Origin of the sequence: Baia soyae (assembly GCF_004341445.1) — a bacterium.
In the GTDB taxonomy this organism is placed as follows: Bacteria; Bacillota; Bacilli; order Thermoactinomycetales; family Thermoactinomycetaceae; genus Baia; species Baia soyae.
Map to the genome: position 1 here is coordinate 1 of NZ_SLXV01000019.1, position 50,226 is coordinate 50,226.

Genomic DNA, 50,226 nt, shown 5'->3' on the forward strand with positions numbered 1-50,226 from the left:
ATTGGATTCGTCAGACTTAAGTGAACCGCCTAGTGCGGAACCGCATGCTAGGTGGTGTGAGAGGTCGGGGGTTAATCACCCCCTCCTACTCGATTTTTTTATTTATGGTAGTGTATTACTTTCTGCTTCAAAAACGGTTTCTAATTTCTCATTTAGGATCCATTCTTTTTTTCTAACTTCACGAATGGTTTCGCGGACACTGCTATTTATGAGAAGTAAATCCGATATTGTTGGTTGGATGAGGGGAGTAACCCCTGGTAGAGTTCCTAAAACGTACTGAAGCTTTTCGCCCTCCGCGTTAATAATATGGCTAAGCCCTAATTCTTCGAGTGCAATGGAAGATAAGAGCAGGTTGATCGCGTCTTCTCGTGTAATGGTAATATTCGGGGAAATATTAGGTATATTCGCTTGAGACATGTTCATTCCTCCTAATTAAGTCCTTATTTTCTACACTATGTGTATGCCCGTGGGCTGGGTATGGTCCCAGAAAGGAATGAGGGGACTGGCCCAATTAACAGAAGCTTGCCTAATAGCCGTGACCAGCAGGCAATTTAGCCCTGAAGTCAGGACATCTGCCTAGCGGAGCAGAAAATCATGATGATAAGTATCTTTCGCTGTCCTTTTTGTCAAAATGAGAATAGAGGATATGGTGACTTACTAACAAAGATTTAATCTTTTTGATGTGATTGTTTAACGCAGGTCCGCTATAGTAGAGAAACAAGGTAAAAAGGAGTGAGCTAGATGGGTATATTGTTTACCTTCTTATTTTGCGTGGTAACCCTCATCCTGCTCGTAGTAGGATTTCTATTTTATAGAATGTCGCAAATGCCGAATCCACCGTATCAAGTGCCGCCTAAACGAATCGATCCAGCTCAGTGGGATCGAGAACGTGTGACGGTGGGGTGGATTGGTCATTCTACGGTGCTAATTCAGTTTTATGGGATTCGGATTATAACGGATCCTGTTTTAACAGAGCGGATTGGGATTCCTCTAGGTTGGGGAGATAATTGGAAAATGGGACTCCGGCGTCATACGAGTCCTGCCATAGATGTAGAGAATATCGGGCCTGTCGACGTGGTGCTCATGTCGCATGCTCATATGGATCATCTGGATTTTTCATCATTACGAAAAGTAGTTACTTCTGAAACGGTGATTATTACGGCTCCCGGCATATCTCGTTTGCTTCGGAAACTAGGAGCAAAGGAAATTCGAGAATTGGATGGGCAATGGGACAACATGGTTCTGCCGAATGGCCTTGTGATCCAAGCGATTCCTGTGGTTCATTGGGGGAAACGATATCCATGGAGTCGGAATCAGGGATATACGGGCTTTCTGCTCAGCTATCGGGATAAGAAGTTATTTTATCCGGGTGATACGGCTTATACGGATGTATGTAAGGAATTACCGAAGTGGGGAGAAATCGACCTCGCTTTTATGCCGATTGGAGCGTACGAGCCGGCATCGTTTCAAGTAAATCATTGTACACCTGAACAGGCGTGGCAGATGTTCGTCGATTCGGGTGCGAAGAAGTTGGTTCCGATTCATTGGAATACGTTTGTGTTATCGTTTGAGCCGGTAGAGGAGCCGCTCGAACGGTTGTTAGATGCTGCGCAGGTTAGTAAGAGGGAAGACTGTGTGGTGATTCGTGAGTTGGGTGAAATATATATATTAGATGAGGCGGAGTCGGGCCGTATGTTGGCCTCTAGTTCGGATCAGGTTTCGTTGTGAGTGGAGAGATAGGCTTACGTGATCTCGCCCAAATAGATAGGAGAAGGTGAATCTCCACTGTGAAAAGCTAAAATCCGTTTCCTGAGTCCAATAGGGAATAAGGGGTGGTTCTCTAATTCGTCTAAAGGCAGCCATGAAATGCCTGTTTGTTTGCGGTCCATATTGAGAATAGGAGTGTCTGTATGGATGGATGTAGGTGTACAGGTATACATAAATTCAATCCGATGAACACCTGGGTCCATAAAGCATTCTCGCACGAATAGGAGATCGCCAAGGTTGACTTCGATCCCGGTTTCTTCAAGGCATTCTCTCATCAGGGTTTGGTCTAAGGTTTCGCCTGCATGCTGACCTCCGCCTGGAAGTAGATGATAGATACCGTCTTGATCTTCATACGTTGTGACTAGCAATGATTTTTCGTGGATGAGGATGGCTTTGACAGAATTTCTGATTTTCATAGAGGTCACGTTCCTTTACCGTAGGGTATAAATTGGTATCTTAGCATGGTTAAAGAGTTTATTCTAGGTAGGCTATATTACCTAGAATAAACTCTTTTTCATTTACTGATTCTGCTCAAAGTACTCATCTTGTAGGATTCCCATATGAATGATGTCGTGCCATTTACCATTTCGAAATAGGCTTTGTCTAGAAATTCCTTCTTCTTGAAAGCCGATCTTCTTGTACAATCGAATCGCTCTATCATTAAATGAAAATACTTTAAGAGCAACTCGGTGAAGATTTATTTCGTAAAAAGCGAGATCTAGTAGTAATTTCAATCCCTCTGAGCCGTAGCCTTTTCCCCAATATTCTTTTTCACCGATGTCGATAATACATTCAGCATTTCTATTTTTATAATCAATATTGACTAATGAAATAATGCCGATGGGTGTTTCATTTTCCTTTTCAACCATTATGTAGCTTTTGCCTGTATGGGATTCCAAGATACGATTTACAAATTCTTTCGTTTCATCCATATGATACATATCCAAAGATAGATAGGTGGAACGAATCACCTCTATATCATTTCTCCATTTGTGGTAAAGTTCCGTATCTTCATTTGTCATCTTTCTTAATTTCATTCGGGTTGATTCAAATAGCATTCCGATCACTTTCCCTTCTCTTTTGGAGATTGGTAAATAGGAGTTTCATAGAGAATTATACATAATTTTTCCGAATTCATTCAGTGCGCTTCTAGAAAAGAGGGAGCTATTAAAGTAAATGAGTTACTTGGAATAGCTCCCTTTCCTTCATGTGAAACTTTATAAATCAAGCTTTTGACCATTGGTTTCAATTACTTGTTTGTACCAGTAGAAACTTTTCTTGCGATATCTTTTTAGTGTTCCGCTACCGTTGTTGTCTCGATCGACGTAGATGTAGCCGTACCGCTTCTTCATCTCGCCTGTGGAGGCACTGACGATATCGATAGGGCCCCAGCTGGTGTAGCCGATGATGTCTACACCGTCTTTTATCGCTTCGGCCATTTCTTCGATGTGAGCTTGTAGATAGTTGATCCGATAGTCGTCGTGTATTTCTCCTTCAGGAGTTAATTGGTCTACTGCTCCTAGGCCGTTTTCGACGACGAATAATGGTTTCTGATAACGATCGTATAGTTGGTTGGCAGTGATGCGTAGGCCTTTGGAGTCAATGATCCAGCCCCATTCGGACTTTTCCACATAAGGATTGTCAATTGATGCAAAAATATTGCCGCCCGTTGTATTTTTAAGTATTTCTGGATCGGTGCTGGTTACTTGACTCGAGTAGTAACTAAATCCGATATAATCCACTGTGTATTTCTTCAACAGCTCTTCATCGCTTTCTGCCATCTCAATGGTTAATTGGTGGTCTTGGAAGAAACGTTTGGCATAACCAGGGTATTCTCCTCTTGATTGGACGTCGATGAAGAAGAAGGATTCGCGGTCCTTTTCCATCGCATGGAAGATGTCGTCTGGATTGCAAGAGTATGGGTAGACCGTTCCAGCGGCGAGCATGCATCCGATTTGTGCTCCGGGAATGGTTTCGTGGCATGCTTTTACGGCTAGTGCACTTGCTACGAGCTGATGATGGGCGGCTTGATATTGGATCTGCGTTCGATTTTCTCCCTCTTGGAAGACAAGGCCCGCACCGAGGAATGGTGCATGTAGGAGCATATTGATCTCGTTGAAGGTCATCCAGTATTTGATCTTCTCTTTGTAGCGTGTAAAGAGAGTCTGAGTATACGTTTCAAAGAGGTGGACAAGCTTCCGGTTCCTCCAACCTCCGTATGTTTCTACAAGGTGTACCGGCACATCAAAGTGGGCAATGGTGACGATTGGCTCGATACCGTTCTTCCATAATTCATCGAATAATTGATCGTAGAATTGTAAGCCAGCTTCATTTGGTTTCTCATCATCGCCGTTTGGAAAAATACGTGCCCAAGAGATGGAGATACGCAGTGCTTTGAAGCCCATTTCGGCAAATAGGGCAATATCTTCTTTATATCGGTGATAGAAATCGATTGCATCGTGAGATGGGTAAAACTCTCCTGGTTCCGGTGTGAAGGACTGTAAGCCACCATCCATAATAGGCCAACGTTTTTCTCCAGTGGGGAGCAGGTCAACGGTGGTTAAGCCTTTTCCATCTGCTAGGTATGCGCCGTCAGCTTGATTGGCAGCGATGGCTCCGCCCCATAAGAATCCTTTTGGGAAGTTGTTCATGTTGTTCGTCCTCTCTTGTGGTAGGGTTATTCGTTCCATTTGTTGAGATGGATATTGGATGTTAGTTAAGGACTGGGCTGGTTTTACCCTCCCATTTCATCAAACACTCACCCACACGAATCTGCTGTTCACCTATAGTCGTAATATGGAACTGGTCTTGATTTGTAATCACGACTGGCGTTGTCAAAGCAAATCCTGCTTTTTTGATTTCTTCTATATCAAAGTCGATTAATAGTTGTCCCCTCTCAACACGGGAACCTTGTTCCACATGAGGTGTGAAAAATGTACCGTTCAACTGTACCGTGTCCATTCCGATATGGATTAAGATTTCTGCACCGTCGTCTGTGGTAATCCCGATTGCATGATGAGTTGGGAAGAGAACGGAAACGGTGCCAGAAACGGGAGCGTATAGCTTGCCTTCCGAAGGCTCAATCGCAACCCCTTTCCCAAGGGCGCCCGATGCAAAGGCGGCATCTTTTATATTTTCTAGAAGTTTTACTTCACCGGTGAGAGGGCTGGATAGCTCTAATCTTAGTTCAGAAGTTTTCTCTTCTTTGTTTTCCTTCTGGCTTTCCTCTTCCTCCGAAGCTTTTTTAAAGCCGAGTAGGGAGGTAAGGATGAAACCAAGGATAAAAGCAACGGTCATAGCGATGACAGCGCCCCAAAATCCTGCCGTAATGCCGTCTTTCGGGCTAACGTAGACAGGAAGTTCAAAGATTCCGAGGCCTCCCACCATATAGTTTACGGAACCAAATACTCCGGAAATCGCTCCACCAATACCAGCCGCAATACAGCTTATGATGAATGGTTTTTTCAATGGAAGTGTAATCCCGTAAATGGCAGGCTCAGTTACTCCAAAAATCCCTGATATAAAGGCTGGAATCCCAAGGGTCTTTATCTTTTTATCTGATGTTTTCAGCCAGACTGCTAGTACGACACCTATCTGTGCAAAGGCCGCACTAAAAGCCAAAGGTTGGATTGGATCCATATGACTAACGGCAATGTTGTTCATGCCAATCGGAATAATGCCCCAATGGAGGCCGAAGATCACAAAGACTTGCCAGAACCCCCCCAGGAGTAACCCGGCCACGAGAGGACTTAGATGATAAACCCACAGTGTTGCTTGTCCTAATAGCTGACCTCCCCATGTGGTGATCGGTCCAATAATCAGGAATGTAAGGGGTACAACGATCAGTAACGTTAAAAAGGGAACTAAGAATGCTTTTACTACATCAGGAATGACTCTATTCAGCTCTTTTTCTACTTTTGCTCCAAAAGAAGCGGCAAAGATAATTGGGATTACAGATGATGCATAACTCATTAAAATTACAGGAATCCCTAAGAATGTAATATGAATCGGTGATTCAAACATCGTTCCAGCAAATAAGGTATAGAGTGGCTCGCCTCCTGATAAACCAGATAGGGCTGGATAAACCAATGCTGCTCCAATCGCCATCCCAATAAAAGGATTGCCACCAAATTTTTTACTCACTGTATAGCCTAGGAAAATCGGGAAGAAATAGAAGAGTGAGTCTCCAACGGCATTTAATATCTGGTACGTTCCTGACTCGCGTGTAAACCACTCCAGTGTTACAAATAGCTCATTAAAGCCTTTGATCATCCCCGTCGCCGCTAAAACCCCGAGAATCGGTGTGAAAATGCTAGAGAAAATATCGATAATGCGATTAAATAGTCCTTGTTTTTTATCGTCTTCATTCGTATTCACAGGGGCTTGAGCATCTAATCCTCCTACATCTACTACAGCTTTATATACATCAGGTACATGATTTCCGATGACAACTTGGTACTGACCACCGCTTTGCATAACCGTGATCACACCGTCCATGCTTTTCAGTACCTCCGTATTTGCTCTGCTTTCATCTTTCAACTGAAAGCGTAAACGAGTCACACAATGAGCTAAACTGTTAATGTTTTCTTTCCCGCCAACATTTTTTAAAATGTCTTTTGCTAGTTGATCATACTTCATTTTGATTCTCCTTATTTACTATTTAGCAACACTAATATTTAGTTCAACCATATATCTAGATGAAACCGGTTTCAATTGATAATTATTGGATATTGTTTTGAATGAAATCGAGTTTTATTCACGATAGAAAGAAGGAGGAAAGAATATTAATGAATCATTTATAGAACAGTACCTTGCATTATTTTGTAGTTAATAGTATATTAATTATTAATCTGTACCTTGTAATGTATAGTACCGTTAAAGAAGGTAGGTTTTTTGATGAATGTTCAATTTAAAAAGGGTGTGCTCACATTATGTGTTTTGGTGTTAGCTGTAAAGCGGGATCGATATGGCTATGAGCTAGTAGATGCGATTTCGGAGAAATTTTTGATCGCAGAAGGTACGATCTACCCACTATTAAGAAGGCTAACAAAGGAAGGGTACTTTACCACCTATTTGGTTGAATCACAGGAAGGACCCCCAAGGAAATATTACCAGCTAACCGATGAAGGAAGAAACTATGCCCAAGGCTTGGTTAAAGAATGGAAATCATTTTCCGCTAGTGTAAATCAATTGATAGAAGAGGGAATAGAAGATGACAAAGATGGAATTCTTGAATGAATTACGTTCGTACTTGCACAAGCTTCCTGTTAGTGATCAGGAGGATATCCTGAGTGATTATGAGACTCACTTTGAGCATGGACTTGGGAAAGGAAAAACAGAATCAGAAGTGATCCAATCCTTAGGGAAACCTAAATTGATCGCCAAAGAGTGTTTAGCCGATTACTACATAGAGGAAGAACGCCCAGAAAGACCATCCTCCAGGCGATTTCGATCCACTTATATGTTAATTGGATTAGGTTTATTTAATCTGATCTTCTTGGTAGGACCATTTATTGCGTTTATAGCAGTTGTTTTTTCGTTTTATGTGACAGCCATTATTTTATGCATGATACCTCTTGTGGCTCTTGCTTCATTTTTTATAGTAGAACCGATAGAGGGAGTTTTTTCTTTATTTGTAAGCTTCATATGTCTGGGTATAGGGTTGTTAATGTGGACTGGATTGAATCGCTTTTCGAAAGTTGTCTATCAGTGGTTTATTCGCTACATCAAGTCAAACTATAAGATTATTAAGGGGGAAGCAAGATGAAGAAGGTGGTACTGCTCTCGCTTATCCTTATCGTTATTGGTGTAGTTGGAAGTGTGGGTGTTGGATTGGTGGGATTTAAAGATTTAGGGCAAGAATTGGAAATAAAAGAAACATTGAGTACTAAGGATATAAAGCAGATTTTTATTAATAGTGAATTTGCTGATGTAATGTTGCATCCTAGTCAAGATGATCAAGTACATGCACACCTAAAAGGAAATTTCCCAAAAAGTCAACAACCTGTAATGAAAGCTACAGGCGATCAGGGGGATATTCATATTTCGGTAGAGCAAAAACGTAAGCACTCGATCTTTAATTTTAGTATTGGATTTGTCACATTTAAACAACGTGTATTACATGTATACATTCCTAAAAAGATGTTTGATAAGGTTCGTGTCGAAACAGATTATGGCAAGATTTCAAGTGAGCAAAGCATGGCATTGAAGAGATTAGAGATGAAAACCTCCTATGGTGATATTTTTCTTCATGAGTTTCAAGGTACTGAGATAAAAGCCAATACCAACTATGGTGATATTCATATTGAAAGAATAGATGGGTCTTTTGATCTTGCTACCGAAATGGGTGATATTGAAGTTGATCGACTTGAAGCTGTGAAGGGGAACAATAAAATGCATACCGAAATGGGTAATGCGGAAGTAAAGTTCGCCAAGGATCCTAACCCAGTTAAGATCAATCTGTTTACAGATCTCGGGAATATCGAAACAGATAAAGGACTTACCCATGAAGTGGACCGTACGCCGGGTAGTCAAGGGGAAGCATCTGGTACCCCTACATTGTCTATTCATACGAAGCTTGGAAATATAGAATTAGAGAAACTATATCAGTAACTTCCCTAATTTCTATATAAAGGAAAAAATAATATTTTTTCTCGTCCAACTCCCTAAAATTCGCTATGATGGTAACAACGAAAGCGAATAGGTGGATGAATGATGAAGTTAATAGAGAAAGCTGAGAGATTGTTACAGGATCTATATGGCTATCCTACCTTTAGAAACGGACAAGAACAGATGATTTCTCAAATTCTAGAGGGGAAACCTTCTCTCGGAATTATGCCTACTGGTGGCGGGAAATCCCTCTGTTATCAAATACCTGCATTGTTACTGGACGGAATTACGTTGGTCATCTCTCCTTTAATCTCCCTGATGAAGGACCAAGTAGATGCCCTTAACCAATTAGGAATTCCAGCTACCTATTTAAATAGCACTGTTGATTACTATGAGATGGAGCAACGGATGCGGGAGATCTATGCAGGGAAAATTAAGCTTGTATACCTTGCGCCTGAGAGATTGGAGATGGAATCCTTTGTACAAATGCTACAAAAGGTTCCTGTTTCCCTCGTAACAGTCGATGAAGCTCACTGTATCTCGCAATGGGGCCATGATTTTCGTCCTAGTTATCTCAGCATCGGCACCATGATTCAACAATTGCCCAATGAGCCAATCGTCTCTGGGTTAACTGCAACGGCGACGGCACAAGTGCGTCAAGATATCCAAGATATCTTACAAATTCCTGTAGAAAACACCGTACTAACGAGCTTTCAACGTTCGAATTTGCGTTTCTCTGTCCTACATGATCAAGAGAAGGTTTCCTTTATCGAAAGTTATCTCAAACGATACCCCAAACAATCTGGTATCATCTACTGCTCCACGCGTAAAGAAGTGGATGCGCTTTACCAACACCTAGGAGAATGCGGTTTCTCTGTGGGACGATACCATGCCGGGATGACAGAGGGCCAACGCGCGCAAGCCCAAGAAGCATTTTCCTATGATCGACTTTCGGTCATCGTAGCGACAAACGCCTTTGGGATGGGTATTAATAAACATAATGTAAGATATGTCTTACATTATAACCTGCCTAAAAACATCGAGAATTACTACCAAGAGGCAGGACGTGCGGGGCGTGATGGGGAAGAAAGCGAATGCATCTTGTTGTATCAAGGACAAGATGTACGAACTCAGCGTTTTTTAATCGATCAATCCGAAATGAACGAAGAGCGTAAGAAGCTAGAATCAAGCAAGCTTCATGCGATGTACCAATACTGCTTCACACAATCATGTTTGCAAAACACGATTATCCAGTACTTCGATGATCCGATAGAAGAGCCATGTGGCAAGTGTCATAATTGCTTGGCTCAAATGGAGACAAGCCTACAAGATTTTACTGTAGAAGCACAGAAGCTATTCTCCTGTATCAGGCGTATGAAGGAACGTTTTGGTCTCTCTATGATTGCCAAAGTGCTAAAAGGCTCTAAATCCAAAAGAGTAATGGAGCTCGCCTTCAATCGACTTCCTACATACGGGATTTTACGAGAGTATACGGAAAAAGAGATACAGCTATTGGCCCTTACACTGCAAGCAGAGGGATACATCAAAACCTATAACTCTGCCACAGGTTCCTTGCCACTCATTAAACTGACTGACAAAGCGGCCCAAGTTTTAAAAGGAGAGCTGAACGTCTATCTTCGTCCACTTCGAACTGCTGTGATAACAGAGGAGAGACAACTGCGAACGAAGCGTTCTACCCTATTTGACCGCTTAGATGATCTCCGCCGAGTGTTTTCAAATGAAGAGCAACTGCCTCCATACATGATTTTGTCTGACTCAACCTTGCGTGCTATGGCAGATCGGATTCCACTAAATGACACCGAACTTCTCTCTATGGTCGGTATGACCCAGCACAAAGTTGCCAAATACGGAGCTAGAATTTTAGAGATCACAGCCACCTTTGCCTCTGAACGTGAACAGAAAGTGCAATCGAAAGCACCGATGCGAAAAGATATAAACCAGAGCCATCTTGTTACCTATGACTTCTTTCAATCCGGGAAATCGATTAAGGAGATTGCTTCCACGCGGAACATGTCTAATAAAACGATTGAAGATCATCTCGTACGTTGTCACAGCGAAGGCTATGACATCCCATGGGACACCATTATTCCCGAAGAGTACCAAGAAGCCATCTTACAAGCTGTTCAAGAATTAGGTGCATCTAAGCTAAAGCCACTCAAAGAAGCCCTGCCAGCTGAAGTGACCTATTTCCAGATTAAAGCGGTTATTGCGAGAGAGCAGGTAGCGGTTAGTTCAATAAAAGAGTAAGTGAAATGCAAAGGGCTAGTTTTGACTAGCTCTTTTTTGTTTGCGTTCTGGAAAGTAGTGCAGTTTGGAAGATGGTATATAAAGATTCATTACCGGAGCTAATAGGGAGCTAGTATCAAGAAGTAAGTTTTCTGATTATTTATAATATAATATAAAATTATTAGATTATACAAATGGGAGGAACTGCAAAGAACATATAATTCTTTGTGGCAGTTACTTTATGAAAAGCAAAAAAATAACGAAGATCACGATAATGTGGGATCAATCATGATTTTCTTACAAACTTGTAAGTTAATTGTAAGCTAGTTGAATTGAAAACATTTTTCCATTAGATAAAATTATACTACAAGAAAAGATATTTCAAACTCTTCTTATTTAAGAAAGTTTACCTTAAATAGCACTACATAAAGGGGCGTGTACATGTTCAAGTCTTTAAAGAGATCCATAGCATCGCTACTGGTTTTCATTGCGATTCCGATGATGGCCTTTGCTCATTCCTATACATCTACGTTATCCTCTCATTCCTATACATCTACGTTGACCCTTGATTATCAGGTGAAGGGGGCTGTGAGAGACTATTCAGGGACTAATCTAACAATACAAACATATGGGAATTCAGAGAAGTGTACGACTGCCAAACGACCAGCAAATGATTACTTCTTTGTTGACTTGTATCGATTCAGTGCATGGGGAGTGGATGATTTCATTGGGCGAATTAAACAATCTAGGCATATCGAGAGTAAAAATACTTTTTCAAATGTAGGACCCGGTAAATACTATTTCTCATTCCAAAAGGCAGACGATTTTTGTACAGTCAGAGCTAATGTAAAATATGATAAGGAGTAGTGTTAGTGTTAATTGATTTAAAGCCACTTTACATTGTCGTCATTGTTTTGACCTATATGGGTTTCATATTCTGGAAGAATAAAAGCTGGATGCAAAGAGCACTTCATCTTACTTTTATTGTATACATTACGATGCTATTGAAAGAAATATTTTTTCCAATCAAAATCCTTCCTCCCGAATACGCAACACCGACCGGATTAAATAATTTTGTTCCACTTGAAAGTATCACGCGTACATTTGGAAGTGAAGTTCCAAATGTCGCACTACTACAAATCGGTGGGAATTTGCTACTGCTATTTCCTTTTGGGTTTTATGTATCGATTCTATGGAGGAAAGTGAACTCGGCGGGTAAAGCATTCCTAATGGGAATGGGTGTATCCCTGTTCATTGAATGTTTACAACTTACACTAACTAACATGATCGGCCAAGACTATAGACGCTTTGACATTGATGATCTATTCTTAAATGTGATTGGTTATATGGTAGGATATTTCATACTCAAACTATCTGTCCCAGTAGTTAAGACGTTAGTACATGTTGATCATCTAAAAAAAGCAGGTAGCCGGTAGTTCGATAAAATGAGTAAGTAAATGCAAAGGTTGTTGAGGCGTTATTTACCCTCCACCACCTTTGTAAGGCGATCTGAAATAATTACTTTCCAGCCTTCGTCCATACGCTCACGAATGACAGAGCTTTTTTCATTGGCTTTTGGTAAGAGGTGATCTGCTTCTTTCCATCCACTATGAATGAGTGTAAATTCGGTTTGCTGGTCATTACATTTTTTTAATAGAAACGTAATCACCCATCCATCTATATCCCATGAAAAGGATAGACGGTGTGGTTCATCTACTTCTATTATCTTGCAAGGGGAAGGGCCAAATGGCGAATTTATATGAAACTCACAACCTATTTTCAGTTCAAGATTATTTGGCATAAACCAAGAAGCAATGCTCTCTGAATTAGATACGATATCCCATACGGTTTTGAGTGGTGCATGTAGTACAACACTGTGTTTAATATCTGGTAATGCAGTGGTGTTTGGTTTCATAGTGTAACTCTCACCTTTCTAGATTAAACTAACTCAGATTTAGATTTGTATTTTATTCCACTTTTGAATTTCAAGTAAACTCGAGGTGTCTTCCAAATGTTGTACTTTTATTTTATTGCTAAGAATATCTTTCTATGCAAAAGAAGAATACATATTTCTGTAAAAAAATAGTTCCACCGTATCTGATAGAATAAAATAAAGACATAATTTTTTAAATTTGAGTGAGGTGTATTGAATGAATTGAAAAAATAAAAGATAAATATTTTTTTTAAGGACTTGAAACAGTTTTCAATTTTGAACATAATAAGGAAGATTGACCTTTTTCCTGGGATTTTTATAAAAAACAATGAAAAAAGGTTAATAGTTCTCCCTTTATGAGAGCGCAAATACAACATGAATTTCGGAGGAGATATTTTGAGAAAGAAACTAGCACTTACTGCACTTACACTAACACTATCTCTAGGTCTAACTGTCCCATCGTACGCGACGGATACTAATCCACCGCCACCACCACCAGCAGGCGGAGAAGTTACACCACCACCGCCACCACCAGAGCCAACGAAGCCGCCAGAGCCAACGAAGCCGCCAGAGCCGACGAAGCCACCAGAGCCAACGAAGCCGCCAGAGCCGACGAAGCCACCAGAGCCAACGAAGCCACCTGAGCCAACGAAGCCACCTGAGCCGACAAAGCCAGAGTCAACAAAGCCTGAGCCAACGAAGCCAGAGGCGACGAAGCCAGAACCAACAAAACCTGGTAAATCTACTGGATCTTCACAAGTAGCTGCTCCGGTTTATGCTTCCAAACAAGGGCCTGTAACTGCTCCTGAGGCATCAACAGTTGATAGAGTAACTGTTGCAACGGCAGATACTAATAATGCCAATGAATCTGCTACAGTTGCACAAGCAACAACGAAAGAAGAAACAACTACTGAAGCGACTACTACAGAATCAGTAAAAACTTACACAGTGGTAAAAGGCGATTGCTTATGGGATATCGCGAAAAAACATCTTGGTGATGGAAACAAATGGACAGAGATTTGGGAATTAAATAAAGATATGTTAGTAAAACGCGACTCACGCAATTCAAAAGATGCTGGTCATTGGATTTATCCAGGACAAGAATTGAAAATGCCAGAGTTGAAAAAGTAATGTGCAGTGAAAGGGGATGAGTTTTTTCATTCCCTTTTTTTCTTTAAGTCTAGTATGAGGAGGATCGGATTTTGATTAGAAAAAAAGGTGATCATCCAAGGGAATACAAAGTGATAAAAGGTATGAGATCGAAGAAGATTTTAATCTGGGGATTACTGACTATCAATGTAGTGGCTCTTCCACTTGGTTTTTTTTATTTAAAAAATAGCACGGCTGCCGCTAGAGGTATTGAGCAGGAGGCTCCTGTTATGAGCCAGACTGCAAGATCCTTTGTTGAAGATTTTGTCTCTACGTATTTTAGCCTGCATCAGGGATTTGAAGATGTCCGGGCCGATAGCTTAAAGCCCTTTTTGATGAAGGGGTTGGACAAACAAGCTGGTTTAGAATCTATAGAAGCGAACCTTTCGACAGGGAAGGTCCGAGTGTGGGAAATAGAGAAGAAAAGTCCTAACAAAGCCATTATGACGGTACAAGCAGAGGTTTACATACGGGATAAAAGTGATAAAGTTCTTTCGATGGACAAGCGCTTTCTCGCAGTTCCTATTGAGAGTATAGGGAATGGCCAGTTTGTCGTATCAGACATCCCTTACTATGTTAGCCAGCCAAGCACTCCAGATGTGACAAAAAAGGAAGAGTCTCTATCCAATAAGGCAGATAGTTCTACCAAACAGGAGTTGGAAACGTATCTAAAAACGTTCTTCCAAGATTATGTTTCCGGTAATCCAGATAAACTTTCTAGCTATACAAAGTCCAATTCCAAACGTATCCAAGGAATGACTGGAGTATTGGAATTTGTTAAAATTAAAGAGTTGGAAGTATACAAAGAGAAACAAATGGTGGTAAAGGCGAAAGTTCAATTTAAAGAAAAGGATAAGGGAACCATAAAGACCAATGGAGTTTATACGTATCCATATACAATTCAATTGGAGAAGGATGGAGAACGTTGGATGATTGTGGGTATGGAAACTAAGTAGTTTATGAGGTAGATAGTATGAAAAAGGTATCTGTAAGTAATGGGATTACGAAAGTGGAAAATGGAAAGTTAGCCAATCGACCCCATGAGTCGACTTCTTCTCGAACTGTCGTCCAGTTCGGAACCGTTGTTACGTGTCGTGATTCTCCAAGAAAGGAGAGAGACCATGAGACCCGTTCGAATTGAATTTCCCACCCGTCACATTGAAGGAAATCTCTCGTTTGGTCAAGATGGCTCTGTGTGGGCGTATTATGAAATCAAGCGTTCGGAGTATGAAAGCAAACAGATGCATGCTCGATTTCAAGATGCTCACCTCTCTGAAGAATATCACTACATTCAAGTGCCTTGTTATTCAAATAAGCAAACAAATAGCGAACTCAAATGGTTTTCATTTGAAGAAGAAATCAGCACTCATTCTGATCAACCTCCCCAACTGATCAGTGAGGTTATCAATTCTTATACTGAGATCAGGGTTTTTATTGGATTTCGATTACGAAAGCCGAAGCAAAGAGAATTCAAGAACTATTTCCGTCGTCGATGGAAACACAAGATTCGAGATTTTATCCGTTATCTCTACTCTATCACTGGGATTGCTGATGGAGAGATTTTAGAAGAAGAGCTATTTGAATATACAGGGCAAGAAGAGCTGTTATTCCAATCATTACGAGGATTTATGAGTATACATAGACTAAGTACTCAGGATCTTAAATGGTATATTTGTCAACATGTCTATCAGGATCACAAACTTCCTCCACCGAATGAACTAGGAAATCTAGTGACTGAGTCAGAGATAAGTACTCTTACTCTAGATGATAGTGAAATTGAGATCCATCCGCACCATTTAAAGACTCGTCATTTGGAAGAGGCGACTGGTGAAGTGAGAGAAGTCTATACATCCTACCTTTATGCAATCTATTTTCCCGATGACTTACAATTTCCTGGAAAATCCGAATGGGCGTATCTCACGAATATCTTTGATTTTCCTGTATCCATATCGGCAAGGAAGGAAATGGATAACCTGGAGAATGTGCATTTTATGACTGTTGTATTTGGAGTATCTGCTAAAGATGAGGAGACCCTTGCTGAGCGAGTTAGTAAAATCGTCTTAGAGTATCGTCAATATGAGATCGAAGTACAACTTTGTTCAGATAATCAGTTTGTTGGATATAGTGACTTCCTGCCATGTGGGGAGCAGTATGAAAGATCCGTTTCGTTTACGAGTAGAATGAAAACGGCTCCTATACAAATTGAGACTCCTAAACCAAAACAAATTGAGAGTCCATCTGATTTTCTTTGGTAATGCACAGAGATACTATATGTATGCATCAAAGGGAAAAAGAGGAATGTTACTTTAGACCTAGTTGAAAATATTGACAATAAATAGAATGTTCGTCTATGCTAAAAGCAGGGTCCCATTTAATCCCTGCTTTTTTATTGTGCGTATATAGTGTGGATTGCATAAGTTGTAGGTTTCTCTTATGGATCAAGGGAGGCGTCATTGTGGATTCACAACGGTTGGAAGAAGAATTTGTGAAACGGGTGCAAAGTGGAGCCAAGATCGAGGCGAGTGATTGGATGCCGGATGGCTACCGCCACTTGTTGATTAAATTGATTCATATGCATGCAGTAAGTGAGATTATGGGTGTTTATCCTGAAAAGGAATGGGTGCCAAAAGCACCGAATCTACGGCGGAAGCTCGCTTTGATGGCAAAGGTTCAAGATGAGATGGGCCATGGGCAATTATTGCTACGTATCGTAGAGGACTTGGCCGCGCCGTATGGAAAAGGGCGCGAAGAGTTATTAGATGATTTAGTAGAAGGCAAGGTGAAATTTCACAATGTTTTTCATATGGAAGCGAGAACATGGGCGGATGCGGGTTTAATTGGTTGGCTGATTGATGGAGCCGCCATTATTAATCAGGCATCGCTGTTGTCTACCTCGTATGCACCGTATGCTCGTATCCTGAAGCGAATCTGTGCAGAAGAGAGTTTTCATATGCAGCATGGTGAAAACGTAATCTTAAGTATAGCAATGGGAACCGATGAGCAACGCAAAATGTTGCAAGATTCCCTCGATTATTGGTGGTACTCTCTCCTCTTTTTCTTCGGACCTCTAGAAATAACCCCAGCTGCTCAGAAAATGTTACATTACCGCATTCGAACCAAAACCAACGAAGAACTGCGGCAAAAATTTCTAGCAAAATATGTTCCTCGGATCTGGTCGCTCGGCCTTACGATCCCTGACCCCACATTACACTATGATTCCAAGTTAGAACGTTGGCACTATGCCGAACCAGAATGGGAAGTATTCCAGAAAATCGTCTCAGAAAATAAGGGGCCGAAATCGCAAGAGAGAATTGCCTTACGACGCATTGCCCAGGATCAGCATAAATGGGTGCGTCTTGCCATGACAACGGGAATATGACGTTGTTTCATGGGAAAGGGGAGTTTTAGTGCGATGGAAAAGCAAACGGAACCTTCTGGTGTCTATGAAGTATTTGTGCAAAGAGATCATCTAGATCCCATGATGCATGTGGGTAGTTTACTAGCTCCTACAAATGAATTAGCGCTTCAATTAGCAAGGGAGAATTTTACCCGTCGGGAACAGATTCTTCAGATTTGGGTGGTACCACGGACACACATCTACTCAGCGGAAGAAGACGATTTCCATGCAAGAGAGATGGATCGATCTTATCGCGAAGTTTCAGGTTATACAGAAAACGGCCGTTTGTGGAGAATGTTTAAGGAAAAAGAGATCACATTGGAGGAGATTGTTCGATACGTCGAACAGAAAAAGCAGTCTAAACATGACCTCCATAGGGAGGAAAGCCATGAGTCATGAGATGAACTCCCTAGCACCTGAGCTATTAACAGGGCAACAGCGCATGATCTTGGTAGATTGGTTAACCCAGTTAGCGGATGATGAGTTTATAATCGGGCATCGAGATTCAGAGTGGTTGGGATTGTGCCCTACGGTGGAAGAGGATGTGGCATTTAGCTCGATTGCGCAGGATGAAGTGGGGCATGCGGTATTTTACTATGAATTGATTCAGGAGTTAGAAGGCGTGAGCGCTGATGATCTAGCCTTTCAACGCCTGGCACACGAGCGAAAGAATTCGCTTCTAGTGGAGCGGGAAAATGGCGATTGGGCTTATACGATTGTGCGCCATTATCTGTATGATTTGTGGGATCAAATTAGGCTCGATGCTATGGTGGAATCGCGTTATGTCCCATTAGCGCATGGGGCAAAAAAGATGAAGCGAGAAGAGTATTACCACCTCATTCACTTTCAACATTGGTTTGCCCGGTTAACGAAGTGCGGGGGAGAAGCGCGAGAGCGGATGAAGAACGCAATGGAGCTCGTGGAGCAAGATCTTGATGATTTATTGGATATGGGTTTATACGAAACTGATCTCTTTTCATGGGGGATTTTGACCAAGTCATCTGAGGAGATGAGAAGCGAGTTTTATAGTCGATACGAAGAGCTTTGGAGAGATATGTCTGATTTATCAGAGAGAAAGCTAATTTTTTCTAAGCAAATATCTAAGGGGCGAATGGGACAACATTCTCCGGCGTTAGCCTCTGTGTTAGAGAATATGACAGAGGTGATCCGATTTGACCCAAACGCACAATGGTAAGCAAAAAAAGGAGCGATTTCATCAAATCTTGGATGAAGTGAAAGATCCGGAAATTCCCGTCATAAGCATAGTAGAGATGGGGATGGTCCATCAGATTACGGTTGAAGATCGAACGATTTGGGTGGAGGTCATGCCTACCTTTCTTGGATGCCCTGCTCTAGAGATGATCAGGAGTTCGATTCGAGAAAGGCTTTTGCAAGAACCGGATATGGATGAGGTGTTTGTAGAGTTTATACGAGATCCGTTATGGAGCAGTGAGCGGATTTCGCCGATTGGGAAAGAAAAGTTAGCTGGTTTCGGTCTGGCGACTCCTGCTATGGATGGTTTGGATCAGGTGGAGTGTCCTTATTGCCAATCAAGTGGAACGAGTTTGGTTAATTTGTTTGGTTCTACTGCATGCCGTTCGATTTACTATTGTCGCTCTTGCAAAGAGCCCTTTGAAGCAATGAAGCCTATTTAATAATGAGAGAAAGAGGAGATAACATGGTAAAACTAACCGCTTTATACCGTCAACCGGAAGAGGTCCAAGAGTTTGAGACGAGATACTTTGAGGGGCATTTACCGCTGGCAAGAAAAATGCCGGCTTTATTAAAAATGGAAGTGACTCGGTTTACCGAGACTCCTATGGGTGACCACCCTCCCTATTATTTGCAAGCCGATCTATATTTTGCATCGAAAGAAGCTCTCGATGCGGCGATGAAGTCTCCAGAGGGAAGGGCGGCGGCGAAGGACGTGATGAGCTTTGCTGGGAATCTTGTAACGATGATTGTAGGAGATGTGAAAGGGGACGCTTAATGTGACCGAACAGATATGGAGATCTCCTGCTGTAATCGGTACTGGTACGATGGGAAGAGGCATTATCGACATGTTGATCACCGCGGGCTATCAAGTGAAAGCGTTTGATAACTGCAAAAAAAGTCGTATCAGCGCCCGTGAATGGTTAGAAGAGCGATGGTGGAAGCTGGCAGAGAAAGGGAAGAAAACCTTATTTGAAGTAGAGTCGATGCAAGAGAGATTGGTGTTAGTGGACTCTCTGCAAGATTTGTCCGATTGTGATTTGATTCTTGAGGCTGTGCCAGAGGATTTATTGATGAAGAGAAACCTTTTTCATCAATTAGATTCTCTTATGCCAGCTGATACAGTGCTTGCAACAAACACTTCTTCTTTATCCGTTACCTCTATTTCTAGCAGATTAAAACACCCAGAGCGAGTGATTGGCCTGCATTTTTTCAATCCAGTCTGGCGATTACCGTTGGTAGAGGTAGTAGAGTCTGCTCATACACCCTTGGAATTAATTCAGCAGGCGATGAGCTGGCTACAGTCGATGGGCAAAGAACCGATTCACGTTTTGGATACCCCTGGATTTATTGTGAATCGGGTGGCGCGTCCATTCCATTTAGAGGCTTACCGCATTGTAGGGGAAGGCTCGGCAGATAAGAATCAAGTGGACCGTATTCTCCGTTCAGCTGGGTTTCCGATGGGTCCCTTTGAACTACAGGACTTGATCGGTATTGATATCAATTATTCAGCCTCTCATTCTGTTTATGAAGGCTTCCACTATGATCCTCGTTTCCGCCCTCATCCAGAGCAGCGAGCTTTGGTTGAGAGTGGGAAGTTGGGTCGGAAGTCAGGAAAGGGGCATTACATCTATGAATGAATTCGTTCTACTGGTAGGGAGAGGAAAGTTAGTAGAAGAAATAGATTTGTATTTAAATCAGCAAGGTGTGAAGACCAAGACCCTCGACCAAGTGTTTTCGCCTAATGAAGTGATTGCGGTTTTCGATTTGGAAATAGGATTGAATCAAGAGAAAAGACAACTGCTACAACAAGTAGAGACACGAGTTACGCAACAGACCCCTATTTTTACCTCGGTCCTACATCGAACGGCGACCGAAATTGCTTCGTGGTTATTTTATCCGGAGAGACTTGTTGGTTTCTCTCCTCTTTTGATGCCAACGATGACATGCGTGGAGATTTGCTTTCCGATTCAATCCCTTCGGCCCAATCATAAACTTCTTTCATTCTGGAAACAGATCGGAAAGGAAGTGGAGATTGTAGGAGATCAACCGGGTCTTGTATTTGCGCGAACGTTAGCACTGCTAGTCAATGAAGCATCGTTTGCTCTATCGGAAGGGGTTGCGAAGGCGACTGATATCGATCTAGCGATGCAAAAAGGGTTAAACCATCCACAAGGCCCCCTTCAATGGGCGGATCAGGTTGGAATTCATCATCTTTATGCTGTTTTAGAAGGGTTACAGCGTGAGTACGGAGAAGATCGCTATCGACCAGCACCGTTGCTTCGGAAGATGATGTATGCCCAGTTTATCGGTGTCGAGGCAGAGCAAGGCTTCTACAGCTATGGCCCGCAAGAGATGAGGCGAGATTCACACTGTTTTGCCGATCGTCCAGAACGAAGATCGAAGATGCTTTCTGATGCATGAAGTGGTCATAGTAGATGCGGTTCGCTCCCCGATTGGCAAAGCACGTGGTAGCCTTTCTACCGTTCGGGCGGACGATTTAGCTGCTTATGTCATCCAAGCAGTATTGGAGAGAAATCCAGAATTAGATCTTTTTGATGTAGCCGATGTGATCTTGGGGTGTGCCAATCAAGCGGGTGAGGATAATCGCAATGTTGCCCGAATGGCTTCTTTGTTGGCAGGCCTTCCTTACGAGGTTCCGGGTACCACTGTAAACCGGCTGTGTGGTTCAGGGATGGAAGCGATTATTCAAGCGGCGCATTTGATTCAGGTGGGTGCGGGACAAGTGGTCATAGCGGGTGGAGTGGAGAGTATGTCCCGCGCGCCTTGGGTGATGTTGAAGCCAACTGAGGGAATGATGCGCGGGAATCAGAGTTTAGTGGATTCTACGCTCGGATGGCGGTTTACGAACCCGAAGATGGAGGAGCGATTTTATCCCTATAGTATGGGGGAAACGGCGGAGAATGTAGCTGAACGATACCGCGTTTCGCGACAGGAACAAGATGAATTTGCGTACCTGAGCCACCAGAAAGCGACGGAGGCATGGAAAGAGGAACGATTTGCGAGTCAGATTGTCCCCATTCTCATGAAGAAAAAGGGAGAAAAAGTGGATAAATGGATGAATTCAGACGAACAAGTGCGTCCAGATACCTCAATCGACCGATTGTCGACCCTGAAGACTGTTTTTCTAGAAGGGGGAACCGTAACAGCTGGAAATTCGGCTGGGATTAATGATGGTGCATCTGTTTTGCTGTTGATGGAAAAGGAGTATGCTCTTCGGCATGGATTTCGTCCGATGGCCCGTTTCGTGCAATCGGCTGTGGCTGGTGTTCATCCGGATGTGATGGGGATTGGGCCTGTTCCTGCTACTCAAAAAGCTTTACAGAAAGCAGGATTACGGGTTCAAGATATCAATTGGTTTGAGGTGAATGAAGCATTTGCCGCCCAAGCGATTGCTTGTATCAGGGAGCTACAAATCCCCTTTGAACGTGTCAATCCACTAGGAGGGTCCATCGCTTTAGGACATCCGCTTGGTGCCAGTGGTGCACGGATTGTTACCACATTAATTCATCAGTTAGCGCGAGAGTCTCAGGCTGGGGCGTATGGGTTAGCTACGATGTGCATTGGAGTGGGGCAGGGAGTTTCGATGATTGTACAGAGCATAAAAGGATGAAGGAGGAAATGGGATGGCAGTCGATTCCGCTCAGATTGGTAAGAAGTATTCTCTATGGATTAATGGTGAAGCCGTGCCAGGACAGCATGGAGAGACATTCCCTATTACGAACCCTGCAACCGGAGATGTGATCACCCATGTTGCCAAAGCGACGAAAGAGGATGTCGATCAAGCGGTTATGGTAGCGCGGGAAGCGTTAGAGAAGGGGAAATGGGCTACTTGGCCAGCTAGCAAGAGAAGCCAAATTTTGTTTAAGATTGCGAGCATTATGCGGGAACGGCTCTCTGATTTAGTACAACTAGAAGTGTTAAACACAGGGAAAACGGTATCGGCGGCGAAGGGTCAAGTTTATCAAGCTATTGAAGACTTTGAGCTGTACGCGGGTGCGATTACGACGATTCAAGGTGCTACGAAATCGGTTCCCAAGGGCTTTTTTCACTATAGCGTAAAAGAGCCTGTGGGAGTTTGTGCACAGATCATCCCTTGGAACTATCCTCTGATGATGGCAGCATGGAAAGTGGCCCCTGCTTTGGCGGCTGGATGTACGATTATTCTAAAGCCTGCTAGTCTTACGCCTCTCACTGCTTATGCACTAGCCGAGATCTGTCATGAAGCAGGCGTGCCAAAAGGCGTGTTGAATGTGATTACCGGAAGCGGTGCGGATGTTGGCTCCTACCTCGTAGAGCACCCTGGTGTTGATAAAGTTGCCTTTACAGGTGAAACCAGCACAGGGAAAGATATTATGGCAAAAGCTTCCCAGACACTCAAACGAGTAACTCTTGAGTTAGGCGGTAAGTCTCCTAACATTGTATTTGCTGATGCGGATCTGGAGGGAGCGATCCATGGTTCCATTTACGGCATCTACTACAATACAGGGCAATCTTGTGAAGCACGTTCTCGTCTGCTCGTTCAAGAGGAAATCTATGAGCAGTTTGTGGAGCAGTTTGTAGAGAAGACGAAGCAGTTGCGAATCGGGGATTTATGGAATCAGGCTAGCCATGTAGGATCGATTATTTCCCGGGAACAGTGGGAAGTGGTAGACTCTTATGTGAAATCAGCAATTGTCGAAGGGGCTACTGTACTTTGCGGAGGGCGAACACCGGAAGGGGAATCATTTGCCCAAGGGTATTGGTATGAGCCGACGGTGATTGTAGATGTTACTTCGCAGATGAAAGTGGTGCAAGAAGAGATTTTTGGCCCTGTGGTCGTGATTCAGAAGTTTGCAACGGAGCAGGAAGCGATTCAGTTGGCCAACGATAGCCATTACGGCCTAGCAGCGGCTGTCTGGACAACGGATCACGCGAAAGCACATCGCGTTACTTCGCAGTTAAAAGCAGGGGTTTTGATGGTGAATAATCCATTCTCTACCTTCCCGGGGCTTCCATTTGGGGGATACAAACAATCCGGATTTGGGAGAGAATTGGCTACCGAATCCCTTGAATTATATTTGGAAACCAAGAGTGTTTTATCTTATACAGGTTCAAAACCGTTAAATCCATTTCAACTATAAAGGTAAAGGCAGCGAGATGATATTACATGAAATCAGGTTTGGAAAAAGGGAATACGAAATCGATGCAGATTACAGTCTCTCCGGAAATGACGGCTTCTTTCGATGGGCGCTTGATTCACCCAGTTTTATCCACTGTGGCGATGGTCTACCATATGGAATGGGTGGGGCGGTTGATCATTGAGCCATACTTAGATGAGGGAGAAGAGGGGATTGGTGCGGAAGTTCAAGTGAAGCACTGTTTACCGGCTCCGATTGGGGTGGAAGTCGTGTTTGAAGCAGAGGTTGTTGATTTGACAGAACGTCGAGTTGTTTGTAGAGTAACGGCTTCTCATGGACATGGGGTAGTGGGTGAAGGAGAGTTTGTTCAGAGGATTGTTTCGAGGGAGAAGCTGTATGAGAAGTTTCGGGAGTTGTCTTCGGATGGGCAGTAGGTAGAGTTAGTAGTGGCTGGTTGGATAATCGGGAGCGGGGGAGAGTCTGTTCGATTACTGCTCAATAGCAATCCTACAAGGATGTGAAAAGCAAGTCCGCTCCGTCATCCTTCGCCGGGGCAGGTGCAAAACTCGCAAAGTACGCTCAGACATGTTGCACCAAAAGCGCCCCGTGCTACGGATGACTACGCTAAGTAGGATTGCTAACATCGCCCGTAATCGAACAGCCATCTCCCCCTCCTGAAATTTTTCCAAAGTCGGAGGATGGGGTTCAGCCTGTTGGATCATGAATCAAAAGCGCCTCATACTATGACTAAGTTAAGAGAATTGCTAACATCGTCTGTAAACGAATAGGCATCTCCCTTGACCTAAGTATTTCTAAATTCGGGGGGATGCCTAAGCGTGTTGCCAACGTCCAAACCAGACTCAATCAGCTTGTTAATAAACCAGTAGGTGTGCATGGGATAGGGGCAATGTGTCTGACCACTGCGAGGTTAGTGAGCCTGCTTAGCTACGAAGGACGGAGCGGACTTGCTTTTCCACATCCTTGCAGGCTCACTATTTGAGTTGTGGGTAGATACATTGCCCTGGAACATGTTCATCCAATATCTGGTTCACTAACAGCCATACCCATATACCAACCCTTGAGCAGAACGATCCGCTTGGTCATTCCTTCATAAGCATAAGCTCACATCAAACCCAAGTAAGCGTGTATTTTTGAAAATACCGCTTACTTGGGTTATTCTATTCTGATAGAGTAAAAAGGTAAATCCAAACAAGAAACTTCGTATAGAAAAAGGTGTAAACGCCATGAGCATTTTAACAGTAAAAAACTTAAGCCACGGATTTGGTGATCGTGCGATTTTTAATAACGTGTCCTTCCGTTTGTTAAAAGGAGAGCACGTCGGATTGATAGGTGCGAACGGAGAAGGAAAATCGACGTTTATGAACATCATCACTCGTAAACTGGAGCCAGATGCAGGGGATGTGGCTTGGGCGAATAATGTGCGTGTAGGTTACCTAGATCAGCATGCAGCTCTCACGAAAGGACTCACGATTCGTGATGTGTTGAAAGAGGCTTTTTCCTATCTATTTGATTTAGAAACGAAGATGAATCAGTCTTATGAGAGAATGGGAGAGTGTACGCCTGAGGAATTAGAGGCATTACTCGAAGACGTAGGTGTGATTCAAGACCTACTTACCAACAATGATTTCTATGTGATCGATGCAAAAGTAACGGAGATCGCGCGTGGTCTGGGCTTAGATGACATTGGATTGGATCGTGATGTGCATGATTTGAGTGGTGGACAACGGACAAAGGTTCTTCTAGCCAAACTGCTACTCGAAAAGCCAGATATTCTTCTATTAGACGAGCCTACCAACTATCTAGACGAGCAACACATTACATGGTTGAAGCGATATCTTCAAGAATATGAGAATGCATTTATTCTAATATCGCATGATATTCCATTTCTCAATAGTGTCATCAATGTCATTTATCATATGGGGAATCAGGAGCTGAATCGTTATGTAGGTGATTACGATAACTTCGTTATGATCTATGAGGCGAAACAGGCACAGCTAGAATCCGCGTTTAAGAAGCAACAACAAGAAATTTCTGACCTACAGGATTTTGTACAACGAAATAAAGCACGTGTCTCGACGCGTAACATGGCGATGTCTCGTCAGAAGAAGTTAGACAAGATGGAGAAAATTGAGCTAGCTCCTGAGAAGCCGAAGCCGCACTTCGATTTCAAAGGTGCTCGTACATCGGGTCGGATGATTTTTGAAGCGAAAGACCTTGTAATTGGTTACGATGAACCGTTATCCCGGCCTTTAGATCTCTCCATGGAACGAGGACAAAAAATTGCGTTGGTCGGAGCCAATGGGATCGGGAAAACGACTCTACTGAAAAGTATTTTAGGACAAATCCCATCTCTAGGCGGTTCTGTTGAGTTAGGAGACTACTTGGAGATTGGCTATTTTGAGCAAGAAATCAAGAAAGCGAATTATAATACTTGTATCGAAGAAGTGTGGCAGGAGTTTCCTTCGTTTACTCAATTTGAAATAAGAGCTGCATTAGCCAGATGCGGACTTACTACCAAGCACATCGAGAGTAAAGTGGAAGTGCTGAGTGGAGGAGAGAAGGCGAAGGTTCGCTTGTGTAAGTTAATCAATAGTCCTACGAACCTTCTAATCTTAGACGAGCCTACCAACCACTTAGATGTAGATGCGAAAGACGAATTAAAACGGGCCTTGAAAGAGTATAAGGGGAGCCTTCTCATCATCTGTCACGAACCTGAGTTTTATCAGGATGTCGTAACAGATGTGTGGAATTGTGAAAACTGGACTACTAAGATTTTCTAGGTTTGTACTAGGAGCTACGGACATCCCACATCCTCGTAAGGCTATTTAAGCTGTGAGTAGCTATATTGCCCTGGGATCCTGAGGGAATGTAAATATAAGCCTAGAACCACATGCATGATCGCGTGTGGCTCTAGGCCTTTCTATAGTTATTTAGTTTCGTTTAAAGTTTATAGTAATCCACGAATGATGGTTAATTCATTTCTCTTTGAGTCATAGGTCATTGGATAGAGTTGACCTGCGTTTAAATTAAATCGATCTAAGGTTCTTGCTGTAAAGCGTACGGCGCTACGTGATTCTCCTGGAAAAGTGAATAAAACAAATCTAAAATGAAATGTTGCACTTCCTAGTCGTAGTTTAATGTGAGTAGTATTGCGTGAAATTCCGAGTCTTCTGGCGGCCGTCGCATTCATGAAAATAGTATGATTGGGCCTAGGAGATAGATTAAAGAAACTACGATTTAGCTCAAGTACTCTAACCGATACGGGATCAAAATATGTTTTTTTCAAATTGATTACCCTCCTCTCAGTCTCTCTATATAGATATGTAGGATTTTATAGATTGGTAGGAGCAAACGCGGATTCGTGAAGAAAAATAGTTGAAAGGGCCTTTTCAGATTTATAAACGCAATGTCTCATCTGCTGTTATATTAATTTTTTATGAACTATTTTGTTTTTTTATAAATGTGTACAATATGTAAAAAATATATATACATGTCTAGGAAGAATGATTTTGTTATGTTAAAGTATTGAATAGTTGATATACAGAATTTAAATAATAATGTAATGTAATCTGTTCAAACAAAATGATTTGCCAAATCAATATAAATATAAAATAATGCATTGTTATAGGAGTGTGTATATTATGGAAATGAAGTTGAAGTATACACCATTTGATTCTCCATATGAAGAACTGATCCACCCTCATCTATATAGAGTGCGTGATAATCTGTTCCTTGTTCAATTTAAAGTGATGAAGGTATTACCAGCATTACATATTGTGAGCCGTGCAATGGAACGTGGAGAAATGAAACAAGATTCATTGGTGGTAGATACTTCGAGTGGTACATTTGCGCTAGGGCTTGCTTTGGTATGTCATCATTTTAAGTTGAAATTGATGATTGTAAGCGATCCGGCCTTAGATAAAAATTTAAAAGCTCGATTAGAAGACTTAGGAGCTAATGTACTGGTTGTGGAAGAGCCAGACGAGCAAGGGAATTATCAATCAAAGCGCCTAGAAATTGTGAGAAGAATCGTAGCGGAAAATAAAAATGCCTTTTGGTGCAATCAATATGATAATCCTGACAATCTGCAGTCGTATGGTATGATTGCGGATTTGATTGCTGAGAAAATCGGTACCCAGATTTCACTTGTAGGTGCTGTGGGATCAGGTGGGTCAACGAGTGGTACTATGAAAGCCCTTCGAACTCAAAATCCGGATGCGAAAATGATTGCAGTAGATACATTTGGTAGTGTTTTATTTGGATTAACTGATTCGAAAAGAGCACTACGGGGATTGGGGAACAGTGTAATTCCTAAAAACTTACAACATCACCTTTATGATGAAGTTCACTGGGTGAGTGCGCGATTAGCATATTCTTGGACCCGAAATTTACATAAAAAACATGCTATATACGCCGGGGGGACGACAGGAGCATGCTATGGTGTTGCAGAATTTCTTTCAAGGAATTCACCAGATGAGACCTTTGTGTTTATTGGTCCTGATGATGGCGTTCGCTATATGGAGACGATTTATAATGATGATTGGCTACAGAGGAATGATCTTCTCCTACCAAGCAATCAGTTGATAGAACCACAGGAATGTAAGGGTCCGTGGGATGTATCATGCAGTTCCCATAACTGGGCTTTTATGAAATGGAATCGAAAACCGGCTTTATAGGGGGGTTGATTTATGGACGCTAGATCGATTGTCTTTGTGGAAAGTAATACCACGGGAACGGGTGAGCTTTTTCTGAAAGAAGCTCTGATGATGGGATACAATATATTTTTCCTATCAAAAGATCCATTTAAATATCCGTATATAGAGAAATATCCGGTCAGCTATGTTCAATTAAACACAGAAAATTCCGATGAAATTATGCGTATGGTCGAAGGGGTTCCGAATGTTGATCTTGTATTTTCAACAAGCGAATTTTATGTAGAGATTGTGAATCAGATCAATATGCGTTTGGGGTTGGTATGGAATCGACCAGAGGCGATCTCAATCTGTCGAAACAAACTTGAATTATATGAAATGCTAAGTAAGAAAGAATTATGTCCGAAAGCGATCCGTGTCTTACGTTCAACTGTATTAGCAAATACAGCCTATGATTTCATGCCATACCCTTTTGTCGTGAAGCCACTGAAAGGATCAGGTAGTCAAGGAGTGCGCTTTATTCAGGATTCTGATCAATTGGCAGTCTATGCGAATGAGACAGACCAGGACGAATTTATTATTCAGGAGTATATGGATGGCGAGGAGTTCTCGGTAGAAGTTCTATCCCTAAATGGTGACCATCATGTGATGGGGATTACAAAAAAATATCTGGGTGAGGAACCGTATTTTATTGAAACAGGTCACGATTTTCCAGCTAATTTGAATGGTGACGAGGCTGAAAAGATTCGCTGTACTGTACGCGAAGCGCTTGATGAAGTTGGTTATCTGATGGGAGCTTCCCATGTTGAAATCCGCGTGAAGCAGCATTCTGTGAAGATTATTGAGATCAATCCTCGATTAGCAGGTGGGATGATTCCGGTTTTAATGAACAAGTGTACCAATATCAATATGATCCGGCTTTGTCTGCTTTTACATCTAAATAAGGGTGATGAGTTTGAAGAGATGATGGCAGGATTTACGTTTCTTCATAGAGGCGTTATTCGATTTAAGCTCGCAGAAGGTAAGGGAGAGGTCAAGGAAATAGCCGTAAAGAAAGGAGACCATGCTGATCAGCTGGATCATGAGATCCTACTATTGAAAAAAAGTGGAGATCGAATCACTTTATCAGGAGATTTTAAGGATCGCATTGCATGTGTGATTGTAGCAGGCTCGGATACCAAGGAATGTGAGCAGGTTGCAAAAAGTTGGTTATGTAGGATAGAAGCTGTTTATCGAGAAATAAAGGATCCATCATTAGCAGATTATACTCTTCATTTTTTAGAGAATACAGGTAGGTTGAGTTCGACACTCCACCCTTATGCACAAGCGGTTATGAAAGCAGAGAAACGCAGGACAAGCTTAGAAGAGATTCGCTTGATCTGTGACATAGATGAAGCACATCAGATTATGCTTCTAGAAAGCGGAATTCTACCACATGATGATGTGATTCCTGTTTTAAAAGAAATTCAGAGATTACGCGAGTGTGATTTTGAAAGCGTTCTTAGTCTCCCAACTCCAAGGGGCCTATATTTAACCTATGAAAGTTATATGATATCCCAGCTTGGGGAGAGGTTAGGAGGCAACTTGCAGTTGGCTCGATCTCGAAATGATATGAACGCCGCGATGAATCATCTTTTTATCCGGGATCATGGGCTCGAATTGATGGAAACTCTTTGGAGATTGATGTCTTCGATGACGTTGCTAGCTAGGAAGCATACAAACACAGTCTTTCCGATCTATAGCCAGTATCAAACGGCATTGCCTGGGACATTTGGGCACTATCTTATGGCAGTCGTGGAAAGTCTCCTAGATCACACCAATCAGTTGACTAGCCTCCTTGAATGGAGTATGAAGTCACCTTTAGGAGCTTGTTCGGGAGGAGGAACAACGCTTCCCATCCATGCCGATATTACCGCTGAATTACTAGGTTTTAGAACGAGATATCGGAATTCAATTGCGGCTGTTAGTAGTAGGGATCTGAATTTGCGTGTCGCTAGTGAATGTTCCTTCATTGGGCTAACTCTTAGTCGATTGATTCAAGATTTGCAAATCTGGTCTTCGATGGAGTTTTCGCTATGTTCCTTACCTGATCAACTTTGTGGTGGATCTTCCGCAATGCCACAAAAAAAGAATCCGTATCTACTGGAATGGGTGAAAGCCCGGATAGATGAGTTACTAGCGATAAAAGATACACTTACCTTTTCGGTACATAAGACTCCATTCTCGAACTCATTTGAGGTTTCGGGGATTAGTACAGATCATTCTTGTGAGATGATTTCAAAGCTAACGAACATAATGAATATGACCAGCATCCTGTTAAATGGGTTAGCCATTAATGAGGAATCTGCTAAGAAGCATCTGATGGAAACCTATTCCTACCTAAGTGATGTAGCCGAGTATTTATTCCGTGAACACTCAATCTCGTTTAGAGAGTCTCACCATTATCTCGGGGAAATCATTCCGTTGATCGGAGATGATCATGAGGCTTTCGTCAATCTAGTAAATCAAAAGTTTGATATTAAGATGAGTCCGACATTATCATTTCTATCGCAAGATCGATTTTATGGGATGGGTCCTGGTGAGAAACCGGTGAATGAGCATATTTCATACTGTATGGATTCATTAGGACAAGTAAAAGATCAACTGGATGATGTTTCTCAGCAAATACGGATGGCATCTTGTAAAAGGGAGCAGTTGATTCATCGCATGGTTCTATCCACACAAAGTTAGAGAGGAAAATTAGGTTATGCCGGAAGCGATCGCGAGTTGCACTCCCTTGTGTGTGGATTGGGCAAGAGGTACTTTTGGAGAATTGTTACAGGGGGAGCTACCTGATGGGAATCATTTTCTCGTTACTCTCCCCATCTCTCTACACTCCAAAGCCACCTTTTTACCTGATCCAAATACGAAGGAGATAAGTGTTTATCCTTCTAATAAGAAGAAAGTGAGAGTGGCAATCGAGTACTTGTTACGCCGTTTTGACCTACACTTGGGTGGTCTTCTAATGGTACAGAGTGAAATACCAGAGGGGAAAGGATTGGCGAGTTCGTCTGCAGATATCGTCGCAAGTATTCGAGCTGTTTCTAAATATCTGAGTCTTCCTATCACTCCAAGTGTGATTGAGGAAGTGATGCGTCAAATCGAACCGAGTGATGGTGTCATGTATGAAGGGTGTGTCACCTTTTATCATAGAGAGGTACGTTTAGCCGGAAGGCTCGGTGAATTGCCCCCGATGATGATTGTAGCAGCAGATACAGGTGGGATCGTTGATTCCATACAACATAATCGTAAGAGTCCTCAATATATCGATTCGGAAAGGAGGATATTCCAACGATTACTTGAGGACCTTCGAGTTGCCATTGCACGTAGAGATTTAGATGAAATTGGTAGAATCTCTACGATTAGTGCTGAGATAAATCAGAAAAGGCTTTATAAAGATTACTTTGATTTTTTCATGAGTTTGAATCATCGGAAGGGAGTTTGCGGTACGGTCATCGCCCACTCTGGCACGATGATTGGATCGATTCTCAATCCATATGCTTCTAGGACTACGGAAGCCATGCACGAGATATTACAGGAGTTTCATGATCGAGATATTAAGCCCATGATCTATACCAATATGTAAGGTGTTTTTGTAGATCATAAATCTCTGATAAGAGGGAATATTAGTAAATTTATTCAAAATGAAAAAATGAGAGATAAAGAGGGAGAAAACTATGGCAATCCATACGGAACTCACACTCAGTAAGTATGAGTTATCACATACGCAGAAGCGATTCTGGTTTACAGAACAGCTGGAGTTTGTACAAGCATCGAAGGTAAACGCGATGTCGCATGTATCTACTGCATTTACTCTAAAGGGGCAATTAGATAAAGAGGTCTTTCATCAAGTCATAAACACTCTCGTAAATCGCCATGATATATTGCGCACTTGTTTTCGTGAAGAAAATGGAGCTCCTATACAAGTAGTCTATTCCGACATTGATTTTGATGCAGTCACTGTTGAGATGTCTCAGCAGGAGAAAACCCTACAGGAGTTAGTGATTAGTGAGTTAAATAAACCATTTCTTTTAACCGAAGCACCTCTCATTCGCGCCACTTTATATAGGTTGTCCGAGTCCGAGCATATGTGTCTCCTCGTGGCACACCACATCATTGCCGATGGTTGGGCGATCGATATTTTCATGTCCGAGTTCGCCACCCTTTACCGTGCTTTGGCAAATAAACAGCCTAATCCATTAGCGCCTTTAGCCATTCAGTATAGTGATTTTGCACACTGGCACAATGAATTGCTAGAAGGAGGCGAAGTAGATGAGCAACGGAAATTTTGGCTAGATCGTTTGGCAGGGGAGTTGCCTGATCTCAATTTTCCATTGGACTTTTCAAGACCCTCGATGCAAGATTTTTATGGTGATACCGTTCCGCTTGTAATCGACGGTGAGCTGATGGAGAAATTGAAGAAAACGTGTGAGAAGCTAGACGTTAGTCTATATATGTTTCTATTAGCATCGTTTCAAGTTCTACTCGCCAAATATACACGAAACAAAGATATTATCGTAGGGACATCGTTATCGGGTCGAGTTCATCCAGAAGTAGCCGATCTTGTGGGATGCTTTATTAATACATTGCCTGTGCGAAATGAAGTAGACGGAAGTGAGTTGTTTCAGGACTTTGTGAAACGAGTCAAACAAACGGTGATTGAGTTATATGCGAATCAAGAATATCCTTTTGATCGCATCGTGGAAGAGTTAGGAATTGAACGGAATCTAAGTCGAAATCCAGTATTTGATGTTGTATTTGAATTACATACCTTACGTACAGATAAACAGTTAGTGGTCGAAGTGGATAAAGACCTTGAACTTTCTTTTGAAAAGTCGCTCGATCATATCCAGTATTCGGGATTTGACTTTGTCTTCGAATTGTTCCAGACGGAAGGGAAGATAGATGGTTATATCCAATACGGTACGTCGCTGTTTCAAAAGGAAACCATCGAACGCTTAAGCCGGCATTTTATTCAGTTAGTTGCGCAAGTCGTAGAAAGGCCGGAACAAAAAGTTTGTGAGATTGACATGCTGTTAGAAGAAGAAAAAAATCAAGTCCTGAAGCAGTTTCATCCGAATAAAGAAGAGTTTCCGATTCATGTTCCTGTACAAACTTTGTTTGAGGAACAGGTGGCTAAAACACCAGATCGTATTGCTGTGAGATTTGAAGGAGAAGAATTATCATACCAGGAACTAAATGAACGAGCGAATCGCATGGCACGCTTACTTCGCGCACAAGGGATAGGAGTTAATCAATTTGTGGCAGTGGTAAGTGAACGAAATCTCGATTGGATTACGAGCATGTTGGCGATTTTTAAGAGCGGAGCTGCTTACGTTCCGATTGATCCAAATCTTCCAGATGAACGGATTACGTATATCTTACAAAATAGCGAATCAAAAGCAATCGTTACCCAGAATGCTTTTGTGGAACGATTATTATCGCTACAGACCGATCAGGCTACGCAAACCATGATTTGCTTGGATGAAGCGAAGGAATATTCGAACCAACAGGGGTTCTATACGAAGAATGATCTAGACCAGTACAGTTCTGATAATCTCAATCCCATTAACACATCGGTAGATCTTGCTTACATGATTTATACATCCGGTTCTACAGGTAAACCAAAGGGAGCACTTGTACGCCATGACGGCATGATCAATCATCTTTATTCGAAGGTTACTAGCTTAAACCTAGGGGCAGAGGATGTCGTGGTACAAAATGCTTCTATCAGCTTCGATGTCTCTGTTTGGCAGTCCCTCGTTGCTTTATTAGTAGGAGCGAAAACCTCGATTGCTTCGTTTGACGTTTCTCGTGACCAATCTTTATTGTTTGAGCACTTGCAAAACGAAGGGGTGACGGTAGTAGAAACGGTTCCTTCACTCCTGTTTGCATTCCTTGATACAGTCAAAGGTTTAACGAAAGCAAGCCGACAATTGCCTTTGCTACGCTGGATGATTGCCAATGGTGAAGAGTTACCTATTAAACTAGTAAATAGCTGGTTTGATATGTATCCAACCATTAAATTAATTAATGCTTATGGCCCTACGGAATGCTCGGACGATGTAACACAGCATGTGATGGCTGGTGCGATAGATGCAGAGCAACAACGTATTCCAATCGGACAACCATTACCCAATATGACTTTATATGTGGTAGATCAATATCATCATTTAGCGCCGGTAGGAGTTAAAGGTGAGATTTGGATTAGTGGAATTGGAGTGGGCAATGGGTATTGGAAGAATGAAGAGCTGACAAAAGAAAAATTTATTTCGAATCCGTTTGCAGAGGATTGGACAGAAGAACAGGCTTATCGAACAGGAGATCTAGGTCGCTGGTTGCCGGATGGATCGCTTGAGTTTTTTAGTCGCATCGACTTTCAGGTGAAGGTGCGCGGCTTTCGGATTGAACTAGGTGAGATCGAGAGTGCGATTGGTAACCATCCGCAAGTGGATGAGGTAGCGGTTATCGTGAAGCAGACAGAGGCCGGGGATAATACGTTAGTGGCTTTCTATACGAGCAAACAGTTACTTGATACGAGTGATTTACAAGAATATCTACGAGGGATTTTACCCTATTATATGGTGCCTGCGCTCACAACGAGGATTGAGAGTATGCCTCTCTTAACGAGTGAAAAGATAGATCGTCATGCTTTAAGAGAGTGGGAGATTGACGAAGGAGATAAACAGGGAGTATCGGGGCTAGACACGAAAACCGAGATAGACCTTGCATTGATCTGGCAGGACATTCTTGAATTAAAGCAGATCGATGTCCATGATAACTTCTTCCATCTGGGCGGACACTCGATTAGTGCCGTAAAAGTAATCAACCGGATCCGTGATCTATTCCAGATTAAGATGACTTTGCAACAGATCTTTATTACTCCAGTGCTAAGTGAGTTAGCGGATGTAATTGATACAGAGGTTGCGAAAATGAGTGACTCAGAAGAGAAACGTGATCTTTCTTTGCAACGCATGCCTAGGCAAGAAGAATATGAGTTAGCCCCTGTACAGCTACCTGAGTGGTATATGCACCATTTCGAGCCAAATAATCCATTTTATAATACTAGTTTCGATTTAATGTTTTATGGTGATATGGACTTACAGGCGTTTGAAAAGGTATGGCAAACTCTTATCTCGCGTCATGCAGTGCTACGTACTACCTTTAAAAACAAGAATGGAGTTCCTCTGCAAATCATAGCTCCGAGTAGAGAAATGAAGCTTTGTGATCTCTATGAAGATCATACCCATGTACCAGAAGATAAGCTTCCCGAGGTTATCAAGGAGCTTGCTGAGGCACATGCGAATCAAATATTTGATTTTGAGAAAGGTCCTCTATTTTCCACTAAGTTGGTCGAGCTTCCAAGTAAACAGTTCTTATATATGTTTGCTAGCCACCATATCATCTGGGATGAAACATCCTCGATGAACCTAATGAAAGAATTTAACGAGCTGTATAATGCATATGTCACAGGAAGAGAGCCAGATCTACCATCGCTTGAGGTTGATTATACGGATTATGTACAGTGGATGAATCGATTGGTTAGGGAAGGACACCTGGAGAATCAACGTAAATATTGGTTAAAACAGATTTCGAGTGTGCCCCCAGGTCTTGATTTGCCCACAGATTATCCTAGACCGCCTATGGTTACATTTAATGGGGGAACGATTCTAGGAAGGTTTGATCAAAGTCTCCAGAAGCAAATGGCTGATTTTTGTCAACAGAACGATATTACGTTGAATATGCTTTTGCTTACTGTATTAAATTTGCAGTTGCATCGTTTAAGTGGGCAACGTGATTTTGTGGTAGGCTCACCCATTCTCAATCGCGATGATGTGAAGCTAGAAAATATGCTAGGTTTGTTTGCTACAGCTCTCCCATTACGTTGCAAGATTGAACCCGATATGACCTTTGAACAGTTGCTTGCACATAGTAAGCAAACCTCGATTGAGGCATATGATCATCATGCATATCCGAGTAATTTTATCATTGAGCAGATTGAGGCAGAAGTAGACTTGTCGCGAACGAAATTGTTTTCTGTGATGTACGGCTTACAAAATAACAAACAACGATTGATGGATCATATTCAGTTTGAGGAATTGCAGTGTAATTTTCGGGTGTATGATTTCATCGAGAGAAATTCCCGCTTCGACTTAACCTTTGTTTTTGATGAATTAGAGAGTGGGCTTGAAATCAATCTCAACTACAACTCGGATTTGTTTACGAAATCAACAGCAGAGCGGATTTCACAACAGTTTCTATGGCTTGTGGAGCAGGTTGTTAATGCGCCAAGAAAACAGCTTCAAGAGTATGTACTGGTATCAGAAGTAGAGAAGAAACAGATGAGCGAGTGGAATCGGACAGAGAAGACCTACCACGATGATGCGATCTGTCTTCATGAAATGATAGAGAGACAAGCTGCGAAGAAACCTGAAAATCCAGCCATCCTATGTAATGGGAATGGGCTCACGCTCAGTTATCGTGAGCTAAATGAGCAGGCTAATCGCTTAGCTAATTGGATCACACAGCTTGGGGTCAAACCAGAACATAAGGTAGGCATTACGTTTGAACCATCCAGTAACATGATGGTGTCATTGATCGCTGTGTTAAAAGCAGGAGCTGTATATGTACCACTTAGCCCAGAAGTACCGATAAGTCGCCAGCAGATGATTATTGAACGTGCAGGGATTGATGTGATCATTACAGAGAGCCAATATGTGAGGGGCGATCTAGCATTTCAAGGTACCATTATCAAACTGGATGTGGATGGTCCGCTAATCGATAAGCAACCGAATACGAATCTAAATCTTTCAGTATCCTCTAGCATGTTAGCCTATGTTTTATTTACTTCTGGTACGACAGGCATGCCAAAAGGAATCGAAATCGAGCATCGCGGTGTAATCAATCTATTTGAATGGAGTCAAAGCAAGTATCCACTTTCTGATTCAGATGCAACGTTGTTTATGACCCCTTATACGTTTGATGCATCGCTACTTGAAATATTGTGGCCTCTGACGCAAGGTGCGAAGGTAGTGATTCCTGAGCCTGAGGAGCGTAAAAATCCAGCTTCTATTGGGAAATTGGTAGAGAAACATCAGATCACGATTCTTCAGTTTGTGCCTGTTCTATTAGAAGCATTTGTAACGGCAAGGAAAAATGGAGATTTTGGAGAATTGCCATCCCTTCGTTATGTAATTTGTGGAGGGGCTCTACTTACCCGCGAATTATGTGATCAATTTAAGAGTCAGTTTTCTTGTCATCTAAGTAACCACTATGGACCGACGGAAATAACGGTAGATGCGATTACCTTTGATTGTGAGGAGCCTTTTTCAGGAAACGTGGTTCCGATCGGTAGACCGATTCACAATGTGAAAGTGTATGTGCTCGATGAATATATGAATCCGGTACCAGTTGGAGTGCCTGGTGAAATCTATATCGCTTCTCCGGGGCTTGCACGCGGGTATCTCCATGATCCAGCCATGACGGATCAGTGCTTTGTACCTAATCCGTTTAATTCGGATGCAGACGCCCGATTATATAAAACAGGTGATGTTGCGAAGTATTTAGAAGATGGAAATATCATCTACTTAGGTCGTATCGATCATCAAGTAAAAGTGCGAGGGAACCGGGTCGAGCTAGAAGAAGTAGAGAGTTGGCTAGCTTCACACGAGTATGTAAGTAAGTGTGCAGTCATTCATAGGAAAGATGAACGAATGGATGGACTTGTGGCTTATGTGGAGATGAAATCGGAGAGTCCTGTTCTTCAAATGGATGGGGAAGGGCTAAAGTTATATACCCTTTCGCAAATCCCTACTCTACAAGACCGAATGAACGAGCTTCATTTTACGGCATGGCCCGAATACTTTACTGGAGAAGAAGTCCTGCGGGAATACTGGCCACAGATTTTTACTCAGTTTGCCGAATACCAACTCGCTCTGGTCGATGGCTTAGGGAAGGTGGTAGCGGTTGGGAATGCGATTCCGATTTACTGGGATGGAACTCAGGAGCATCTACCACAAGGCTGGGATGAGGCTTTAATAAAAGGATTTACGGATGCCAAAAAAGGTCAGAAACCGAATACGCTACTTGTTCTCGCGGGAGTGGTGGATAAAGAATGCCAAGGAAAGGGACTTGCCACATTAGTAGTAAAAGCGTTTAAAATGCTTGCTCATGGGCATGGATTACAACGTTTGATTGTTCCCGTTCGCCCAACAGGTAAAAATGAGTACCCAGATCTCGATTTTGCTTCCTATTGTGAGCTGCGGCGGGAAGATGGATACCCAGTGGATAACTGGTTGCGTTCGCATGAGCGTGTGGGAGGAAAAATCCTTCAGATTGCGCATAAGTCCCAGTATGTTAAGGCAAGTGTTGCAGATTGGCAAAGATGGGCGGGTACTACCTTTGAAAAAAGTGGATCTTATAAGGTAGAGAAAGCTCTAGCACCTGTCCGGATTGACTTGGAAGAAGGAATCGGAGAGTACTGGGATCCGAGCGTTTGGGTGGAGCACCCACTTGATTCAGCAAATGCTTGGGATTATGTTGACTCTAGTCAATTGGAACGCTTCTTAAAACAATTTATGCCTGATTATATGGTTCCTCAGCAATACGTTTTCGTAACTCAAATGCCCCTTATGACAAGCGGTAAAATGGATAAAAACGCGTTGCCAGAGCCCTACACCATCTTTCACGAGCGGGAGTTTATCTTACCTGAAAGTCAAACAGAGGAAGAGATCTTGGCGATTTGGAAAGAGATTTTAAAGACAGAAAACATTAGTGTAACGGACAGTTTCTTTGATCTGGGAGGCCATTCTCTGAAAGCCGCCCAAATCGTAACACAGATCAGTGAAACATGTTGTGTCGCGTTCTCGATTCGTGAGCTATTTGAATTTGTCACAATTCATAAATTAGCTCAGTTGGTAGACGAAAAACGGGCTACTGTAGTAAATGACGAAGAGTCTATTCGATAAAGTAGAAACAAAAGCCCTCTCGATCAAGAGGGCTTTGTTTTTCAAAAAGATGTTGACCATTTCATGTAATGTATGCTATATTATTTCTTGTCATTAAGCGATTATATAGTTGAATATCGGGATGTGGCTCAGCTTGGTAGAGCACCTGGTTTGGGACCAGGGGGTCGCACGTTCGAATCGTGTCATCCCGACCACACAAAAAACTACTCATTTGGTTGGGTAGTTTTCTTTATATGCCCAGAAATATTTGAAGAGAATAGAGGGTTTATTAGACGCGAACAGAAAAGGAGATACGTAAGGATGTCCTTAGTGGAGCTGTATGAAAAATACTGTCAATGTCAGATGTGCCCCCTACATGCACAAGGGAGGTCCCAGGTTGTCATAGGGGAAGGAAATCCATCTTCTCCCTTAATGCTAGTAGGAGAAGGGCCTGGCGCGGATGAGGATCGTTTGGGAAGACCCTTTGTAGGAAAAGCTGGACAATTATTAAGTAAAATTCTAGAAGCTGCTGAAATTCCCAGAGAGCAGATTTATATCACCAATATTGTCAAATGCCGACCTCCTGGAAACCGCACGCCTGAACCAGAAGAGATGTCTACTTGTATCCATATCCTGCGACAACAGTTTCAGTTAATACGCCCCAAATTAATTGTTCTCTTAGGTTCTGCACCTACGCGGGCGATCATTGACCCTAAGGCGCGAATTACACAAGTGAGAGGGCGATGGATCGAGCGAAAAGGGGTTCGTTTTATGCCTACTCTACATCCTGCGTACCTATTACGAAACCCGTCTGCGAAGAAAGATGCATGGAGCGATTTCCAGCAGATTCGGGATGCCTATTACATGCTTCTACAAGGGGATGAAAATCAGTGAAAGAAGTAATTGTTTATACAGATGGAGCATGTTCTTATAATCCCGGTCCGGGGGGATGGGCTGCCGTTCTACTATATGGCGAACATCGTAAAGAAATCTCAGGTGGAGACCCTGACACCACCAATAACCGTATGGAATTACAAGCCGTTATCGAATCGCTTAAGCTATTAAAAACGAAATGTAAGGTAAAAATTCACTCCGACAGTGCCTATATCGTGAACTGCTTCCATCAAAAGTGGTATGTCAAATGGGAGCGCGAGGGCTTCAAGAAGAACCCCGATCTATGGCGAGAATTACTTGCCCTTACACGGAAACACGACGTAGAGTTTATCAAAGTGAAGGGTCACAGCAACGTAGAACTAAACAATCGCTGTGACGAACTAGCCCGAGCTGCGGTTCCTAGAGCTTAACCAGTATTACATAATTAGAAAAGGAGGTGGACTAGATGAACGCAATGGAACTGAAACAAAAATTGATTGAAAAAGCAAACGAGATCGGCATAGACAAAATCGGCTTTACTACAGCAGATCCCTTTGTTGAGTTAAAACAAAAGCTCGTTCAACATCGAGAATCAGGCTACGAATCTGGTTTTGAAGAGCCGGACCTCAATCTGCGTACGATTCCTACCCTCACACTACCAGAAGCGAAATCAATTATTGCCATTGCGATCGCCTACCCCTCCAAGATGAGCAATCCCCCTCGTTCTGAGCCTGGAGCGTACCGGGGGATTTTTGCTAGGGCGTCATGGGGGCAGGATTACCATGATGTCCTGCGAGAAAAATTGGCCCAGTTAGAAGCGTATCTGCTTGAATTGGTCCCTACTGCTCGAACACAGTCGATGGTCGATACAGGTGCACTATCGGATCGAGCCGTAGCAGAACGTGCCGGGATTGGTTGGAGTGCGAAAAACACTTCGATCCTCACCGAGGAATTTGGCTCTTGGATCTATCTAGGAGAGATGATTACAGACTTGTATCTCCCTCCGGATGATTCTGTTTTAGATGGTTGTGGCGATTGTACGTTATGTTTAGATGTTTGTCCCACAGGTGCCTTAGTAGAACCGGGACAACTAGACTCGACAAAATGTATTGCGTTTCTCACACAAACCAAAGGATCTATAGATGAGTTCTATCGCGAAAAGATCGGAAATCGACTCTACGGATGTGATACGTGTCAAACGGTTTGTCCGAAGAATCGAAAGCGCAACTTTACTCATCACACTGAATTTGAGCCGGATCCTGAATTGGTGAAGCCTCTCTTGCAACCACTCCTCACCATGAGTAATCGTGAGTTTAAAGAGAAATATGGATATATGTCGGGCTCATGGCGGGGGAAAAAGCCGATCCAACGAAATGCGATTATCGCACTTGCTCATTTTCAAGACCGATCAGCCATTCCATTATTGAAGGATCTATTGGGACAAGACCCTCGTCCTGTGATTCGCGGGATGAGCGCTTGGGCGTTGAGCAAGATCGGTGGTGCGGAGATAGAAGAGATATTGAATCAAGCATTTGATAAAGAGCAGGATGAAGAGGTTCTTCGGGAAATTCGCTTAGGTTTAGAACGAATTCAGAAATCAGCTACCTCCCCAAAAACCAAAGAAGATTACCATGACTATTCGTTATAAAAATTGACAATCATTACATGCTCACCTACTGTGCAGAAAGAGGTATGATCGTAATATGAATTGTATTGGTATGATCAAAAGGGGGATCTATTTGTGAACCAGTGCCAGCCCATTATCGCTTGGAGTACATTGAAATCCCAAGTGGGTGTTATGACTGTGGCGGTGTCTCAGCAGGGGCTTTGTTATCTTGACTTTCCGAAGAAAGAGGATCCTATTTTCGGTTTGCGAATTTGGGCGAGTAAGCAAGCCCGTTCTACTCACTTCGAGGAGAATGAGCAGGCATGTACTCCAGCCCTAACCCAATTGCTAGAGTATTTTGACCGGAAACGTAAAGAGTTTGATTTGCCCCTAGATCTCACAGGTACTCCCTTTCAACAGCTCGTATATCGGCAATTATGCCAGATTCCATACGGGACTGTCGCATCTTATAAAGAAGTTGCAGAGGCGATTGGAGCTCCAAAAGCAGTTCGAGCAGTAGGCGGAGCAAATAATAAAAATCCAATTTCCATTATCGTACCTTGCCATCGAGTGATCGGTGCAAACGGATCCCTTGTGGGATACGGTGGTGGCTTGGAAATCAAAAAAAACCTGTTACAATTAGAAGGCTTTCGTGAATATAAAGATTAATCTTTTGAAAATCAATATGAAAGCGTGCTTTTTTCTTTTCTCCCCTCATACTCTGTTTCTGAGAGAGGGGAGTTTTTTATGCCAATGGAAGTATCGACGTATGTACGTGAACAAGCAGTAGCCTATGCGAAACAACATTGGAACAATAATAACCCAGCCTATTTAGTGTTTACGGATAACTGTACCAATTTTATCTCGCAGTGCTTGTATGCAGGCCATTTTCCGATGGAAGGTCAAGGGAATCCCCAAAAAGGTTGGTGGTACATGCATAGAGGAGGGAAAAATGATCGTTGGAGTGATAGTTGGGCAGTAGCTCACAGTTTATATTGGTATCTAAGAGAGAGTAAACGCGTTCAAATGAGGCAAGAGGCCAGACAACTCGAGCTAGGGGATGTCATTTGCTATGATTGGGAAGGAGATGGGAAATGGAACCATAATACGATCGTGACTGGCTTTGATGAAAATGGCGAACCACTTGTACATGCGCAGACGTATCCAAGTGCCTTCCGGCCATGGCGATACCTGGATTCACCAGGCTGGACCCCTAGAACGAGGTATGCATTTTTCCATATTGTCTATTAACTTGTGGATTAGGCATTCCTTTCGTACAATAGGGAAGAATTGTTTTCAGATGGAAAGGGATGCCTAATGTCATTTCATATTGTACTCGTTGAACCTGAGATCCCTCAAAATACAGGGAATATTGCTCGCACTTGTGCGGTTACAGGGGCCAAGCTCCATTTGGTTAAACCGCTTGGTTTTGAGATTGATAACGCGAAATTAAAACGTGCTGGATTAGATTATTGGGACGACTTAGGGGTCGAATATCATGATTCCTTTGCCGATCTCAAGCGGAAATATCCAGATGCTCGCTTCTTTTGTTCGACTACAAAAGGTTCGAGCTGGTATACAGACTTTACATATCGTGAAGGCGATTTTTTTGTGTTTGGCAAAGAGACAAAGGGGTTGGATAGCGAAATTTTAGAGGCGAATCGAGATACGTTGATTCGGATCCCTATGTTGCCTGTGAGGCGCTCGTTAAACTTGTCCAACTCTGTGGCGATTGTAACGTATGAGGCTTTTCGTCAGATTGGATTTCCAGAGATGAAGTAAGAGAAAGGGGCAGAATTACCGCCCCTAGCATCTTCCGGCAAAAAATTACCATCACACTGTATCATTGATGAATGAATTCGTATATACTGTAAGTAATTGATGAATCACTAACAAGAAAAGAGGGAGTAAATCAATGGGAAAATCAGATACAGCTTCAGTAAATCGAAAAGAGGAAATCATCTCCGCGGCTATTGAGGTATTCGCAGAGGTTGGATATTATCGAGCAACGACGGCACAAGTCGCACAAAGAGCTAAAATATCACAACCATATATCTTTCGTTTCTTTTCTACCAAAGAAGCCTTACTACTAGCAGCATTGGAAGTATCCTGGACACGGGTAATCGATTCTTTTCACAAAGTCTTGGAATCCGGATTGTCTGAACAACTGGAACCCGACCTTATTCGAGCATATGAAGACATATTAGACTCATATCGGAATGAAACCCTGCTTCAAATGCAGGCACAGACGATTCAGGAAGACTCGATTCGGGAAGCAATGCGAAAAGGATTTGGTGAAGTTCATCGTATTGTGTTAGATGCCTTTGATAATGCTGGCATTCCGAATCCTCAGGAACGGACGATGTTGTTTCTAGCACGGGGGATGCTGTGTAACATTTCATCAGCGCTCAACATGCCGGAATTGATGGGGAAATAAAGATAATAAGATTTTTTAAAATTTGTTATTGACCAATCAATAACAAAGTGATATGTTATGAACAAGAGTTAGTGATTGATCAATTACAAAAAACAAAGGACAGGTGAACATGATGAAAAAAGCAATTGTGGTAGGAGCAACTGGTGGTACTGGAGCAGTTATTACGGAAGAACTAGCAAAAAGAGGAATTGAGACAGTAGCCTTCGGAAGATCCCTTCCAAAGCTAAAGCAACTGAAGGATGGTATCAGTCATTCGGAGAAGATCACGCTTGCAACAGGCGATGCTTTTAATCCAGCTGACATCGTAAAAGCGGCAGAAGGTGCAGATGTTTTGTTCCATTGTGCAAATGTACCTTATCACGAAATGGAGACGAAGTTGATTCCGTTAGGGGAATCTGTGATGGAAGCGGCTAATCAATTAGGTATAAAGGTAGTTGCAGTCGATGGGATTTACCCATATGGAAAAAGACAGATGGATCGAATTTCAGAAGACCATCCGAAACAACCACATACCCGAAAAGGGAAGACAAGACTAGCTTTCGAACAGATGCTTTTTGACAACAAATGGAGCAACACCCAAGTCATGATCGTCCGACTACCTGATTACTACGGCCCAACAGCAAACGAGGCATCCTACTTAGGCTCCACCATTAAAGATATCGCAGACGGCAAAAGCATGACATTTTTTATCGGCAACATGCATGTCCCTAGAGAATACGTTTACTTGCCAGATGCAGCGTTCATGATTGTGGAGCTTGCCTCTAAAGAAGAAGCATACGGTAAGGAGAACTGGAATATCCCTGGTGGTGGTCAAATTTCAGGTAAGGAAATCGTACGAATCGCACAGCAGGCAAGTGGAAACTCTAAATCCGTCATTCCGCTCGGTCGATGGGGATTGTCTGTACTCGGATTAGTTGTGCCAGTCATGAAAGAAATCGTGGAAATGTTATATTTAACAGAAGAACCGCTTGTTTTGAGTGGAGAGAAATACGAGAAGATGGTCGGCCCTGTACGTGCAACGTCTTTTCAAGAGGGAATTTGGGAAACCATCCATGCATTACAACAGACAAAATAACTTTCTGCATTCGTAATTGATCAATCAATCAATAAATAAACAAAAAGGGATGATGGATTATGAGAAGTCATAAAATAGATCATGTACAAGAGAGTAAATTGTTCGAAGGGGAAAAGATTTTAGTAATGGTCGGTCTGCTTGGGTTCTTGCTTTCCTTTGGAATCGTTATCTACATCGCCATCAATGGGGCCGTCGTCTTACCAGAAGGAAATGCATGGAGTGCCTTCTCATTTGATGCAGCAATTGGTATGTTTACCTTGTCTCTCGCAGCTATCCTATCGCTTTCTGGACTTAGCCCTGGGAAGCGGAAGGCGGTTCGTTGGTTCTTTATCATCGATCTCCTCTACGTCTATGGAGCGGAAACCATTCAGCACCTTCGGGGCATTAATCCTCGATTTTCACAAGTGAATGAAACGTTTGATATGATCGTTGGTTATTTGTTCGGAATTGATGCGGTATTGATGATCGTGGTGTCCTTACTTCTTGCTATCCCATATTTCCGCCAAAAGAAATCTCATGAACGACCGCTCGTTGTACTAGGCATACGTTATGCATTTATTTCGCTCCTATTTGCCTTTGCTGCAGGTGCTTGGATGAGTATCGTGCAAAGCCGCTTTACCGGTAGTGCTGGTAACCTAATTGTTCTTCATGGACTTAGCTTCCACGCCTTGCAGACCCTCCCGCTACTTGGTTGGTTGACAGAGTGGATGCAAATCACTAAGAAGAAAGCGAGACAACTTATTCATATGGGAAGTATTGCTTGGACGATTTCCATCATACTCATTTTTGTCCAAACAACACTTGGGCACTCTGTATTCGAATGGACCGTATTGCCCATCATGAGCGGTTTGATGCTACTGATTTATGCAGCGATAACAGCACTCTCCATGTATGGTGATCTAAAGCCACTGTTAAAGAAGTATAAAAAAGAAAATGTTAGTGTCGACTGGAGATAAGTCAGGAGATATGACTGAGAAGTTCGAGATAGGAGACTCTTGCATCATGTATAATGAAGAGAGAATACAATGAAAAGTAAGATGGGGGATTTGGATGAAAATAGTGAAACCTATGATTTTCTTTACGTCAGTCCTGCTATCGATTGTTCTTATGTTCTTTCTGCTCTTTGTAGATATACATCCATTTTGGTTATCTTACGTCATTGCCGCCTTTCTCGCATTACTCGCTACAATGTTTTGGATAAAATTTGTTCAGAATAAGGAAGAAAAAAAGGTGAATCTTACCGCAGCAATTCTATTTACTTTCTCAGCAGCAACGATGTGTTTGAATATATTGATGACAATCAATTTGCAATATACGTAGGAGAAACTAGGGCAGTTTCCTGTTTGAACACTGGACTGACTTGATCACGCATGAGATCAAGTCTTTTTTCTATATGGAGGCGTGTTTTCTTACCCTTTAAATTGTTTTAATCTTTGTATTATTGTATAATATTAATACGTATTATCTTTTCCTGTCCATTTATCCACCCTTTATTACGAGTGATGTGAACCCCCAATTTGTTCTTATTCTAATGAGCTTACGCAACTTGTACCTCCTACTAGCATATACTAGAACTCTCATTTCTTTTTTATGGATATTGCTAGAGTTATGATGCGTATGATGTCATGGGACAGATAAATGTTAGATACTCAGACCGATTGGTTTGGGTGAAGCTGGATAGAGGGAGAGGGGACTTCTATGGATATTTTAAAGCGTCTCGCAGATCACCGAGAACAAGAAAAGAAGCTGTTGTGGGAAGGGACATTTACGGAATATCTGGAGATTGTAAAGCAAAATCCTCAAGTTACCCAAACGGCTCACTCACGTGTCTATGACATGATTCGTAGGGCTGGAATTGAAACAGACGCCAATGGAAACAAAAAATATCTATTTTTTAGTGGGGAAATTTTTGGATTGGATTATGCTATTGAACGCCTTGTCGAAGAGTATTTTCACTCTGCTGCTCGTCGTCTGGATGTTAGAAAGCGAATCTTACTTTTAATGGGTCCTGTCAGCGGAGGGAAATCAACTCTAGTAGCGATGATCAAAAAGGGACTAGAAGAGTATTCGCGAACAGATGAAGGTGCCATTTATGCGATTAAGGGATGCCCAATGCATGAAGAACCATTAAATCTTATTCCCAAAGAAGTACGTTCAGAGTTTGAAAAAGAGTTAGGGATTCGTATAGAAGGAAATGTATGTCCGTCTTGTCGTCAACGCCTGCGGGATGAGTACAATGGACGGATTGAAGATATGGTAGTAGAAAGAGTCTTTTTATCGGAAGATGAGCGGGTAGGGATTGGAACCTTTAGCCCATCTGACCCTAAATCGCAAGATATTGCTGACTTAACAGGTTCGATTGACTTTGCGACGATTACCGAATACGGCTCCGAATCAGATCCACGTGCCTATCGTTTTGATGGAGAGTTGAATAAAGCAAATCGTGGACTGATGGAATTCCAAGAGATGCTAAAATGTGACGAGAAATTCTTATGGAATCTACTATCACTCACCCAAGAAGGTAATTTTAAAGCAGGGCGTTTTGCTCTTATCTCCGCAGATGAACTAATCATCGCTCACACCAATGAAACAGAGTACCGGAACTTTATTGCAAACAAGCGAAATGAAGCGCTTCATTCACGGATTATTGTGATGCCGATCCCGTATAATTTGCAAGTCTCTGAAGAAGAAAAAATCTATGAAAAACTGATCAAACAATCTGATCTATCCCATATACACATCGCACCACACTCCCTTCGTACCGCTGCTGTATTTTCCATCCTAACTAGATTAAAAGATTCCAAAAGGCAAGGAATGGATCTCATCCAAAAAATGCGTCTCTACGATGGCGAACCCTTAGAGGGCATTAAAGATATTGATGTAGAAGAGCTGAAAAGCGAATTCCACGACGAAGGATTAAACGGAATTGACCCCCGTTATGTCATTAACCGTATTTCAAGTGCCCTTATTCGCACCGATGCTGATTACATCAATGCTTTAGATATCCTTCGCTCCCTGAAAGATGGCTTAGATCAGCATCCATCGATTACCCCTGAACAACGCGAACGTTATCTCAACTTCATCGCCCTAGCACGAAAAGAGTACGATGATATCGCGAAGAAAGAGGTACAAAAGGCATTTGTCTACTCCTATGAAGAATCAGCAAAAGCCCTGATGGACAACTACCTCGATAATGTCGAAGCGTACTGCAACTGGCATAAGATCAAGGACCCTCTTACTGGCGAAGAGATGGAGCCAGATGAAAAGCTGATGCGTTCCATTGAAGAACAAATTGGAATCTCCGAAAATGCCAAAAAAGCGTTCCGTGAAGAGATCCTAATCCGCTTATCTGCCTATGCTCGTAAAGGGAAACGTTTTGATTACAACAGCCATGAACGTCTCAGAGAAGCTATTCAAAAGAAACTATTTATCGATTTAAAAGATATCGTCAAAATCACCACATCTGCTAAAACTCCAGATGAAGGGCAACTAAAACGGATGAATGAAGTGATTGCCCGCCTAGTCGAAGATTATGGATATACCCCTGCTAGTGCCAATGGACTCCTACGATACGTCGGTAGTTTGTTAAACCGTTAGCCAGCAACCAGCGGGATAGTGGGAGGTGAATTTATGCTTGTATCAGAGGAGGATTGGTCCCTGCATCGCAAAGGGGATCAAGACCAGCTTCGGCATCAAGAGAAAGTAAAAGAAGCGATCAAGAAAAATTTACCTGACCTCGTAAGCGAAGAAAGTATCGTTTTATCCGATGGCAAACAAGTCGTAAAAGTCCCGATCCGCTCCATGGAAGAGTATCGTTTTCGTTTCAATCACAACAAGAGTAAACAGATGGGTCAAGGCCAAGGTGACACGCAAGTAGGAGATGTCGTAGCAAAAGATGGTGAGCCACAAAAAGGATCAGGCAAGGGGCAAGGAGCAGGAGAGCAAGCAGGCGGAGACTACTATGAAGCCGAAATATCCATGGAAGAACTAGAAAATATCCTCTTTGCAGAAATGGAACTTCCTCATTTACTGCAGAAGGAAATGGACTCCATCACCGTAGAAGATACCCGGTTCAACGATATTCGCAAAACAGGCCTTTCTGGAAACATTGCTAAGAAGCGAACCCTCTTAGAAGCCATTCGCCGAAACGGTAGACTGGGTAACAAAGGAAAGCCCAAAATCTCAATTGATGATCTACGATATAAGACATGGGAAGAAATCACGATCCCACATTCCAACGCTGTTGTGATGGCTATGATGGATACCTCCGGCTCGATGGGCATGTTTGAAAAGTACGTCGCCCGGAGCTTCTTTTTCTGGATGGTCCGCTTCCTACGAACCAAATATGAAAAAGTAGAAATCGTCTTCATTGCCCATCATACCGAAGCCAAGGAAGTCAGCGAAGAGCATTTCTTCACCAAAGGAGAAAGCGGAGGCACCATCTGTTCCTCTGCCTACCGTAAAGCCCTTGAAATCATCGACTCCCGTTATCCTCCAGCCCAATTCAACATCTATTCCTTCCACTTCTCCGACGGCGACAACCTCACCAGCGACAACCAAAAATGCATTGGCCTCGTCCAAGAACTCATGAAACACTCCAACATCTTCGGCTACGGAGAGGTCAACCAATACAATAGACACTCAACACTCATGAACGCTTACCGACACGTTAAAGATGAGAAGTTCCTATACTATGTTATTAAAGAAAAAGGACAAGTGTATGAGGCGTTGAAGCACTTCTTTTCGAAGAAAGAGGATGGGAAGTAGTTTAATAGATTGCCTTCTCAATGATTGATTTGAGGAGGCAATTTTTTTATATTCTGTGCTAAACAAATAGTTAAGGGGATAATGCGGACGATAACTGAGGACATATGTCCTTTACAAATACATAGTTCTATCATTTAATAATAGTATTATCCAAATGCTCAATAAGGAATAGAGCCAATTATTAAATTTCCTCAAAGCGAATTTTTGAAACTAGAATGTTAGAGATACACAAGGAAGAAAAGAATAAAGAGAGAGTAGAGATTAGGGTGTGTCTTAAAACTATTTTCTATCTCACTGAGCCAGTCTAAAAATGGAAGCCAGATATACAAACGCCAAAAAAGAGGTGGCTAACTTG

General features: G+C 42.4%; 45 protein-coding genes and 1 tRNA gene. 38 read left to right on the plus strand and 8 right to left on the minus strand.

Features of this window, described 5'->3' with window-relative positions:
• Positions 1-102: 102 nt before the first annotated feature.
• Entirely contained in the window at positions 103-417 is a 315-nt protein-coding gene (locus EDD57_RS07595; RefSeq protein ID WP_131848861.1) for an alpha-helical endospore appendage domain-containing protein, read from the minus strand.
• 324 nt (positions 418-741) lie between these two features.
• Here EDD57_RS07595 and EDD57_RS07600 point away from each other — a divergent pair, with 324 nt between their 5' ends.
• Entirely contained in the window at positions 742-1,728 is a 987-nt protein-coding gene (locus EDD57_RS07600) for an MBL fold metallo-hydrolase (RefSeq protein WP_131848862.1), read from the plus strand.
• Between the two features lie 14 nt (positions 1,729-1,742).
• On the opposite strand, the gene EDD57_RS07605 is transcribed toward EDD57_RS07600, so the two are convergent.
• The 4 genes from EDD57_RS07605 to EDD57_RS07620 form a co-directional block, all read right to left on the minus strand.
• Positions 1,743-2,183, minus strand: a complete 441-nt coding sequence (locus EDD57_RS07605; RefSeq protein WP_131848863.1) for an NUDIX domain-containing protein — start codon at positions 2,181-2,183, stop codon at positions 1,743-1,745.
• Positions 2,184-2,285: 102 nt separating this feature from the next.
• Positions 2,286-2,825, minus strand: a complete 540-nt coding sequence (locus tag EDD57_RS07610; protein WP_131848896.1) for a GNAT family N-acetyltransferase — start codon at positions 2,823-2,825, stop codon at positions 2,286-2,288.
• A 159-nt stretch (positions 2,826-2,984) separates the two neighbouring features.
• On the minus strand, positions 2,985-4,418 hold the full coding sequence (locus EDD57_RS07615) for a 6-phospho-beta-glucosidase (protein ID WP_131848864.1): 1,434 nt from the start codon (positions 4,416-4,418) through the stop codon (positions 2,985-2,987).
• A gap of 61 nt (positions 4,419-4,479) precedes the next feature.
• On the minus strand, positions 4,480-6,405 hold the full coding sequence (locus EDD57_RS07620) for a beta-glucoside-specific PTS transporter subunit IIABC (protein ID WP_131848865.1): 1,926 nt from the start codon (positions 6,403-6,405) through the stop codon (positions 4,480-4,482).
• A 258-nt stretch (positions 6,406-6,663) separates the two neighbouring features.
• On the opposite strand from EDD57_RS07620, the gene EDD57_RS07625 reads away from it, so the two are divergent.
• The 6 genes from EDD57_RS07625 to EDD57_RS07650 all read left to right on the plus strand — a co-directional run bounded on the left by EDD57_RS07625 (position 6,664) and on the right by EDD57_RS07650 (position 12,059).
• Complete coding sequence (locus tag EDD57_RS07625) at positions 6,664-7,005, plus strand: PadR family transcriptional regulator (RefSeq protein ID WP_131848897.1); 342 nt, start codon at positions 6,664-6,666, stop codon at positions 7,003-7,005.
• Positions 6,980-7,534, plus strand: a complete 555-nt coding sequence (locus EDD57_RS07630) for a DUF1700 domain-containing protein (protein WP_131848866.1) — start codon at positions 6,980-6,982, stop codon at positions 7,532-7,534. Before EDD57_RS07625 ends, EDD57_RS07630 begins: the two co-directional genes overlap by 26 nt.
• A complete protein-coding gene (locus tag EDD57_RS07635) occupies positions 7,531-8,379 on the plus strand; it encodes a DUF4097 family beta strand repeat-containing protein (RefSeq protein ID WP_131848867.1) in 849 nt (282 codons plus the stop codon). The genes EDD57_RS07630 and EDD57_RS07635 overlap by 4 nt, the downstream gene beginning before the upstream one ends.
• A gap of 102 nt (positions 8,380-8,481) precedes the next feature.
• Positions 8,482-10,644: a DNA helicase RecQ gene (gene recQ, locus EDD57_RS07640; protein ID WP_131848868.1), complete on the plus strand. Its 2,163-nt coding sequence runs from the start codon at positions 8,482-8,484 to the stop codon at positions 10,642-10,644.
• Positions 10,645-11,064: 420 nt separating this feature from the next.
• The gene (locus tag EDD57_RS07645) at positions 11,065-11,490 is read left to right on the plus strand and encodes a hypothetical protein (RefSeq protein WP_131848869.1); all 426 of its coding nucleotides are present in this window, start codon (positions 11,065-11,067) and stop codon (positions 11,488-11,490) included.
• 5 nt (positions 11,491-11,495) lie between these two features.
• Positions 11,496-12,059 carry a VanZ family protein gene (locus EDD57_RS07650; RefSeq protein WP_131848870.1) on the plus strand — a complete coding sequence of 188 codons (564 nt, stop codon included), beginning with the start codon at positions 11,496-11,498 and terminating at the stop codon, positions 12,057-12,059.
• Positions 12,060-12,100: 41 nt separating this feature from the next.
• Here EDD57_RS07650 and EDD57_RS07655 read toward each other — a convergent pair whose 3' ends face one another.
• On the minus strand, positions 12,101-12,538 hold the full coding sequence (locus tag EDD57_RS07655) for an SRPBCC family protein (RefSeq protein ID WP_131848871.1): 438 nt from the start codon (positions 12,536-12,538) through the stop codon (positions 12,101-12,103).
• 414 nt (positions 12,539-12,952) lie between these two features.
• On the opposite strand from EDD57_RS07655, the gene EDD57_RS14370 reads away from it, so the two are divergent.
• The 14 genes from EDD57_RS14370 (at position 12,953) to EDD57_RS07725 (ending at position 23,889) form a co-directional block, all read left to right on the plus strand.
• Entirely contained in the window at positions 12,953-13,687 is a 735-nt protein-coding gene (locus EDD57_RS14370; RefSeq protein ID WP_165873709.1) for a LysM peptidoglycan-binding domain-containing protein, read from the plus strand.
• 71 nt (positions 13,688-13,758) lie between these two features.
• Positions 13,759-14,661 (plus strand): conjugal transfer protein, encoded by a 903-nt coding sequence (locus EDD57_RS07670; protein WP_131848872.1) that lies wholly within the window; start codon positions 13,759-13,761, stop codon positions 14,659-14,661.
• Positions 14,662-14,678: 17 nt separating this feature from the next.
• The gene (locus EDD57_RS14375) at positions 14,679-14,846 is read left to right on the plus strand and encodes a hypothetical protein (protein WP_165873710.1); all 168 of its coding nucleotides are present in this window, start codon (positions 14,679-14,681) and stop codon (positions 14,844-14,846) included.
• Positions 14,827-15,960, plus strand: coding sequence for a hypothetical protein (locus tag EDD57_RS07675; RefSeq protein ID WP_131848873.1), 1,134 nt, complete (start codon positions 14,827-14,829; stop codon positions 15,958-15,960). The genes EDD57_RS14375 and EDD57_RS07675 overlap by 20 nt, the downstream gene beginning before the upstream one ends.
• A 200-nt stretch (positions 15,961-16,160) precedes the next feature.
• Entirely contained in the window at positions 16,161-17,084 is a 924-nt protein-coding gene (gene paaA, locus EDD57_RS07680; RefSeq protein WP_243649488.1) for a 1,2-phenylacetyl-CoA epoxidase subunit PaaA, read from the plus strand.
• 33 nt (positions 17,085-17,117) lie between these two features.
• Positions 17,118-17,501, plus strand: coding sequence for a phenylacetic acid degradation protein (locus tag EDD57_RS07685; protein WP_131848875.1), 384 nt, complete (start codon positions 17,118-17,120; stop codon positions 17,499-17,501).
• A complete protein-coding gene (gene paaC / locus EDD57_RS07690) occupies positions 17,491-18,297 on the plus strand; it encodes a 1,2-phenylacetyl-CoA epoxidase subunit PaaC (RefSeq protein ID WP_243649489.1) in 807 nt (268 codons plus the stop codon). Before EDD57_RS07685 ends, paaC begins: the two co-directional genes overlap by 11 nt.
• Complete coding sequence (paaD, locus tag EDD57_RS07695; protein WP_131848876.1) at positions 18,275-18,757, plus strand: 1,2-phenylacetyl-CoA epoxidase subunit PaaD; 483 nt, start codon at positions 18,275-18,277, stop codon at positions 18,755-18,757. Before paaC ends, paaD begins: the two co-directional genes overlap by 23 nt.
• A 23-nt stretch (positions 18,758-18,780) precedes the next feature.
• Entirely contained in the window at positions 18,781-19,092 is a 312-nt protein-coding gene (locus EDD57_RS07700) for an EthD family reductase (RefSeq protein ID WP_131848877.1), read from the plus strand.
• Between the two features lies 1 nt (position 19,093).
• The gene (locus tag EDD57_RS07705; protein ID WP_243649490.1) at positions 19,094-19,954 is read left to right on the plus strand and encodes a 3-hydroxyacyl-CoA dehydrogenase NAD-binding domain-containing protein; all 861 of its coding nucleotides are present in this window, start codon (positions 19,094-19,096) and stop codon (positions 19,952-19,954) included.
• Entirely contained in the window at positions 19,947-20,738 is a 792-nt protein-coding gene (locus EDD57_RS07710; protein WP_165873711.1) for a 3-hydroxyacyl-CoA dehydrogenase family protein, read from the plus strand. Before EDD57_RS07705 ends, EDD57_RS07710 begins: the two co-directional genes overlap by 8 nt.
• On the plus strand, positions 20,731-21,948 hold the full coding sequence (locus EDD57_RS07715) for a thiolase family protein (RefSeq protein WP_131848879.1): 1,218 nt from the start codon (positions 20,731-20,733) through the stop codon (positions 21,946-21,948). Before EDD57_RS07710 ends, EDD57_RS07715 begins: the two co-directional genes overlap by 8 nt.
• 13 nt (positions 21,949-21,961) lie before the next feature.
• Positions 21,962-23,458: an aldehyde dehydrogenase family protein gene (locus EDD57_RS07720; RefSeq protein ID WP_131848880.1), complete on the plus strand. Its 1,497-nt coding sequence runs from the start codon at positions 21,962-21,964 to the stop codon at positions 23,456-23,458.
• A gap of 26 nt (positions 23,459-23,484) precedes the next feature.
• Positions 23,485-23,889, plus strand: coding sequence for a thioesterase family protein (locus EDD57_RS07725; RefSeq protein WP_131848881.1), 405 nt, complete (start codon positions 23,485-23,487; stop codon positions 23,887-23,889).
• A 54-nt stretch (positions 23,890-23,943) separates the two neighbouring features.
• Here EDD57_RS07725 and EDD57_RS14380 read toward each other — a convergent pair whose 3' ends face one another.
• Positions 23,944-24,120, minus strand: coding sequence for a hypothetical protein (locus EDD57_RS14380; RefSeq protein ID WP_165873712.1), 177 nt, complete (start codon positions 24,118-24,120; stop codon positions 23,944-23,946).
• A gap of 579 nt (positions 24,121-24,699) precedes the next feature.
• Between EDD57_RS14380 and EDD57_RS07730 the strand changes: the two genes are divergently transcribed.
• Complete coding sequence (locus EDD57_RS07730) at positions 24,700-26,256, plus strand: ABC-F family ATP-binding cassette domain-containing protein (RefSeq protein WP_131848882.1); 1,557 nt, start codon at positions 24,700-24,702, stop codon at positions 26,254-26,256.
• Between the two features lie 167 nt (positions 26,257-26,423).
• Here EDD57_RS07730 and EDD57_RS07735 read toward each other — a convergent pair whose 3' ends face one another.
• Positions 26,424-26,762: a hypothetical protein gene (locus tag EDD57_RS07735; RefSeq protein ID WP_131848883.1), complete on the minus strand. Its 339-nt coding sequence runs from the start codon at positions 26,760-26,762 to the stop codon at positions 26,424-26,426.
• 355 nt (positions 26,763-27,117) lie between these two features.
• On the opposite strand from EDD57_RS07735, the gene EDD57_RS07740 reads away from it, so the two are divergent.
• The 16 genes from EDD57_RS07740 to yhbH all read left to right on the plus strand — a co-directional run bounded on the left by EDD57_RS07740 (position 27,118) and on the right by yhbH (position 49,871).
• A complete protein-coding gene (locus tag EDD57_RS07740; RefSeq protein ID WP_165873713.1) occupies positions 27,118-28,152 on the plus strand; it encodes a pyridoxal-phosphate dependent enzyme in 1,035 nt (344 codons plus the stop codon).
• A 12-nt stretch (positions 28,153-28,164) separates the two neighbouring features.
• The gene (locus tag EDD57_RS07745) at positions 28,165-30,858 is read left to right on the plus strand and encodes a lyase family protein (protein ID WP_131848885.1); all 2,694 of its coding nucleotides are present in this window, start codon (positions 28,165-28,167) and stop codon (positions 30,856-30,858) included.
• Between the two features lie 16 nt (positions 30,859-30,874).
• Positions 30,875-31,753: a GHMP family kinase ATP-binding protein gene (locus EDD57_RS07750; protein WP_131848886.1), complete on the plus strand. Its 879-nt coding sequence runs from the start codon at positions 30,875-30,877 to the stop codon at positions 31,751-31,753.
• Between the two features lie 91 nt (positions 31,754-31,844).
• Positions 31,845-39,134 carry a non-ribosomal peptide synthetase gene (locus EDD57_RS07755; protein WP_131848887.1) on the plus strand — a complete coding sequence of 2,430 codons (7,290 nt, stop codon included), beginning with the start codon at positions 31,845-31,847 and terminating at the stop codon, positions 39,132-39,134.
• 117 nt (positions 39,135-39,251) lie between these two features.
• Positions 39,252-39,328: transfer RNA gene (locus EDD57_RS07760), tRNA-Pro, on the plus strand.
• A gap of 106 nt (positions 39,329-39,434) precedes the next feature.
• Complete coding sequence (locus EDD57_RS07765) at positions 39,435-40,007, plus strand: uracil-DNA glycosylase (RefSeq protein WP_131848888.1); 573 nt, start codon at positions 39,435-39,437, stop codon at positions 40,005-40,007.
• Positions 40,004-40,417 carry a ribonuclease HI gene (gene rnhA, locus EDD57_RS07770; protein ID WP_131848889.1) on the plus strand — a complete coding sequence of 138 codons (414 nt, stop codon included), beginning with the start codon at positions 40,004-40,006 and terminating at the stop codon, positions 40,415-40,417. The genes EDD57_RS07765 and rnhA overlap by 4 nt, the downstream gene beginning before the upstream one ends.
• Positions 40,418-40,452: 35 nt before the next feature.
• Positions 40,453-41,634 (plus strand): tRNA epoxyqueuosine(34) reductase QueG, encoded by a 1,182-nt coding sequence (gene queG, locus EDD57_RS07775; protein ID WP_131848890.1) that lies wholly within the window; start codon positions 40,453-40,455, stop codon positions 41,632-41,634.
• A gap of 93 nt (positions 41,635-41,727) precedes the next feature.
• Positions 41,728-42,261, plus strand: coding sequence for a methylated-DNA--[protein]-cysteine S-methyltransferase (locus tag EDD57_RS07780; RefSeq protein WP_243649491.1), 534 nt, complete (start codon positions 41,728-41,730; stop codon positions 42,259-42,261).
• A 78-nt stretch (positions 42,262-42,339) separates the two neighbouring features.
• Entirely contained in the window at positions 42,340-42,843 is a 504-nt protein-coding gene (locus EDD57_RS07785) for an amidase domain-containing protein (RefSeq protein ID WP_131848891.1), read from the plus strand.
• Positions 42,844-42,909: 66 nt separating this feature from the next.
• The gene (locus tag EDD57_RS07790) at positions 42,910-43,374 is read left to right on the plus strand and encodes a tRNA (cytidine(34)-2'-O)-methyltransferase (RefSeq protein ID WP_093292515.1); all 465 of its coding nucleotides are present in this window, start codon (positions 42,910-42,912) and stop codon (positions 43,372-43,374) included.
• A gap of 133 nt (positions 43,375-43,507) precedes the next feature.
• Positions 43,508-44,029, plus strand: coding sequence for a TetR/AcrR family transcriptional regulator (locus tag EDD57_RS07795; protein ID WP_131848892.1), 522 nt, complete (start codon positions 43,508-43,510; stop codon positions 44,027-44,029).
• A gap of 112 nt (positions 44,030-44,141) precedes the next feature.
• Positions 44,142-45,104, plus strand: a complete 963-nt coding sequence (locus EDD57_RS07800; RefSeq protein WP_131848893.1) for an SDR family NAD(P)-dependent oxidoreductase — start codon at positions 44,142-44,144, stop codon at positions 45,102-45,104.
• 59 nt (positions 45,105-45,163) lie between these two features.
• Positions 45,164-46,060, plus strand: coding sequence for a hypothetical protein (locus EDD57_RS07805; RefSeq protein WP_207896810.1), 897 nt, complete (start codon positions 45,164-45,166; stop codon positions 46,058-46,060).
• Positions 46,061-46,802: 742 nt separating this feature from the next.
• Complete coding sequence (locus EDD57_RS07810) at positions 46,803-48,701, plus strand: PrkA family serine protein kinase (RefSeq protein ID WP_131848894.1); 1,899 nt, start codon at positions 46,803-46,805, stop codon at positions 48,699-48,701.
• Between the two features lie 33 nt (positions 48,702-48,734).
• On the plus strand, positions 48,735-49,871 hold the full coding sequence (gene yhbH / locus EDD57_RS07815) for a sporulation protein YhbH (RefSeq protein WP_131848895.1): 1,137 nt from the start codon (positions 48,735-48,737) through the stop codon (positions 49,869-49,871).
• Positions 49,872-50,226 lie beyond the last annotated feature (355 nt).

Excerpts from the sequence above, each read along its gene's own strand:
- EDD57_RS07800 (WP_131848893.1), top strand. The coding sequence starts at position 44,142 with ATGAAAAAAGCAATTGTGGTAGGAGCAACTGGTGGTACTGGAGCAGTT.
- EDD57_RS07655 (WP_131848871.1), bottom strand. The coding sequence starts at position 12,538 with ATGAAACCAAACACCACTGCATTACCAGATATTAAACACAGTGTTGTA.
- EDD57_RS07615 (WP_131848864.1), bottom strand. The coding sequence starts at position 4,418 with ATGAACAACTTCCCAAAAGGATTCTTATGGGGCGGAGCCATCGCTGCC.
- EDD57_RS07785 (WP_131848891.1), top strand. The coding sequence starts at position 42,340 with ATGCCAATGGAAGTATCGACGTATGTACGTGAACAAGCAGTAGCCTAT.
- EDD57_RS07755 (WP_131848887.1), top strand. The coding sequence starts at position 31,845 with ATGGCAATCCATACGGAACTCACACTCAGTAAGTATGAGTTATCACAT.
- EDD57_RS07595 (WP_131848861.1), bottom strand. The coding sequence starts at position 417 with ATGTCTCAAGCGAATATACCTAATATTTCCCCGAATATTACCATTACA.
- EDD57_RS07685 (WP_131848875.1), top strand. The coding sequence starts at position 17,118 with ATGGAAAAGCAAACGGAACCTTCTGGTGTCTATGAAGTATTTGTGCAA.
- EDD57_RS07710 (WP_165873711.1), top strand. The coding sequence starts at position 19,947 with ATGAATGAATTCGTTCTACTGGTAGGGAGAGGAAAGTTAGTAGAAGAA.
- EDD57_RS07740 (WP_165873713.1), top strand. The coding sequence starts at position 27,118 with ATGGAAATGAAGTTGAAGTATACACCATTTGATTCTCCATATGAAGAA.
- EDD57_RS07635 (WP_131848867.1), top strand. The coding sequence starts at position 7,531 with ATGAAGAAGGTGGTACTGCTCTCGCTTATCCTTATCGTTATTGGTGTA.
- EDD57_RS07645 (WP_131848869.1), top strand. The coding sequence starts at position 11,065 with ATGTTCAAGTCTTTAAAGAGATCCATAGCATCGCTACTGGTTTTCATT.
- recQ (WP_131848868.1), top strand. The coding sequence starts at position 8,482 with ATGAAGTTAATAGAGAAAGCTGAGAGATTGTTACAGGATCTATATGGC.
- EDD57_RS14380 (WP_165873712.1), bottom strand. The coding sequence starts at position 24,120 with ATGGCTGTTCGATTACGGGCGATGTTAGCAATCCTACTTAGCGTAGTC.
- EDD57_RS07765 (WP_131848888.1), top strand. The coding sequence starts at position 39,435 with ATGTCCTTAGTGGAGCTGTATGAAAAATACTGTCAATGTCAGATGTGC.
- EDD57_RS07795 (WP_131848892.1), top strand. The coding sequence starts at position 43,508 with ATGGGAAAATCAGATACAGCTTCAGTAAATCGAAAAGAGGAAATCATC.
- EDD57_RS07605 (WP_131848863.1), bottom strand. The coding sequence starts at position 2,183 with ATGAAAATCAGAAATTCTGTCAAAGCCATCCTCATCCACGAAAAATCA.
- EDD57_RS07700 (WP_131848877.1), top strand. The coding sequence starts at position 18,781 with ATGGTAAAACTAACCGCTTTATACCGTCAACCGGAAGAGGTCCAAGAG.
- EDD57_RS07810 (WP_131848894.1), top strand. The coding sequence starts at position 46,803 with ATGGATATTTTAAAGCGTCTCGCAGATCACCGAGAACAAGAAAAGAAG.
- EDD57_RS07600 (WP_131848862.1), top strand. The coding sequence starts at position 742 with ATGGGTATATTGTTTACCTTCTTATTTTGCGTGGTAACCCTCATCCTG.
- EDD57_RS07675 (WP_131848873.1), top strand. The coding sequence starts at position 14,827 with ATGAGACCCGTTCGAATTGAATTTCCCACCCGTCACATTGAAGGAAAT.
- EDD57_RS07790 (WP_093292515.1), top strand. The coding sequence starts at position 42,910 with ATGTCATTTCATATTGTACTCGTTGAACCTGAGATCCCTCAAAATACA.
- yhbH (WP_131848895.1), top strand. The coding sequence starts at position 48,735 with ATGCTTGTATCAGAGGAGGATTGGTCCCTGCATCGCAAAGGGGATCAA.
- EDD57_RS07725 (WP_131848881.1), top strand. The coding sequence starts at position 23,485 with ATGAAATCAGGTTTGGAAAAAGGGAATACGAAATCGATGCAGATTACA.
- EDD57_RS07715 (WP_131848879.1), top strand. The coding sequence starts at position 20,731 with ATGCATGAAGTGGTCATAGTAGATGCGGTTCGCTCCCCGATTGGCAAA.
- EDD57_RS14375 (WP_165873710.1), top strand. The coding sequence starts at position 14,679 with ATGAAAAAGGTATCTGTAAGTAATGGGATTACGAAAGTGGAAAATGGA.
- EDD57_RS07750 (WP_131848886.1), top strand. The coding sequence starts at position 30,875 with ATGCCGGAAGCGATCGCGAGTTGCACTCCCTTGTGTGTGGATTGGGCA.
- EDD57_RS07630 (WP_131848866.1), top strand. The coding sequence starts at position 6,980 with ATGACAAAGATGGAATTCTTGAATGAATTACGTTCGTACTTGCACAAG.
- EDD57_RS07745 (WP_131848885.1), top strand. The coding sequence starts at position 28,165 with ATGGACGCTAGATCGATTGTCTTTGTGGAAAGTAATACCACGGGAACG.
- EDD57_RS07620 (WP_131848865.1), bottom strand. The coding sequence starts at position 6,405 with ATGAAGTATGATCAACTAGCAAAAGACATTTTAAAAAATGTTGGCGGG.
- EDD57_RS07625 (WP_131848897.1), top strand. The coding sequence starts at position 6,664 with ATGAATGTTCAATTTAAAAAGGGTGTGCTCACATTATGTGTTTTGGTG.
- EDD57_RS07730 (WP_131848882.1), top strand. The coding sequence starts at position 24,700 with ATGAGCATTTTAACAGTAAAAAACTTAAGCCACGGATTTGGTGATCGT.
- paaC (WP_243649489.1), top strand. The coding sequence starts at position 17,491 with ATGAGTCATGAGATGAACTCCCTAGCACCTGAGCTATTAACAGGGCAA.
- queG (WP_131848890.1), top strand. The coding sequence starts at position 40,453 with ATGAACGCAATGGAACTGAAACAAAAATTGATTGAAAAAGCAAACGAG.
- EDD57_RS07805 (WP_207896810.1), top strand. The coding sequence starts at position 45,164 with ATGAGAAGTCATAAAATAGATCATGTACAAGAGAGTAAATTGTTCGAA.
- EDD57_RS07610 (WP_131848896.1), bottom strand. The coding sequence starts at position 2,825 with ATGCTATTTGAATCAACCCGAATGAAATTAAGAAAGATGACAAATGAA.
- EDD57_RS07720 (WP_131848880.1), top strand. The coding sequence starts at position 21,962 with ATGGCAGTCGATTCCGCTCAGATTGGTAAGAAGTATTCTCTATGGATT.